The 50,939-nt window shown below is 68.1% G+C and carries 47 protein-coding genes and 2 pseudogenes; 21 read left to right on the top strand and 28 right to left on the bottom strand.

The features are described from left to right. The 3 genes and pseudogenes from A5736_RS24825 to A5736_RS24815 form a co-directional block, all read left to right on the top strand. A pseudogene (locus A5736_RS24825) lies at positions 1 to 126 on the top strand (co-chaperone GroES); the annotation flags it as partial. 76 nt (positions 127 to 202) lie between these two features. Beyond that, positions 203 to 1,819: a chaperonin GroEL gene (gene groL, locus A5736_RS24820; protein WP_076249130.1), complete on the top strand. Its 1,617-nt coding sequence runs from the start codon at positions 203 to 205 to the stop codon at positions 1,817 to 1,819. A 180-nt stretch (positions 1,820 to 1,999) separates the two neighbouring features. Continuing rightward, entirely contained in the window at positions 2,000 to 2,437 is a 438-nt protein-coding gene (locus tag A5736_RS24815) for a cupin domain-containing protein (RefSeq protein ID WP_076249129.1), read from the top strand. A 70-nt stretch (positions 2,438 to 2,507) separates the two neighbouring features. Here the strand turns inward: A5736_RS24815 and A5736_RS24810 are convergent, their stop codons facing one another. Continuing rightward, positions 2,508 to 3,245, bottom strand: coding sequence for a superoxide dismutase family protein (locus A5736_RS24810; RefSeq protein ID WP_076249133.1), 738 nt, complete (start codon positions 3,243 to 3,245; stop codon positions 2,508 to 2,510). Positions 3,246 to 3,293: 48 nt separating this feature from the next. Then, complete coding sequence (locus tag A5736_RS24805; protein WP_076249128.1) at positions 3,294 to 3,629, bottom strand: nuclear transport factor 2 family protein; 336 nt, start codon at positions 3,627 to 3,629, stop codon at positions 3,294 to 3,296. Positions 3,630 to 3,699: 70 nt separating this feature from the next. Here A5736_RS24805 and A5736_RS24800 point away from each other — a divergent pair, with 70 nt between their 5' ends. Next, positions 3,700 to 4,587 carry a LysR family transcriptional regulator gene (locus A5736_RS24800; protein ID WP_076249127.1) on the top strand — a complete coding sequence of 296 codons (888 nt, stop codon included), beginning with the start codon at positions 3,700 to 3,702 and terminating at the stop codon, positions 4,585 to 4,587. On the opposite strand, the gene A5736_RS24795 is transcribed toward A5736_RS24800, so the two are convergent. From A5736_RS24795 to A5736_RS24785, 3 genes are all read right to left on the bottom strand, one after another. Then, on the bottom strand, positions 4,579 to 5,058 hold the full coding sequence (locus A5736_RS24795) for a hemerythrin domain-containing protein (protein ID WP_076249126.1): 480 nt from the start codon (positions 5,056 to 5,058) through the stop codon (positions 4,579 to 4,581). The genes A5736_RS24800 and A5736_RS24795 overlap by 9 nt on opposite strands. Next, positions 5,055 to 5,852, bottom strand: a complete 798-nt coding sequence (locus tag A5736_RS24790; RefSeq protein WP_083667716.1) for a Rieske 2Fe-2S domain-containing protein — start codon at positions 5,850 to 5,852, stop codon at positions 5,055 to 5,057. The genes A5736_RS24795 and A5736_RS24790 overlap by 4 nt, the downstream gene beginning before the upstream one ends. 305 nt (positions 5,853 to 6,157) lie before the next feature. After that, positions 6,158 to 6,466 carry a WhiB family transcriptional regulator gene (locus A5736_RS24785; protein ID WP_076061695.1) on the bottom strand — a complete coding sequence of 103 codons (309 nt, stop codon included), beginning with the start codon at positions 6,464 to 6,466 and terminating at the stop codon, positions 6,158 to 6,160. Positions 6,467 to 6,821: 355 nt separating this feature from the next. Here A5736_RS24785 and A5736_RS24780 point away from each other — a divergent pair, with 355 nt between their 5' ends. The 3 genes from A5736_RS24780 to A5736_RS24770 all read left to right on the top strand — a co-directional run bounded on the left by A5736_RS24780 (position 6,822) and on the right by A5736_RS24770 (position 9,100). Next, positions 6,822 to 7,634, top strand: a complete 813-nt coding sequence (locus A5736_RS24780; RefSeq protein WP_076249125.1) for a lipopolysaccharide assembly protein LapB — start codon at positions 6,822 to 6,824, stop codon at positions 7,632 to 7,634. A gap of 91 nt (positions 7,635 to 7,725) precedes the next feature. Further along, complete coding sequence (locus A5736_RS24775) at positions 7,726 to 8,301, top strand: sigma-70 family RNA polymerase sigma factor (protein ID WP_076061698.1); 576 nt, start codon at positions 7,726 to 7,728, stop codon at positions 8,299 to 8,301. Continuing rightward, positions 8,294 to 9,100 (top strand): anti-sigma-D factor RsdA, encoded by an 807-nt coding sequence (locus A5736_RS24770; RefSeq protein WP_083667714.1) that lies wholly within the window; start codon positions 8,294 to 8,296, stop codon positions 9,098 to 9,100. The genes A5736_RS24775 and A5736_RS24770 overlap by 8 nt, the downstream gene beginning before the upstream one ends. Before the next feature lie 28 nt (positions 9,101 to 9,128). Here the strand turns inward: A5736_RS24770 and A5736_RS24765 are convergent, their stop codons facing one another. Beyond that, positions 9,129 to 9,542 (bottom strand): DUF5319 domain-containing protein, encoded by a 414-nt coding sequence (locus A5736_RS24765; protein ID WP_076061701.1) that lies wholly within the window; start codon positions 9,540 to 9,542, stop codon positions 9,129 to 9,131. A 161-nt stretch (positions 9,543 to 9,703) separates the two neighbouring features. Between A5736_RS24765 and guaB the strand changes: the two genes are divergently transcribed. The 3 genes from guaB (at position 9,704) to A5736_RS24750 (ending at position 14,311) form a co-directional block, all read left to right on the top strand. After that, positions 9,704 to 11,302 carry an IMP dehydrogenase gene (gene guaB / locus A5736_RS24760; RefSeq protein WP_076249123.1) on the top strand — a complete coding sequence of 533 codons (1,599 nt, stop codon included), beginning with the start codon at positions 9,704 to 9,706 and terminating at the stop codon, positions 11,300 to 11,302. 14 nt (positions 11,303 to 11,316) lie between these two features. Next, positions 11,317 to 12,444 carry a GuaB3 family IMP dehydrogenase-related protein gene (locus tag A5736_RS24755; protein WP_076249132.1) on the top strand — a complete coding sequence of 376 codons (1,128 nt, stop codon included), beginning with the start codon at positions 11,317 to 11,319 and terminating at the stop codon, positions 12,442 to 12,444. A gap of 130 nt (positions 12,445 to 12,574) precedes the next feature. Further along, a complete protein-coding gene (locus A5736_RS24750) occupies positions 12,575 to 14,311 on the top strand; it encodes a GMC oxidoreductase (RefSeq protein ID WP_076249122.1) in 1,737 nt (578 codons plus the stop codon). A 3-nt stretch (positions 14,312 to 14,314) separates the two neighbouring features. On the opposite strand, the gene A5736_RS24745 is transcribed toward A5736_RS24750, so the two are convergent. Further along, complete coding sequence (locus A5736_RS24745) at positions 14,315 to 15,208, bottom strand: TauD/TfdA family dioxygenase (RefSeq protein ID WP_076249121.1); 894 nt, start codon at positions 15,206 to 15,208, stop codon at positions 14,315 to 14,317. A 61-nt stretch (positions 15,209 to 15,269) separates the two neighbouring features. Between A5736_RS24745 and A5736_RS24740 the strand changes: the two genes are divergently transcribed. Next, complete coding sequence (locus A5736_RS24740) at positions 15,270 to 15,836, top strand: TetR/AcrR family transcriptional regulator (RefSeq protein WP_076126419.1); 567 nt, start codon at positions 15,270 to 15,272, stop codon at positions 15,834 to 15,836. Between the two features lie 4 nt (positions 15,837 to 15,840). Here A5736_RS24740 and A5736_RS24735 read toward each other — a convergent pair whose 3' ends face one another. The 10 genes and pseudogenes from A5736_RS24735 to A5736_RS24690 form a co-directional block, all read right to left on the bottom strand. Further along, positions 15,841 to 18,216 (bottom strand): glycoside hydrolase family 65 protein, encoded by a 2,376-nt coding sequence (locus A5736_RS24735; RefSeq protein ID WP_076126422.1) that lies wholly within the window; start codon positions 18,214 to 18,216, stop codon positions 15,841 to 15,843. Continuing rightward, positions 18,213 to 18,999 (bottom strand): annotated as a pseudogene (locus A5736_RS24730) (beta-phosphoglucomutase family hydrolase). The gene A5736_RS24735 and the pseudogene A5736_RS24730 overlap by 4 nt, the downstream one beginning before the upstream one ends. Before the next feature lie 154 nt (positions 19,000 to 19,153). After that, positions 19,154 to 20,746, bottom strand: a complete 1,593-nt coding sequence (locus A5736_RS24725) for a PPE family protein (RefSeq protein ID WP_076249120.1) — start codon at positions 20,744 to 20,746, stop codon at positions 19,154 to 19,156. Positions 20,747 to 20,989: 243 nt separating this feature from the next. Continuing rightward, positions 20,990 to 21,502: a DUF6632 domain-containing protein gene (locus A5736_RS24720; RefSeq protein ID WP_076126428.1), complete on the bottom strand. Its 513-nt coding sequence runs from the start codon at positions 21,500 to 21,502 to the stop codon at positions 20,990 to 20,992. Positions 21,503 to 21,553: 51 nt separating this feature from the next. Beyond that, the gene (locus tag A5736_RS24715) at positions 21,554 to 22,192 is read right to left on the bottom strand and encodes an NAD(P)-dependent oxidoreductase (RefSeq protein ID WP_076249118.1); all 639 of its coding nucleotides are present in this window, start codon (positions 22,190 to 22,192) and stop codon (positions 21,554 to 21,556) included. 30 nt (positions 22,193 to 22,222) lie between these two features. Further along, complete coding sequence (locus A5736_RS24710; RefSeq protein ID WP_076126432.1) at positions 22,223 to 22,642, bottom strand: hypothetical protein; 420 nt, start codon at positions 22,640 to 22,642, stop codon at positions 22,223 to 22,225. Next, positions 22,639 to 23,520, bottom strand: a complete 882-nt coding sequence (locus A5736_RS24705; RefSeq protein WP_076249117.1) for an alpha/beta fold hydrolase — start codon at positions 23,518 to 23,520, stop codon at positions 22,639 to 22,641. Before A5736_RS24705 ends, A5736_RS24710 begins: the two co-directional genes overlap by 4 nt. Positions 23,521 to 23,524: 4 nt before the next feature. Further along, positions 23,525 to 24,328, bottom strand: coding sequence for a class I SAM-dependent methyltransferase (locus A5736_RS24700; protein ID WP_076249116.1), 804 nt, complete (start codon positions 24,326 to 24,328; stop codon positions 23,525 to 23,527). Continuing rightward, positions 24,325 to 25,149, bottom strand: a complete 825-nt coding sequence (locus A5736_RS24695; protein WP_076126440.1) for a class I SAM-dependent methyltransferase — start codon at positions 25,147 to 25,149, stop codon at positions 24,325 to 24,327. Before A5736_RS24695 ends, A5736_RS24700 begins: the two co-directional genes overlap by 4 nt. A gap of 31 nt (positions 25,150 to 25,180) precedes the next feature. Beyond that, complete coding sequence (locus A5736_RS24690; RefSeq protein WP_076249115.1) at positions 25,181 to 26,716, bottom strand: MFS transporter; 1,536 nt, start codon at positions 26,714 to 26,716, stop codon at positions 25,181 to 25,183. Between the two features lie 79 nt (positions 26,717 to 26,795). On the opposite strand from A5736_RS24690, the gene A5736_RS24685 reads away from it, so the two are divergent. Further along, entirely contained in the window at positions 26,796 to 27,437 is a 642-nt protein-coding gene (locus A5736_RS24685; protein WP_076126445.1) for a helix-turn-helix domain-containing protein, read from the top strand. Positions 27,438 to 27,445: 8 nt separating this feature from the next. Here the strand turns inward: A5736_RS24685 and A5736_RS24680 are convergent, their stop codons facing one another. Next, positions 27,446 to 28,099: a TetR/AcrR family transcriptional regulator gene (locus A5736_RS24680; RefSeq protein ID WP_076249114.1), complete on the bottom strand. Its 654-nt coding sequence runs from the start codon at positions 28,097 to 28,099 to the stop codon at positions 27,446 to 27,448. A gap of 60 nt (positions 28,100 to 28,159) precedes the next feature. Between A5736_RS24680 and A5736_RS24675 the strand changes: the two genes are divergently transcribed. Beyond that, entirely contained in the window at positions 28,160 to 29,365 is a 1,206-nt protein-coding gene (locus tag A5736_RS24675) for an acyl-CoA dehydrogenase family protein (RefSeq protein ID WP_076249113.1), read from the top strand. A gap of 13 nt (positions 29,366 to 29,378) precedes the next feature. Here A5736_RS24675 and A5736_RS24670 read toward each other — a convergent pair whose 3' ends face one another. From A5736_RS24670 to A5736_RS24660, 3 genes are read right to left on the bottom strand one after another with little or no spacing between them, the layout of a single operon-like run. Then, positions 29,379 to 29,978: a TetR/AcrR family transcriptional regulator gene (locus A5736_RS24670; RefSeq protein ID WP_076249112.1), complete on the bottom strand. Its 600-nt coding sequence runs from the start codon at positions 29,976 to 29,978 to the stop codon at positions 29,379 to 29,381. Between the two features lie 12 nt (positions 29,979 to 29,990). Then, a complete protein-coding gene (locus A5736_RS24665; protein ID WP_076249111.1) occupies positions 29,991 to 30,827 on the bottom strand; it encodes an SDR family oxidoreductase in 837 nt (278 codons plus the stop codon). A gap of 3 nt (positions 30,828 to 30,830) precedes the next feature. Next, positions 30,831 to 31,634 (bottom strand): SDR family oxidoreductase, encoded by an 804-nt coding sequence (locus tag A5736_RS24660; protein WP_076249110.1) that lies wholly within the window; start codon positions 31,632 to 31,634, stop codon positions 30,831 to 30,833. A 163-nt stretch (positions 31,635 to 31,797) separates the two neighbouring features. Between A5736_RS24660 and A5736_RS24655 the strand changes: the two genes are divergently transcribed. The 3 genes from A5736_RS24655 to A5736_RS24645 are packed head-to-tail and all read left to right on the top strand — an operon-like array spanning position 31,798 to position 35,407. Continuing rightward, a complete protein-coding gene (locus tag A5736_RS24655) occupies positions 31,798 to 32,226 on the top strand; it encodes an MmpS family transport accessory protein (RefSeq protein WP_076249109.1) in 429 nt (142 codons plus the stop codon). Next, a complete protein-coding gene (locus A5736_RS24650; RefSeq protein ID WP_076249108.1) occupies positions 32,223 to 35,051 on the top strand; it encodes an RND family transporter in 2,829 nt (942 codons plus the stop codon). The genes A5736_RS24655 and A5736_RS24650 overlap by 4 nt, the downstream gene beginning before the upstream one ends. Then, positions 35,048 to 35,407 carry an SRPBCC domain-containing protein gene (locus A5736_RS24645; RefSeq protein WP_076249107.1) on the top strand — a complete coding sequence of 120 codons (360 nt, stop codon included), beginning with the start codon at positions 35,048 to 35,050 and terminating at the stop codon, positions 35,405 to 35,407. The genes A5736_RS24650 and A5736_RS24645 overlap by 4 nt, the downstream gene beginning before the upstream one ends. On the opposite strand, the gene A5736_RS24640 is transcribed toward A5736_RS24645, so the two are convergent. Further along, the gene (locus tag A5736_RS24640) at positions 35,397 to 36,512 is read right to left on the bottom strand and encodes a cytochrome P450 (protein ID WP_076126467.1); all 1,116 of its coding nucleotides are present in this window, start codon (positions 36,510 to 36,512) and stop codon (positions 35,397 to 35,399) included. The two genes, A5736_RS24645 and A5736_RS24640, sit on opposite strands and share 11 nt — an antisense overlap. A gap of 78 nt (positions 36,513 to 36,590) precedes the next feature. Here A5736_RS24640 and A5736_RS24635 point away from each other — a divergent pair, with 78 nt between their 5' ends. Continuing rightward, positions 36,591 to 37,163, top strand: coding sequence for a TetR/AcrR family transcriptional regulator (locus A5736_RS24635; protein WP_254848449.1), 573 nt, complete (start codon positions 36,591 to 36,593; stop codon positions 37,161 to 37,163). A gap of 39 nt (positions 37,164 to 37,202) precedes the next feature. Beyond that, on the top strand, positions 37,203 to 38,771 hold the full coding sequence (guaA, locus tag A5736_RS24630) for a glutamine-hydrolyzing GMP synthase (RefSeq protein WP_139333542.1): 1,569 nt from the start codon (positions 37,203 to 37,205) through the stop codon (positions 38,769 to 38,771). Between the two features lie 15 nt (positions 38,772 to 38,786). Here guaA and A5736_RS24625 read toward each other — a convergent pair whose 3' ends face one another. Then, on the bottom strand, positions 38,787 to 39,374 hold the full coding sequence (locus tag A5736_RS24625) for a hypothetical protein (protein WP_254848448.1): 588 nt from the start codon (positions 39,372 to 39,374) through the stop codon (positions 38,787 to 38,789). Between the two features lie 100 nt (positions 39,375 to 39,474). Between A5736_RS24625 and A5736_RS24620 the strand changes: the two genes are divergently transcribed. Beyond that, a complete protein-coding gene (locus tag A5736_RS24620) occupies positions 39,475 to 40,143 on the top strand; it encodes a hypothetical protein (protein ID WP_076249104.1) in 669 nt (222 codons plus the stop codon). Positions 40,144 to 40,206: 63 nt separating this feature from the next. Beyond that, entirely contained in the window at positions 40,207 to 41,733 is a 1,527-nt protein-coding gene (locus tag A5736_RS24615) for a DNA polymerase Y family protein (protein WP_076249131.1), read from the top strand. A 6-nt stretch (positions 41,734 to 41,739) separates the two neighbouring features. Here A5736_RS24615 and A5736_RS24610 read toward each other — a convergent pair whose 3' ends face one another. Beyond that, entirely contained in the window at positions 41,740 to 42,894 is a 1,155-nt protein-coding gene (locus A5736_RS24610) for an alpha-hydroxy-acid oxidizing protein (protein ID WP_076249103.1), read from the bottom strand. 14 nt (positions 42,895 to 42,908) lie between these two features. Beyond that, positions 42,909 to 46,058 carry an FAD-binding and (Fe-S)-binding domain-containing protein gene (locus A5736_RS24605; RefSeq protein WP_076249102.1) on the bottom strand — a complete coding sequence of 1,050 codons (3,150 nt, stop codon included), beginning with the start codon at positions 46,056 to 46,058 and terminating at the stop codon, positions 42,909 to 42,911. 144 nt (positions 46,059 to 46,202) lie between these two features. Here A5736_RS24605 and A5736_RS24600 point away from each other — a divergent pair, with 144 nt between their 5' ends. Beyond that, positions 46,203 to 47,315, top strand: coding sequence for an enolase C-terminal domain-like protein (locus tag A5736_RS24600; RefSeq protein ID WP_076249101.1), 1,113 nt, complete (start codon positions 46,203 to 46,205; stop codon positions 47,313 to 47,315). Here A5736_RS24600 and A5736_RS24595 read toward each other — a convergent pair. The 3 genes from A5736_RS24595 to A5736_RS24585 all read right to left on the bottom strand — a co-directional run. Beyond that, positions 47,278 to 48,285, bottom strand: a complete 1,008-nt coding sequence (locus tag A5736_RS24595; RefSeq protein ID WP_371328412.1) for a nucleoside hydrolase — start codon at positions 48,283 to 48,285, stop codon at positions 47,278 to 47,280. The genes A5736_RS24600 and A5736_RS24595 overlap by 38 nt on opposite strands. 99 nt (positions 48,286 to 48,384) lie before the next feature. Continuing rightward, positions 48,385 to 49,125 (bottom strand): 2OG-Fe dioxygenase family protein, encoded by a 741-nt coding sequence (locus A5736_RS24590; protein ID WP_076249099.1) that lies wholly within the window; start codon positions 49,123 to 49,125, stop codon positions 48,385 to 48,387. 47 nt (positions 49,126 to 49,172) lie between these two features. Then, positions 49,173 to 50,939: SDR family oxidoreductase (locus A5736_RS24585; RefSeq protein ID WP_076249098.1), on the bottom strand; the 1,767-nt coding region annotated here is incomplete at its 5' end.

The raw sequence follows: 50,939 nt of genomic DNA, 5'->3' as shown, positions 1-50,939 counted from the left end.
GCGGTCGACGTGTCGGAGGGTGACACCGTCATCTACAGCAAGTACGGCGGCACCGAGATCAAGTACAACGGCGAGGAATACCTCATCCTGTCGGCACGCGACGTGCTGGCCGTCGTATCCAAGTAAAGAACCGTGTTCCGCCCCGGCGATCCCTGTAACCACGGGTGATTTCCGGGGCGGCTCGCGTCGAAGGGGAGCCTTGATGAGCAAGCTGATTGAGTACGACGAAACCGCCCGCCGCGCAATGGAGGCCGGTGTGGACAAGCTCGCCGACGCGGTACGCGTGACCCTGGGCCCACGTGGCCGGCATGTGGTGCTGGCCAAGGCATTTGGCGGGCCCGCGATCACCAACGACGGCGTCACCGTCGCGCGCGAGATCGACCTGGAAGACCCGTTCGAGAACCTGGGCGCCCAGCTGGTGAAGTCGGTGGCCACGAAGACCAACGACGTCGCCGGCGACGGCACGACGACCGCAACCGTGTTGGCCCAGGCATTGGTCAAGGGCGGCCTGCGCATGGTCGCCGCCGGCGCCAACCCGATCGCGCTCGGCGCCGGAATCGGCAAGGCCGCCGACGCGGTGTCCGAGGCGCTGCTGGCCGCCGCCACCCCGGTCTCCGGCAAGGAAGGCATCGCGCAGGTGGCGACGGTCTCCTCACGCGACGCGCAGATCGGTGAACTCGTCGGCGAGGCCATGAGCAAGGTGGGCCACGACGGCGTGGTCAGCGTCGAGGAATCCTCGACGCTCAGCACCGAGCTGGACTTCACCGAGGGCGTCGGCTTCGACAAGGGATTCCTGTCGGCGTACTTCGTCACCGACTTCGACTCCCAGGAGGCGGTGCTCGAAGACGCTCTGATCCTGCTGCACCAGGACAAGGTCAGCTCGCTGCCCGACCTGCTGCCCATGCTGGAGAAGGTCGCCGAGGCCGGCAAGCCGCTGCTGATCATCGCCGAAGACGTCGAGGGCGAGGCCCTGGCCACGCTGGTGGTCAACTCCATCCGCAAGACGCTCAAGGCCGTCGCGGTCAAGTCGCCGTTCTTCGGCGATCGCCGCAAGGCCTTCATGGAAGACCTGGCGATCGTGACGGGCGGGCAGGTCGTCAATCCCGACGCCGGCCTGCTGCTGCGCGAGGTCGGCACCGAGGTGCTGGGCACCGCGCGGCGCGTGGTGGTCAGCAAGGACGACACGATCATCGTCGAGGGCGGCGGCTCCGCGGATGCGGTGGCCAATCGCATCAAGCAGCTGCGCGCCGAGATCGAGGCGAGCGACTCGGACTGGGATCGCGAGAAGTTGCAGGAGCGGCTGGCCAAGCTGGCGGGCGGGGTGGCCGTCATCAAGGTGGGCGCCGCGACCGAGACCGCGCTCAAGGAGCGCAAGGAAAGCGTCGAGGATGCCGTCGCGGCCGCCAAGGCAGCGGTCGAAGAGGGCATCGTCGCCGGCGGGGGATCGGCCCTGATCCAGGCCGGCAAAAAGCTGCAGGAGCTGCGCGCGTCGCTGACCGGCGACGAGGCCCTCGGTGTCGACGTGTTCGCCGAAGCGCTTCCCGCGCCGCTGTATTGGATCGCCACCAACGCGGGGCTGGACGGCGCGGTCGCGGTCAACAAGGTCAGCGAGCTACCCGTCGGGCAGGGACTGAACGCGGACACGCTGAACTACGGCGACCTGGTCGCCGAAGGCGTGATCGATCCCGTCAAGGTCACCCGTTCGGCGGTCCTGAACGCGGGGTCGGTGGCCCGGATGGTGCTCACCACCGAGACCGCGGTGGTGGACAAGCCCGCCGATGAGGACGACGACCACGGCCACGGTCATCACCATCACTAGAAGCACCTTCTAACGAAGCACCCTCGGTTTGTCGCCGAGGGTGCTTTGTTTCTGGGGCATGGCACCGGGAAGCCAAATCGTCTATCCCTCACTGGTTCCCAGTCAAATACAATCAAGTGACGGGTTTTCGGTGGCACGGGTGGGAGGTGCATCGTGTCATTTGGATCGAGAAGCCTCGTTTTGGGTCCGGGTGAGGGGCGGACCGATCGCTTGCCGGGTCAGTCGTACACCTACAAGGCGGCCGGCGAGGATACAGCTGGCGCCTATGCATTGATCGAAGCCACGCTCACCGGTGAAGGGCCGCCGCAACATATTCACCACGCCGAGGAAGAAGCGATCTATGTCGTGGATGGTCAGGTCAACGTTCAGGTCGGTGACCAAACCAAGCACATCACGCAAGGGTCGTTCGTCCTCGTCCCCCGCGGCACGGTGCACACCTTCTGGAACGCCGGGTCGACCCACGCAAAGCTGCTCGTGATTGTCTCGCCACCAGGCTTCGAGCGGATCTTCACCGAGGTAGCCGGTGATGAGGAAATCGATGCGGACACATTTATAGAGCGGGTCGGCGCGCTTGCGGCCAAGTACCACCTGGAAATCACCGGGCCGCCTCGGGGCTAGCAGGGCCACACGCCGGCACACGTCATACCGTCCCCTTCGGTCGCCGCGCGGAAGCGGTGCGCTGGAGGCTTCAGCGACCGCGAGGAAGTACCGGCGGAGTCGTCACGGTGATAGTCGGCGTCGACGTGAAGGTCGGCGGGGTGGTGACCGTGACGGTGCTCGTGCTCGTCGACGTGGACGGCGGCGCGACGGCCGTCGTGGTGGTGATCGTGGTGGCGGTAGTCGTCTCCGTGGTGGACGACGTCGTCGTCGCGGCCGCCGCGGCAATCACGCCGCAGGCCACCCGCTTGCCCGATTCACCGGTGGAGCCGGTGCTCAAGTTATCCGGATCTTGGTGGATGACCAGCGCGCTACCCGAGCCGTTTCGCAGGTCCGCGGCGGTGACCGAGTTAGTGGTGGTGACGAGTTTCGCCGAGCCATCCGTGCGCACCTGCAACGCGGTCAGCTCGCCGCTCGCGGGATAGCCGGTGTGACCCGGTGCCTGGTAGACGCCTCCGGCCGAACTGAAGTCGCCGGGGTCGCATCTGCCGATCGAGTGGATTTGCAGCCCGTGGAAACCCGGGGTCAGGACCTGGTTGGCGCCGGCCTCGACGGTCACAGTCGCGTAGCCGTCGGCGAAATCGAAGGTGGCGTTGGCGACCACCGTCCCGTCGGAGCTTTTCAACTGCGTGGCCATTCTCTCCGCCCCGGCCGGGGACGTGGTCAGCGGTGACGTGTTGGGCTGGCTGCCGCGCTGGTTCGTGCATGCGCCCAGCGGTGCCGCGGTGGCGGCCAGTACCGCGGCCGCAACGGCTACTTCCCTTTTCAAGCCCGTATTCATGCACGGGAGCTACCCGAATTAGCCGCGGTCAAACCACTAAAGCAGCGGCCGGGGGTCGAACACCACGCGCACCCGTTGGGCCAGCCCGTCTTCCACATGACACCAATTCACGACGGGGACGGGGTCGCCGCCCTTCGGATGCAGGTTGAACCACGTCAGCACGTCGCGGTCGTCAGCCAACATCTTCTCGATGGTGATGTCGTCGAGCATCTGGCCGAAGCCGGCGAGTTGCGTGACGTAGTCGTCGGCGCCGCTGGCGGTGCCCATCGGCCCGGAGAACGTCACGTGGTCGGCGAGGATCGCGCGGAGGCCGTCGAAATCCTGGCGCTTCCAGCTGTCGAAATATGTTCGTGCGATCTGTGTCGGTTCCATGCCTTCATCCTCCCGGCGAGACCGGCATACGTCGAAGATATGTTCGTGATCCGATGCATAATCAGTAGTTATGGAGCTGCATCAGCTCGAGTACCTCGTCGCGGTGGCGGAAGAGGCGAGTTTCACCAAGGCGGCCGCGCGTGTGCATGTCGCGCAGCCAGGGGTCAGCGCGCAGATCCGCCGGCTGGAGTCCGAGCTCGGCCAAGCGCTGTTCGACCGCTCGGGTGGCTCGGTGCGACTGACCGACGCGGGCGCTAGGGTGCTGCCGCCGGCGCGGGCCGCGCTGGCCGCCGTTCACGAAATCGCTGCTGTCGCAGAGCAACTGCGGGGGGTGCTGCGCGGGCGCGTCGCGGTCGGAATGATGCCGTCGTGCCCGCCCGACGTCATCACCGGCACGCTTGCCGTGTTTCACGACGAGCATCCCGGCGTCGAGATCAGCTTGGTGGAGGCGCCGTCGGCCGATCTGATCGCCGGCGTTCGTGACGGCGCGATCGACTTGGCCGTCGTCGGGTTCGCGTCGGCGGCCGGCCGCGGCATCGAGGTAAAGGTGATCAACGACGACGTGTTGGTGGCGGCCGTCGCGCCGGGCAGCGCCCTCGCCCGACGGACTTCGATCTCATTGCGAGCGCTCGCCGGGCATCCGCTGATCTGCCTGCCGCGCGGCACGGGCATCCGGGCCGGCCTCGACGAGGGGTGCGCCGCCGCCGGCGTCCGCGCCAACATTGCGCTGGAGGCCAGCAACCCGGTGCTGGTCGGTGATCTCGCGGCACGGTCACTCGGCGTTGCGGTGCTGCCGAAGTCCTACGTGCGCACCCGCGACGACCTGCGCCCGATCCGCATCGGCCGTCCGGCAATGCGCGTTCGCGTCGGTGTGGCGTGGCGCGCCGACGGCCGGCTTTCACCGGCCGCCGCGGCGCTCGTCGAGTTGTGGCGCCGGGTCGGCGATAGATCACAGTGAGCTCAGCACGGCCGCGCGGACGCGGACGCGGAACTTGTTGATCGCCGATCGACGCAGTTGGGTCATGCGCTCGACCATTTGGTTCCCCAGCGTGTCGAGCATGTTCTCGCTCAAATCGATTGGGGCCGGGCACAAGTCGCGCTCCTCTTCGCTGGCGTGGGCGTCCAGGACCGTGACGAACGAGTGCCATTCGTCCTCATAGTGTGGCGCGCTCGGCGGCGTTCGGAGGAGCGTCGCCAGCTGATCCCACACCTGCCGGTGCTCCGCGTGGGCGATAGCGACCAGCTTGCTTGCCGCCTGTACCGCCGGATAGAACAGGTCGTCCTCGATGCGCATATGGATGTCCAGCTCGATCAACAGCTCACCGAGGGCTTCTTGCCGCTCATCGGTATCAAGCGGTATCGCGGTGGTCTTCGCGCACAATCCCCGTAAGACCTTGTGGTGCTCGAACAGCACGTCATAGGCATTCATATCGCCACTCCCCGCAGCTCGACGAGTCCGTCGCGGATCCGCACCGGATAACTCGGCAGCGCCGCCGTCGCCGGCCCCCGCATCACCTCGCCGGATTCGCACGCGAACCGGGAACCGTGCCAGGGGCACACGATCCGATCGCGATCAATCCAGCCGTCATGCATCGGCGCACCCAGATGCGGGCAGTGCGCACCCACCGCCAGGACCTTGCCGCCGTTGCGATACAGGACCACGCCCACACCGGCCACCTCGACCCGCTGCGGCTGGCCATCCAAAGCCGCTACCGACAGCACCGGCGTCCAACGGTCCCCACGCAGCCGAGCTCCAGAGCGATCCACACCGGTGCCCGACCCGAAAACCAAATCGCCGCCCAGATAGCCGCTGCCAAGGGTCAGGCCGTAGCCCAGCGCGCTGCTCGCCATTCCCCGCAGATGACGGCCGTCGCGCCGCTGCCACCACGACACCGCGTACAGACCCGTTGCGACCGCGTTCAGCACGCCGTGCACCAGACCGATCCGACGGGATTGCTCATGGGTGTGCTGCCAGTCGGTCAGACCGGTAGCGGCCGCGCCGACGCTTCCGACAACTCCGACACCCAACGCAAACCGTGCAGCGTCACGAAGGCCGGTGGCGCGTCCGGGGAGCAGGCTGGCCGCGTCCATCGCGACCGCCGTCGCCACCGCACCCGTCGGCACGGACGTCAGCGCCGGATGAAGCGGATGACCGAGCCAGGTGCCATGCAGCGCGTTGCTGACGCGATCCCGGTATCGGCCCGTGGCCGCGAATGCGAACATCAGAGCGTGCTCGAGCCGGTAGCTGGGTCGATCCAGCCACGCTTGCTGTCCCAGCGTTGTCCTTACGGCGAGTCCGGCATTGCGGACCCGAGTTCCAAAATTGTGCCAGCGCTTAGCCACAGCGCCCCTCCTGCGCGACCGCGACTCGACGCGGGCCCCGACACCGCGAACGATCGCGTGAATCTAGGCCGACGCGGCGCAACGCGTCTCGACACCGCGTCGACTATGGACCGCGGCCGGTTCGCCCAGTCCATGACTAGTACACGCGCCGCAGCGCCGAACCGTTCAATCGCAGACGCGGGAGATCAGGCGCTGCGACGGATACCGCGAGTGCGGCCGATGTCGCCCTTCAGCAGTAGGTCGCGCTCGGATTCCGACAGGCCGCCCCAAACACCGTACGGCTCAGCGACTTCCAGCGCGTGGGCGCGGCACTCCTGGATCACGGGGCACTGCCGGCACATCTCCTTGGCGCGCTGTTCGCGTTGCATGCGCGCGCGGCCGCGCTCGCCGTCCGGATGGAAGAACATCGACGAATCGACACCGCGGCACAGGCCTTGCAGTTGCCAGTTCCAGATATCGGCGTTGGGCCCAGGTAGCTGCTCCGGTTGTGGCATGGCTAGTTCCCTCTCTGCACGGCACGCCCAGAATGTCGGGTTCGCGAAACGATTGTGCAACTGATTTCGGGGGGGACGTCACCGATGACTGCCCGTCATTGCTAGAACTTAGGGGCGCCGATGAATTTCCGTCAATAGGCGCTTAGTGTGGCAAAATACATGACCGTTGCTGCAGAATTAACTCTGCGTTCATCTGCGACGCATTTACCGCACAAGAGCCGTGCTACCAGCTAGTTGGTGCCCCTTGGGATTTCGCTGCTCAGGGCGGTTGGACGGGGAGAGGCTAATTTGTACACGCCGATCGTGATTAACATTTCAGTAACACAGACACCACGAACTGTTTACTACTATCACCGTGATTGAAACTCGTCACACTTCGACGATCGACGCAACGCTGGCGGACGCCGCGTTCGGAAACCAGCCGCAAAGCTGGCCTTTGCCGACGGCGACCACACCCCGGCAATTGTGGCTGCGCGCCGTCGCGTCCGGCGGGCAGGGACGCTACGGCAGCGCGTACCGCGACCTCGCCACGCTGCGCCGCAGCGGGTCCGCTGGGCGACTGGTCTCGCTGGCGCACAGCACGCAGGGATCGTTTCTGCGCCAGCTCGGCTGGCACGAGCGGGCGCGCGGCTGGGATGGTCGCGCCCTGGCGCTGGCCGGGATTGATCCCGAGGCGCGGGCCGATGCCCTGATCGGGCTGGCCGCCGACGCGCTGGGAATCGGCCGCTTCGCCGCAGCGGCAGCGTTGTTGACGCGTGCGGATTCCGCGCTGGCGGCCGCGACGGTGCCCGACCGGCTCGCGGTGCGGCGCGGATGGGTGGGCGCCGAGTTGGCCATGGCTTCCGGCGACGGCGACGTCGCCGTCCGTCGCGCCGAGGAAGCCGTCGAACTCGCGCGGCTCGGGGCCTCGGCGCGGCACCGCGTGAAAAGCGACGTGGTGCTCGCCGCGGCCCTGTGCAGCGCGGGCCGCGCCGACCGCGCCCGGGAGGTCGCCGAGGCGGCACTGGACGCCACCGAGCGATTCGGATTGATACCGCTTCGCTGGGCGCTGGCTTGCTTGCTGATTGATATCGGAAGCGTCACATTTTCGGCACAAGAACTGCCCGAAATTCGCGATATCTGCGCAGGCCAGGTGCGGCGCGCCGGTGGGGCGTGGCGTTCCGCTTGAAACGGCCTTGCGGCCGTTAAAGTCATTGCGTGAGTTAGCCCGTGATAGCCCGTGCTGTGTCCGGTTCGTAACGTTGGAGATACCGCCGTCGATGACAATTCAAGCGGAACGTCTCGACGCTGTGGTTGCCGAGGCCGTAGCGGGAGACACGAAGGCATTACGGGAGGTGCTGGAGACCATCCGTCCGATTGTCGTGCGGTATTGCCGGGCTCGGGTCGGCACAATCGATCGGGGTGGCCTGTCAGCCGATGACGTGGCGCAGGAGGTTTGCTTGGCCACTATTACGGCGCTGCCGCGCTACCGGGATCGGGGTCGCCCGTTCCTGGCCTTCCTGTACGGCATTGCGGCCCACAAGGTGGCCGACGCCCACCGGGCCGCCGGCCGCGATCTCGCCTTCCCCTCCGACTCGGTTCCCGAGCGCTGGTCGTCGGAGGCCGGGCCGGAACAGCGTGCCATCGAGGCCGATTCGGCCAGCCGCATGAACGAACTGCTCGAGATCTTGCCCTCCAAGCAGCGCGAGATCCTGATCCTGCGCGTCGTCGTCGGCCTGTCCGCCGAGGAGACCGCCGCCGCCGTCGGCGCAACCCCGGGCGCGGTGCGGGTGGCGCAGCACCGGGCTTTGAACCGCCTGAAATCCGAAATCGTTGCGGCGGGTGACTATGCCTGAATCCTTGGATGAATTCGCCCGCACCGACCTGCTGCTCGACTCGCTAGCCGAGCGTCGGCCGGTCGACATCGACGATCCCGACGAGGATTTTGAAGCGCTGGCCGGCCTTCTGGCGGAATGGCGCGACGATCTGCGGTGGCCACCGGCCAGCGCTCTGGTGTCGCCGGAAGATGCGATCGAGGCGCTGCGCGTCGGACTCGCCGAACGCGGCGGGCAGAGCCGTCGGGGCCTGGCGGCGATCGGGTCGGTGGCCGCGACGCTGTTGGTCCTCAGCGGCTTCGGCGCCATGGTGGTCGAGGCCCGGCCCGGGGACGCGTTGTATGGACTGCACGCGATGTTCTACGACCAACCGCGGGTCAACGACCAAAAGATCGAGCTGTCGGCCAAGGCCGAGCTGGCGAAGGTTCAGCAACTGATCAACGAAGGCCAATGGGCCCAGGCCCACAGCCAGCTGGCCGAGGTCAGCAGCGCCGTGCAGTCCATGAACGACGGGGCCAGCCGCAACGACCTGATGGATCAGGTCAACCTGCTGAACACCCGCGTCGAGTCGCGCGACCCCAACGCCACGCTGCCGCCGCCCCAGGCCGTTACCCCGGCGCCGCAGACCAAGCCACCGAAGGCCCCCGCCGCCTCGACCACGCCGAGTGCGTCGTCCACTGCGAGCACCACGACGCCCACGGCGGTCAGCCCGAGCCCTTCGTCTTCCACCTCACCGACAACCTCGACGACTCCGTCGTCGAGCCATCACCACCACCACGGGCAGACGTCCACGCCGTCTTCTGCGGCGCCGGGCGGCTAGCTACCGGGCGCTCGAGGTACTGAGGAGTTCAGTGACGCCGGTGAAACCCGTCGGCGTCTGACGTCGCTTCGTTGAGCGACGCGTCGGCGTATCCCCGGCAGTAATCCCACGTGACGTAGGCGTCGGGTTCGGGGTCGTAGGCGGGTTCGTGCGGACGGACCGTGCCGTCGATGAGCAGCTGCAGCAAATTCGCGCGCAACATGTCCCAGTCGTGGTAGTGGTCTTGCTGGCACTCGTCGCAGCACACGACCAGTCCGCGAATCCCCTTGTGCGCCAACAGAGCTTCGTAAACGGCCAGGTCGGCCAGGTCGGCCTCTACCGCCATTCGCTCTTGGGCATCCAGGGGCTGTCCCGGCTCGACGGCGTCCAGTGCCGCCGACGGGTCGCAGGGGTCGTCGGCAAACGGGTCGGGTGGCAAACCCGGTGGGAGGTGGTCGCGCACGCCTCTAGACTACGCAGGCGGCCCGTCATAACGCCAGCAGGGAGGTCCGCGCGCGGCCCGGCGTAAACGGGCCGGCGGCACGCCCGGGCGAGCGAGTCTCGATGGTCTCCCCGAGCCGATAGGATGGGTTTCTCACTCCGCGCGCATGGAGGGCTTCACCGATGTCCCGTGGCATGTCCCACCTAGAAGACAGCTCCGAGCTGGTCGCCAGTCCGTACGTGCGCGACGCGCCCGTGGGTGGCCTGGCGGACGACCGGGTGGTGACCGGGGGCGACGACCCGTACAAGGTGGCGATGCTGGGGCTGACTTTCGACGACGTCTTGCTGTTGCCTGCCGCTTCCGACGTGGTGCCCGCCACCGCGGACACGTCCAGCCAGCTCACCAAGAAGATCAGGCTCAAAGTGCCGCTGGTCAGCTCGGCGATGGACACGGTGACCGAATCCCGGATGGCCATCGCGATGGCCCGGGCCGGCGGCATGGGCGTGCTGCACCGCAACCTGCCGGTCGCCGAGCAGGCCGGCCAGGTCGAGATGGTCAAGCGGTCCGAGGCCGGCATGGTCACCGACCCGGTCACCTGCCGGCCGGACAACACTTTGGCTCAGGTCGACGCGATGTGTGCCAAGTTCCGGATCTCCGGGCTGCCGGTGGTCGACGACGCCGGCGCCCTGGTCGGCATCATCACCAACCGCGACATGCGCTTCGAGGTCGATCAGACCAGGCAGGTCGCCGAGGTGATGACCAAGGCCCCGCTGATCACCGCCCAGGAGGGCGTCAGCGCCGACGCGGCGCTGGGCCTGTTGCGCCGCAACAAGATCGAGAAACTGCCCGTCGTCGACGGCCACGGCCGGCTGACCGGGCTGATCACCGTCAAGGACTTCGTCAAGACCGAACAACACCCGCTGGCCACCAAGGACAGCGACGGGCGGCTGCTGGTCGGCGCCGCCGTCGGCGTCGGCGGCGACGCGTGGGTGCGCGCGATGATGCTGGTCGACGCCGGGGTGGACGTGCTGATCGTCGACACCGCGCACGCGCACAACCGGCTGGTGCTCGACATGGTCGGCAAACTCAAGGCCGAGGTGGGCGAGAAGGTCGAGGTGATCGGCGGCAACGTAGCCACCAGGGCGGCCGCCGCGGCCCTGGTCGACGCCGGCGCCGACGCGGTGAAGGTCGGGGTCGGGCCGGGCTCGATCTGCACCACCCGGGTGGTGGCCGGCGTCGGCGCGCCGCAGATCACCGCGATCCTGGAGGCCGTGGCGGTGTGCGGGCCGGCCGGCGTGCCGGTCATCGCCGACGGGGGTCTGCAGTACTCCGGCGATATCGCCAAGGCGCTGGCCGCCGGCGCGTCGACCGCGATGCTGGGCTCGCTGCTGGCCGGCACCGCCGAGGCGCCGGGCGAGCTGATCTTCGTCAACGGCAAGCAGTTCAAGAGCTATCGGGGGATGGGGTCGCTGGGCGCCATGCAGGGCCGGGGCGGGGCGAAGTCCTACTCCAAGGACCGCTACTTCGCCGACGACGCGTTGAGCGAGGACAAGTTGGTCCCCGAGGGCATCGAGGGCCGGGTGCCGTTCCGTGGCCCCCTGTCGTCGGTGATCCACCAGCTGACCGGTGGCTTGCGGGCCGCCATGGGATACACCGGCTCGCCCACCATCGAGGTGCTGCAGCAGGCGCAGTTCGTCCGGATCACACCGGCCGGGCTGAAGGAGAGCCACCCGCACGACGTCGCGATGACGGTCGAAGCACCTAATTACTACGCGCGGTGAACAGCGAACTGGCCATGGTCGAGATCGGGATGGGTCGCGTCGCCCGTCGCACCTACGAACTCAGTGAAGTCAGCATCGTGCCGTCGCGGCGCACCCGCTCGTCGCAGGACGTGTCGACGGCGTGGCAGCTCGACGCCTATCGCTTCGAGATCCCGGTGGTGGCACACCCGACCGATGCCCTGGTGTCGCCGGAGTTCGCGATCGAACTCGGCAAGCTCGGCGGCCTCGGGGTGCTCAACGGCGAGGGGCTGATCGGCCGGCACGCCGACGTCGAGGCCAAGATCGCGCAGCTCGTCGAGGCCGCGGAAAAGGAGCCCGAACCCTCCGCGTCGATCCGGCTGCTGCAGGAGCTGCATGCGGCCCCGCTCAACCCGGACCTGTTGGGCGCCGCGGTGGCCCGCATCCGCGACGCCGGGGTGATCACCGCGGTGCGGATAAGCCCGCAGAACGCGCAGGCGCTGACGCCGGTGCTGGTGGCGGCCGGCATCGACCTGCTGGTCATCCAGGGCACCATCGTCTCGGCCGAGCGGGTGGCCAGCGACGGCGAGCCGCTGAACCTGAAGACCTTCATCTCCGAGCTCGACGTGCCGGTGGTCGCCGGCGGCGTGCTCGACCATCGCACCGCGCTGCACCTGATGCGCACCGGTGCCGCGGGCGTCATCGTCGGCTACGGCTCCACCCGGGGCGTGACCACCAGCGACGAGGTGCTGGGCATCAGCGTGCCGATGGCCACCGCGATCGCCGACGCCGCCGCCGCGCGGCGCGAATACCTCGACGAGACGGGCGGCCGCTACGTGCACGTACTGGCCGACGGCGACATCCACACGTCCGGCGAGCTGGCCAAGGCCATTGCGTGCGGGGCCGATGCGGTGGTGCTCGGCACGCCGCTGGCCGAAAGCGCCGAGGCGCTCGGCGACGGGTGGTTCTGGCCGGCCGCGGCGGCGCACCCGTCGCTGCCGCGTGGCGCGCTGCTGCAGATCGCGGTCGGGGAGCGCCCGCCGCTGCGCCAGGTTCTCAACGGCCCGTCCGATGATCCGTTCGGCAGCCTCAACCTGGTCGGCGGGCTGCGCCGTGCGATGGCCAAGGCCGGCTATTGCGATCTCAAGGAGTTCCAGAAGGTCGGCCTGACCGTCGGCTGCTGAGCGCTTTCGGCCGCCGAACGTGCGGCCAGCCGCACGCTCGACTCCGAATGTGCGGCCAGCCGCACGCTGGGGCCGCAGGGTCTAGTACCCGACCTGGTTTATTACCGGCGGGTACGGCCATACTGGGGCCATGAAACCGGACTACGACGTCCTGATCATTGGATCGGGTTTTGGGGGTAGCGTCAGCGCGCTGCGGCTGAACGAAAAGGGTTACCGGGTAGGCGTGTTGGAGGCCGGCCGCCGCTTCTCCGACGAGGAGTTCGCCAAGACGTCCTGGGATCTGCGCAAGTTCCTCTGGGCGCCCAGGCTGGGGTGCTACGGCATCCAACGGATCCACCCGCTGCGCAACGTCATGATCCTGGCCGGGGCGGGTGTGGGCGGCGGTTCGCTCAACTACGCCAACACGTTGTACGTCCCGCCCGAGCCGTTCTTCAAAGATCCGCAGTGGGCCCACATCACCGACTGGCGCAGCGAGCTGATGCCGCATTACGAGCAGGCGCAGCGGATGCTGGGCGTCGTGCTCAACCCGACCTTCACCGACGCCGACCGCATCGTGAAAGCCGTTGCCGACGACATGGGGTGCGGAGACACCTGGGTGCCTACCCCGGTGGGGGTGTTCTTCGGGCCCGACGGCACCAAGACGCCGGGCAAGACCGTTCCCGACCCGTACTTCGGCGGCGCGGGGCCGGCGCGTACCGGCTGCCTGGAATGCGGCTGCTGCATGACGGGGTGTCGCTACGGCGCCAAAAACACGCTGCTGAAGAACTACCTCGGCCTGGCGGAATCGGCTGGGGCGCAAGTGATTCCGATGACGACCGTCAAGGGGTTCGAGCAGCGGCCAGACGGGCTGTGGGAGGTCCGCACAGTTCGCACCGGAAGTTGGCTGCGTCGCGACCGACGCACCTACACCGCCAACTACCTGATCCTGGCCGCGGGCACGTGGGGAACGCAGCACCTGTTGTTCAAGATGCGCGACAAGGGTCGCCTGCCGCGCCTGTCGAAACGGCTGGGCGTGTTGACCCGGACCAACTCCGAATCGATCGTCGGCGCCGGTCGGTTGGAGGTGTCGCCGGATCTGGATCTGACGCACGGCGTGGCGATCACGTCGTCGATCCACCCCACGTCCGACACCCACATCGAACCGGTGCGCTACGGCAAGGGCTCCAACGCGATGGGGCTGCTGCAGACGTTGATGACCGACGGCCCCGGCCCCGAGGGCACCGACGTGCCCCGCTGGAAGCAGTTGCTCGAGACGAGCCGCGAGGATCCGCGCAGCATGCTGCGGCTGCTCAATCCCCGCCAGTGGAGCGAGCGCACCATGATCGCGCTGGTGATGCAGCACCTGGACAACTCGATCACCACCTTCACCAAGCGCGGGAAGCTGGGCATTCGCTGGTACACCAGCAAGCAGGGGCACGGCGAGCCGAACCCGACGTGGATTCCGGTCGGCAACGAGGTCACCCGCCGCATCGCCGCCAAGATCGACGGCGTCGCCGGCGGCACCTGGGGTGAGCTGTTCAACATCCCGCTGACCGCGCACTTCCTCGGTGGCGCGGTGATCGGCCACGGCCCCGAGCACGGGGTCATCGACCCGTACCACCGGGTCTACGGCTACCCGACGCTGCTGGTGGTGGACGGCGCCGCGATATCGGCGAACCTGGGCGTCAACCCGTCGCTGTCGATTACCGCCCAGGCGGAGCGGGCCGCGTCACTGTGGCCGAACAAGGGCGAGATCGATGAGCGCCCCTTGCAGGGTGACGCCTACCGCCGGCTGGCCCCGATCGCGCCCCAGCACCCGGTGGTACCCCTCGACGCACCGGGTGCCCTGCGCTGGCTGCCGGTCGATCCGGTCAGCTCGGCCGGTTGAGAGTCAGCTGGCAATCACCTCGAGGGGTGCGCCGCTGACCACCCGGCTGCGCTCGCCGTGGACGCTGACGGGCACGTCGCCCATCAACGTCACCCGGTGCATGAGGCGGGGCTGGTTGTCGTAGTCGTCGACGGCCCGGTGCTGCGTCGCCCGGTTGTCCCAAATGGCAACGTCTCCCGGCGCCCAATTCCAGCGAATGGTGTTCTCGGGCATGGTGATTCGCCGTTGCAGCATTTCCAGCAGCAGGCCTGACTCGCGGTCGTCCAGGCCGACGAAGCCGCGCACGAAATCGCCGAGCACCAGGGTCCGCTCACCGGTCTCCGGGTGCACCCGCACCACGGGATGCTCGGTGCGGAAATCCGGCTTCTCGAACGCCTGCCGGAAGGCCCGCTGCGTGTCGGTTAGCGCCTCGTCGGTGACGTAGTCATAGCGGTTGGTGTGCAGCGCCCACAGGTTGTCGACCAGGCACTGCAGCGGTTCGGGCAGCTTCGCGTAGGCCGCCGCTGTCGACGCCCACAACGTCGAACCGCCGTAGCTGGGCAGGGTGACCGCGCGCAGGATCGAGGCCGCCGGGTAGTTGGCGGCGAACGTCACGTCGGTGTGCCAGCGCGTGGCCTTGCCGTATTCGGAGTTGATCGGCGTGATGACCGGCGCGTCCTTGGCGGCGAGCACCGACGCCGCCGGGTGGCCGATCGGCGTGCCCAGCAGGTGGGCGAACTCGAGCTGCCGCTGGTCGTCGAGGTGGTGCTGGTGGCGGAAGAAGATCACCTTGTGGGTGAGCAGCGCCTGGTGGATCGCCTCGACCGCGGTCGGGTCCAGGTCGCCGCCCAGGCGCACCCCGTCGACCCGGGCGCCGATGCGGCTGCCCAGCTTGGTGACGGTTACTGGCTGCGTCATTTTTGTGTCCTCTGTGTCATCGTAGGTGTAGTCAACTGACTACATACGCTACTGTAGTCATATGACTACACCTTCCGCAAGGGGCCGCTCGAAACCGCCCACCGGGCGGGAGGAGGTGGCGGCGGCGATCCTGGAAGCGGCCACCGACCTTTTCGCCGAGCGGGGCCCCGCGGCGACCTCGATCCGCGACATCGCCGCGCGATCGAGGGTCAACCATGGGCTGGTGTTTCGTCATTTCGGCACCAAGGAGAACCTCGTCGGCGCCGTGTTGGATCAGCTGGGCGCAAATCTGAAAGAGCGACTGCAGGCCGGCTCGACCGTCGGCGTTTTGGACGATGCCCTGGACCGGCAGATGCGGGTGATGGCCCGCACACTGCTGGACGGGTATCCGGCCGCCCAGTTGCAAAAGCACTTTCCGAACATCGCGGCCCTGCTGGACTTGGTGCGTCCACTGCATGAGAAGGACACCAGTGCGCGGTTAGCCGTGGCCAATGCCCTTGCGCTGCAATTCGGTTGGCGGTTGTTCGCGCCCATTCTGCGCTCGGCGACCGGTCTGGACGACATGCCCGAGCCCGAAATCCGCGAGGCGATCCGCACCGAGGTGGCCCGGATGGTTCAGCCGCACTGACGGCTCAGCTATCGGTCAACTGCTGGAGCATGCTGCGCCGGTGCACGGGCTCGCGGCCCGGGGGCTGGGGCGGCGCCGGCAGCAGCGGCTTGCGCCGGCGCACCGCGATGGTCGTCGGCTTCTCGGTGCTCAGTTCGAGGTCCTCGCCGGCATGCCGGATGGTCAGGTCGCCGCCGGGCCCGTCGCGCAGGGTATAGGTGACATCGGAGTGGTTGGCGTCGACGGTCACCCGGAAATCCCGCCACCGCAACCGGAACCGAAGTCGCGAAATGCCATCGGGCAGTTGCGGATCCAGGGCCAGGACGCCCTCGTCGTCGCGCAGGCCGCCGAAACCGTTGATCAGCGCCATCCACGCGCCGGCCAAGGAAGCCATGTGCAGCCCGTCGCGGGTGTTGCTGTGCAAGTCGCGCAGGTCGATCAGCGCTGCCTCGTAGGCGTAATCATGCGCGAGCTCCAGATGCCCGACCTCGGCGCACATCACCGCCTGGGTGCAGGCCGACAGTGACGAGTCGCGCACCATGCGGCGCTCGTAGTAGTCGACGTTGCGGGCCTTCTGTTCCGCCGTGAACGCGTGGCTCTGCAATTGCATCGCCAGCACCAGGTCGGCCTGCTTGATCACCTGCGCGGGATAGAGCCGCACATACGCTTCGTGCAACAGCAGCGGATAGGTCGTGTTGGCTTCAAAGTCCCACTCCGCGAAGGTGGTAAAGCCTTCGCACTGCTGATGGACTCCCAGTTCTTCGTCGTAGGGAATGTTGACCGCGCCGGCCGCATCACGCCACGAGGCGGCCTCTTCGGTGGAGACGCCCAGTTCTGCCGCCTTCTCGGGATGGCGGTTACACGCGTCGGCGGCGACGAGCAGGTTATGTGCGGCCATCAGGTTGGTGAAGACGTTGTCGCGGACGATCGCCGTGTATTCGTCGGGACCGGTGACCCCGTCCAGGTGCCAGACGCCGTGGCGGTCGTGGTGCCCGAGCGACATCCACAGCCGCGAGGTCTCGACCAGAACGTTCAGACCGCACTCGGCCTCCAGCGATTGGTCGCCGGTGACGACGCGATACCGCTCGAAGGCCATCGCGATGTCGGCGTTGATATGCCAGGCCGCGGTGCCCGCCGGCCAGTACGCCGAGCACTCCTGGCCGCGAATGGTGCGCCACGGAAAGGCGACACCCTCCAGGCCGAGTTCGGCGGCCCGGTCCCGGGCCAGATCCATCGTCGAGGCCCGCCATCGCAGGGCATCGGCGACCGCGTGGGGCGCGGTATAGGTGAGCACCGGCAGCACGTATCCCTCGGTGTCCCAGAAGGCGTGGCCGTCGTAGCCGGTTCCGGTGAGCCCCTTGCTGGGAATCGCGCGGCGTTCGGCGCGCGCACTGGCCTGCAACAGGTGGAACAGTCCGAAGCGCACCGCTTGCTGCGATTCGGAATCGCCCTCGACCTCGACGTCGGCGCTCTCCCAGAAGTTGTCGAGGTAGGAGCGCTGCGCGTCCAGCAATCCCTGCCACCCGGTGTAGCGCGCGCTGTGCAGCGCCGCGGCGGCCTGGTCGCGCAGCGCCGGGCGCGAACGCAGGCTCGACCAGCCATAGGCCAGGTATTTGACGATCCGCAGCTTTTGGCCCGGGCGCAGCCCGCAGATCACGGTGGTGCGCGCCAGGTCCTCGCGCGCGTCGGTGGTGACCTCGACACGCCCGGGCACGTCGATCTCGTGATCCATCGCGGCGGCCATCATCAGCGCGCTGCTCCGGGTCCGGTGCATGAGAAGCGCGCCGTACTCGGTCTTTTCGTGGTCGACGGCCTCGAGCGGGTTGTCCAGGATGGCCGCCACCCGGGGGTCGGCCGACGTCGTCGGCTGATCCTCGTTGGTGACGAGCTCGGACTGCACGGTCACGCGAACGAATTCATCGACGGCCTCGACGACGTACTCGATGGCCGCGACGCTGCGTTGCGCCAGCGACACCAGCCTGGTGGACACCACCTTGACCTGCTTGCCCGAGGGCGAGCACCAGTGCGCCCGGCGGGTCAGCGTCCCGGCGCGCAGGTCGAGGGTCCGCTCGTGCGAGAGCAACTTGCCGTACCGGACATCGAAGGGCTCGTCCCCGACGAGCAGGCGAAAGATCTTGCCATTGGTCACGTCGACGACGGTCTGCCCGGCCTCCGGATAGCCGTATCCGGCCTCGGCGTACGGCAGGGGCCGGATTTCGTAGAAGGAGTTCAAGTAGGTGCCCGGCAGGCCGTGCGGCTCGCCCTCGTCGAGGTTGCCGCGCAACCCGATGTGCCCGTTGGACAGGGCGAACAAGGATTCCGACTGGGCGATCAAGTTCAGGTCGAGCTTGGTTTCGCGGACCTGCCACGGTTCGACGGGGAACGCTTCCTGGGTGATCATGACTGCAGCAATTCGGCCAGATCGGTCACCACGACGTCGGCGCCGTTGCGCCGCAAGTCCTCGGCCTGGCCCACTCGGTCGACGCCCACCACGAAGCCGAAGTTACCGGCGCGACCGGCCTGCACGCCGGATAACGCGTCTTCGAACACTGCCGCCGCGTCGGCCGGGACGTCGAGCAGCTGTGCGGCCCGCAGGAAGGAGTCGGGGGCGGGCTTGCCGGCGATGTGCTCGTCGCGCAGCGTGATCCCGTCCACCCGCTGCTGGACGAACCGGTCGAGCCCGGTGATCTCGAGCACGTCACGGGTGTTGGCGCTCGAGGACACCACCGCAATGCCGAGGCTCGCCGCCGAGGCCGCTTCCAGATAGCGCCGCGACCCTTCGAACACCTTGACCCCGTCGTCGTGCAAAACCTTCTGGAACATCTCGTTCTTGCGGTTGCCCAGGCCGTAGACGGTGTCGGCGCCGTCGGGATCGTCGGGACTCCCTTCGGGCAGCTGGATACCGCGGCTGCTCAGAAACGACCGGACGCCGTCCTCACGCTTCTTGCCGTCGACGTACTTCCGGTAGTCCGCCGCCTCGTCGAACGGGACGAATTTTTCCCCAGTGTCCTTGGCCCGTTGGGAAAGGTAGGCGTCGAACATGGCCTTCCAGGCCTTGGTGTGCACGCTCGCGGTGTCGGTGAGCACGCCGTCGAGATCGAACAGGCAGGCACGCACCTTTTCTGGCAGACCCAGCACGGCGGATCCTTACTCTTGGGCTTGTCGGGCGATACCACTTCACCATGTCGACATGTTCGTCGCCACCGATCGGCGGGTATTGGGGTGGGGACCGGACGCCGGTGTGCGCTGGCGGCGAGGATGCCGGAGTCGGCGACGAAGGCTTGCAGGCCCAGCGGCTTGGCGGCCGGGCCAGCATGACCGCCGCCGGATTGGTGACCTCAGCCCGCGCTGTCGTGCGCCCCGTTGCCGTCCTCCGGAGCCCAGGTGCGTGGGATCATCGGCATGCTGGGTCCGTCGCCGAATTCATCACCGGCCAGGGTGGTCAGGCCCGCCGGGGCGGCGGCTTTCTTGCGTGCCGTGCCGGCGAAGCCCTGGTTCCCGGCGCCGCGTTCCGACACCGTCGTCGCCGGCTCATCCCATTCGGGATCGACGTCGACATTCATGTCCATGAACTCGGCGCCGTAACCACGCTGTCGCGCCCGCTGGCGCCGCCTGGTGCGCGCCGCTTCACCGACCGCCGCCGCGGAGAAGGCCGCAGCCGAATCAGGCTCCGGCGCCTTCTTTTTCGCACTGGCAGCAGCGGGCGCACTCATGCCCGAACCAAACCCGACACCGGGAGGCGCAACGGCATACGGAGGCACGGATGGGGCCGCAGCCGAGGCCGCCGGCGCGGGCGGTGCCGGGCTGGCCGCCGTGGTCGCTGCGGGAGCAGGCGCAGGGGCGGGTGCCGACGCGGTGGCCGCGGCAGGCGCGGCGGCCGGGGTCGTGCCGAGCGCCGCCGGCAGGCTGGGCGCTGCAGCAGCGGGTGGGGCTGCCGGCGCCGGCACGGGCGCAGGCGGGGCCGAAAGCGGGGCCAGCCCCGCAAAACCGCCCAGCGCTCCGAAGGGGGCCACCGCGAGGAGCGCGGGAACCAAAAACAACTGCGGCTGCGTCGGAAGCCAACTACCGAGCTGGGCCAAGTGAGTCGGCCAGTCGAGCAGCACGAGGTTGGTGATGAACTCGAAAGCCGCCGCCGGGTTTTCCTGCAGCAACGCCCCAAACTGTTGAAAATCCGAAAAAAGTTCGAGGGCTCGAGCCACCCACCAGAGCAAGTCTCCCGGATTGGTATAGGCCTCGAAAGGCAGTCCGTTTAGCGTGCCCTCGACGGGATCCCAGTCGATTCCAAACAGCCGCAGGATCTGGGCGACGAACTGATTGAGGGGGCTGTCGAACCCGTGGTCGTGGTCATGGTGGTCATCGTCTTGCTCGTGGTCGTCTTCTACGGCGGTATCGGATTTCAGGATCTGCGGCGGAGGGGCTGTCGGCGGTGTGGCCGCCACCGCGGCCGTGGAGACGGCCTGATAAGTCGCCATCGTGGCGGCGGCCTGAACCCACATCCGCGCATAGTCGGCCTCGTTGACCGCGATCGGAATCGTATTGATACCAAAGAAATTCGTCGCCACCAGCGCGCCGTGGACGGCGTGGTTGGTGGCTAGCTCCGGCAGCGTCGGCATCGCCGCCAACGCGGCGGTGTAGGCCGTGCCCGCCGTCTCATGTTGTGCGGCCGCCGCGTCGCTGTGCGCGCTGGCCTGCGCCAACCACGCCAGATACGGGGCATGCGCGGCCACGTAGGACTCCGCGCTCGGACCCTGCCACGCCCCGGCCTGCGTCGAGGCCAACACCGCGCTGAGTTCTTCTGCCGCGGAAGCGTATTCGGCACTCATCGAGCTCCACGCGGCGGCCGCTGCGAACAGAGACGCCGGCCCCGGGCCGCTGCTCAGCAACCCCGAGTGCACCTCGGGCGGAAAGGCCATCCAAATCGGTGCGGTCATCGATGGACGCCCCCGCTGCGGGCGGCGATCAGCGGGGTGGTTGCGGCGGGCAACGTCATCACGGCAACTCCTGGGCTGGGCGCTTGCAGAACCATCGCGACGGTATTTGAAAATGATTGTCGTTATCAACGCCAGCCGCAAACCTCATACCAAAGGCATAAGCTCACCTCGGCCCGACAATCCGCAAGCGCTTCGGCGGCGGAAGCGCACCATCTCCGCCGGGCGCTCGAGAGCCGCCACAGATCACCTGTCGTTGCTCGGCTCGTCCGTACCGAACGAGGGGCGGACGTCCCGGCCTGGCCGCTGGAGTTTCGCGCCGCGCGCCCACAGAAAAATACCCACAGCAAGAATCAGCACGAACGGTATGTCGGTGAGGAACTTGCTCCAGTAGTGGTCGAATTCAGAGGCCGCCTGCACGATCATCAGGCCACCGTGTGCCAGGTTGGCCCACGCTGTGAAGCGCAGGAAGGACGCATAGCTGTATGGGTGTGCGGCGGCGATCAGGAGGAACACACCCCAGACGATGTAGATCACCATCAGCATCGGCGGAACGTGCATATGCTCGCTGCCGCAACGAACATCGTTCCAGATCGTCCAGTTCAAAGCCCCGCCGTGTTCGGCCAGTAGCGGGGATTGCGCGAGGAATCCCACGATGAGCAGACCGAAGATCGTGAGCGTCAAGACACCGTAGATGCGCAGAAACACTTTGAATGCCAAGCCCTTTCCTGGCACGCGTTCGCTGTTGATTGCACTCATCGAACTTCCCTTCATTTTCAATTTGTGGTGGGTTGGCAGATCAAGGCGCGATCAGTACGCGACGGTGAAGAGCGCTCGGTGATGCCTCGGGTTGTCGATCTCGTCGACAAAGGCGATGGCATAGTCGGCGCCGCCGATGTGGGAGTTGCCCTCGGCGTCGACGAGCAGCACGTCTTCCCCGACGCGGAAGGTCCCCGTGCGCTCGCCGCGGTTTTCGGAGTTGTACGCCGCCGGCGGGGAAAGGCTGAACCAATCCACGCCTTCGGGCAATTCGCGCAGTCGCGCCAGCACCTCGGCATGCGCGATGCCATCCTCCCTGTACTCCTCGGGGAAGAGCGGCGTGTCCAGCGCGGGTGGCCCACTGGGTGAAACCCGCAGGTTGCCCGCACCGCCCACCACGGCAATGCGCGCCGCGTTGTCAGCGGCAATTCGCCCGAGTATCGGGATGTAGTCGGCCAGGCCGGTGCGATGCGCCGGCACGGCAACTACGACGACGTCCGCGTCGGCCGCGATATCGCGGACGAACTGCTCATCGAACAGTGAACCCCGCCGGACGTCCATGTCGGTGCGGCCGGCCAACGGGCCGGTGTCGCGGGCCACCGCGATCACCCGGTGCCCGCGGGAGAGCGCCTCGTTGGCGATGTTCCCGCCGGAGTAGCCGGTTGCCCCGAAAATCGCAATTGTTGTCATGTCGGTATGGAGGCGACGAGGAGCGGAAACTCATCGGCGGCGCCGGACCGGAAGCCAGCACGCCGCGAGCGGGACGGTGGTGAGCACTCCGAGCGCGAGGACTCCGGCGATGTGCTGGTGTTCGTCGTGCATGGCGACGGCCATGACGAGCATGGCGGCGAAGTGGGCGGCGTTCGCGGTGAGATTGAAATCAAGGAACAGCCGGTTGGCGAGTGGGTCGCGCGCCGACGCGAACAGAAAGAGCGCCCAGACGATGTAGACGGTGGCGAACATGACCGCGACCGAGTCGCCGCCCGCGCCCCAGTCGAAAAGCCGGGCGAAAAACGGCGGCAAGGTGCCGATGTGATGCGTGCTCGCCAGGACGAGGTCGGGCACGAAGAAGAGCAGATACCCGATCGCGGTCAGCCGGATCATCAGCGGAAGCCAAGCCGAGGCGCGGGTTTGGTTCATGCGCGGGCGGTTTCCCGGATGACGCGGACCATGTCGGCCGGACGCTCCAGTGCGGAGAAGTGACCCGCGCCGGGCACCGTGACTGGGTCGACGTTCAGCAGGCGAGCGACCTGTTCGCGTTCCGCGGGGCGCGACCAGTCGCGTTCGCTGTAGACCAGTCTCACCGGCACGCTCACCTCCGGGTAGCGCACCCGTGCGGCGATGAACCCCTTGAGGCTGCGCATGATTGCGCGGGCCACCCTCGGGTAGCCGCGTCTGCGGCCGCTGCGGCGCAGCTCGACGAGGAAGTCCTTCGGCAGCGCGCCGCGATCGGCGAAGCCGCCGGCCAGCACTCCTTTGAGGATGAGGCGGTTTTCCAGTGCGGCGAAGATCGGTCCGGAGCCGGGAAGGCGGACGGCCGTCCCGATCACGCGGGCGAACCAGTTGCCCCGTTCCAGTCCGCTCGGGTAGTCGTACGGGTTGAACGCGATCACGTTGCGCACGTTGTCAGGCAGCTCGATCGACGCCGACAGCGCGACCGCGGCACCCATCGATTCGCCGGCCAGCGTGACGTCACGCAGGTCGAGCGCCCTCACGAATTCCACTACGGCGCTTCGCAGTTCCGGCTCGCTGTAGCGGGCGTCGGCTGGGATGTCGGACCAGCCCATGCCTGGGAAGTCCAGGGCATAAACCGTGAATTCGTCCCAGAGCGCGGGGATGACTCGCTGGAAGTAGTCCAGCTGCGTGCGGACCGTGTGCAGCAGGACCAGCGGCGGGCCGGTTCCCGCGGTGAAGTAGCGCAGCCGCGAGCCGTCGGAGCGGCGGAGAAACTTGACCTCGCCGCGGCCACCAGCCCATGCGGTCGTGTACTTATGGTCCGGAATGTCGTTGCGTTGCATGACCTTAACCTCCGCCGACTGCCTGGATGACACGAAGCCGTCCGTCGGCCAGGGCTTGGGTGAGGTTCTCGGCCTTGCGCCCGAAGTCGGTGACGAAGGCGTGCAGGCCCAGCGGATTGGCGGGCTGCGCCAGCAGGGCTTGCATGAGCGCGGCCGCCTGGCCGGTGAGATCGTTCCAGTGCTCGACCGAGAATCCGGCGGACTCGACGGCGGACCGCAATGCTTCGGCGGTGACCAGCTGGCTGTGGCCGGGATGGTCGGCCCACGGCAGCGGATAGTCGAGGTCGCCATGGTCGCCAATGGTGATGTCCCACATGGCCAGCCGGCCGCCGTCCGTCAGCACGCGCCGCGCCTCGGAGTACAAGCGAGCTTTGTCGGCGACGTTCATCTGGACGTGCTGGCTGATGGCGACGTCGAAGGTGCCGTCGGCAAACGGGAGGTCGGTGACGTCGGCCTGGCGGACGCTGATCAGGTCGTCGAGTCCGACCAGGCGATTGAGCCAACGACTGGTGTCGCAGTATTCGTCGGTGAGATCGACGGCATCGACGGTGCACCCGTAACGGTCGGCGACGTAGCGGGCGGTGCCGCCGACCCCGCTGCCGGCGTCGAGCACCCTACTGGCGTTGGTGATCCGCGCCAGGTCCACCAGCTGGCCGGTGGCGATGCGACCCATCGTGTGGAAGTCCTCCAGCAGGGCCAGGTCGGCGGGCGCGAGGTGGTTGAGGTCCTTGCCCGCGGCGCGCAGGGCCCGCTCGATGTTGTTGCGCGACAGGCCGGTCGAGTACTGCTCGATGATCGTGTCGTTCATTTCTGCACCTCTGTCCAGGCGGTGATGATGGAGGGCATGGTGATGAGGGCATTGGCCGCCAGCGCCTCCTCGCGGAAACGCGGGACGAACTGGCCCATGTCGTCGAGATCGTCGAGACCAAAGCCCCCCTGTTCTGCGATGGGCGAGACGAGCCGCCAGACTTCCGCGCCGTAGGCGAGGATGTCGGCCTCGGCGGCGGTCCCGATCGGCGCGCCGATGGTCAGCCGCGGCGCGCCCAGGCCGGCCTCGGCGAAGACGGCGTGCAGCGTGCTGCCGAACCGCGGGCTGATGCCCATGTCCTCGAAGGCGCGGACGATGCCCGCAATCACTCGGCTGAACAGCGGGAGCTCCGGGACGCTGCGCGCCCGAGTGATGTCGATCTCGGCGAACGCGATCACGCCGCCGGGACGCAGCAACGAGCTGAGGTGCCGCAGCGTGGCGGCCGGGTCGGGCAGGTGCATCAGGATCAGCCGGCCGATGACCGCGTCGACCGGTTCGTCCAGGGTGAGCGCGTCGATGACCGCTTGTGTGAAATGCACTGTGGACAGGCCTTTTTCGGCGGCGCGGGCGCGGGCCAGTTCGACCATGGCGGGTGCGGCGTCGACGCCGAGTACGCTTCCCGTCGGCCCGACCAGCCGGGCGGCGACGAACGACACGTCGCCGGGGCCGCTGCCGATGTCGAGCACCCGCATGCCCGGGCGCAGCCCGGCGAGCCGCAGCGCGTGCTCCGTATAGCCGTCGTACAGCCGTCCCTGCAGGAGCAGCCGCTGCACCTCCGCGTCGGCGTGGCCGAGGACGTACGTGCTGTCTGATGTACCCATGGGTTTCGTGCCTTTCTGTGTGGGAGCGGTTTTAGGCGTTGGCCAGTTCGGGTGACGGCGTCGCTTGCCGCTCGCGTGCCGGCAACAGCCAGGCCACGACGATCGCGGCGCCCAGCGCGATGCCCGCGCAGACGAGTGAGCTCACCTGGAGGCCGTCCAGGAATGCGTTGTCGACGGCGGCCCGGACATAGCCGGCCTGGTGCGCCGGTAGCTGTTCGATCACCCGGTGAGCGAACGCCATCGAGTGCCGCATCGCGTCGGCCGGCAGGCCGGTCAGCGCGGCGGACGAGAGATGTCCCGAGTACACCGACGCGAATATGCTGCCGGCGATGGCCACGCCGAGGGTGCCGCCCAGCTCGCGCGTGGTGTCGTTGACGGCCGAGCCGACGCCGGCCTTGTCGACGGCCAGCGATCCCATGATCGCCTCGGTGGCCGGGGCTGTGGTCAGGCCGAGCCCGCCGCCGAGCAGCACCATCTGTAGGGCGATCTCGGTGTAGGGCGTGGCGGCGTCCGCCGTGGACGCCCACGCGAGCCCGGCGGCGAACACGATGAGGCCGGCGGCGACGACGGTGGTGGTGCCGATTCGTTGGACCAGCCGGGGGCCCAGGATGCTCGCCAGCGCGATCAGGGCGGCAACCGGCAGCAATCGCACGCCACTCTGAAATGCCGTGTAGCCCTTGATGAATTGGAAGTACTGGGTGATCACGAAGATGAAGCCGAACAACGTCAGGAAGCCGGCGGTCACCGCGAGGCTGCCGCCGGAAAACCGGCGGTTGAAGAACACCGAGACGTCCAGCATCGGATGGGTGCTGCGCCGCTCCCACAGCGCGAACGCGGCGAGGACGGCCGCGGCGAGGGCAAACCCGGCCACGGTCCGGCCGTTGGTCCAGCCCCACGTCGGCGCCTCGATGACGGTGTAGACCAGCGCCGTGATACCGGCCGCGGACAGGATTAGGCCGGGCACGTCGACGCGCGGTGCCGCCGGGTCGCGTGAGGTGGGAACGAACAGGATGCCGCCGACGATGGCCAGCGCCGCGATGGGGATGTTCACCATGAAGATCGAGCCCCACCAGAAGTGTTCGAGCAGCCAGCCGCCGCTGATCGGCCCCACGGCCACCCCGACGCCCACCATGGCCGCCCACAGCCCGATGGCCTTGGCGCGCGGCACCGGGTCGGTGAAGATGTTGGTGATCAGGCCCAGTGTGGTCGGGAAGATCACGGCCGCGCCCACGCCCATGGCGGCGCGAGCCGCGATCAGTGCGTCGGCCGAATTCGCTTGTGCCGCAACGGCGGATGTCAGCGCGAACACCGCGAGCCCGGAGTTGAGCCAGGCCCGCCTTCCGTAACGGTCGGACAGGCTGCCGGCCGACAGCAGCAGGCCGGACATGACCAGGGTGTAGGCGTCGACGATCCACTGCAGCTGGGCGGTGTCGGCGCCGAGCTGACGCGACAGCGTGGGCAGCGCGACGTTGACGATGGTGGCGTCGACGCTGATGACGAAGACGCCGAGGCAGATGACGGCGAGCGCGGCAATCGGGTGGTTTCGGAATATCGGTTCGGTACGCATGGACAAGAGACTAAACTTGATAGACAAATAAATCAAGTAGGAACTTGAAAAAGACGTCCATCGCAGGTAGGGTAGTGTTATGCCCGCCCGCAGGAACTACAACCAGAACTGCCCGATCGCCCGCGGCCTCGACGTCCTCGGCGAGCGGTGGACGCTGCTGATCCTGCGCGAGCTGGTCGGCGGGCCCCGCCGCTACGGCGATCTGCGCGACGAGTTGCCCGGCATCGCGACCAACCTGCTGGCCGAGCGACTCAAGGAACTCCAGGACGCCGGGCTCGTCGACCGCGCCGACCTACCCGCCCCGATCGGCCGCACCGTGTACACGCTAAGCGACCTGGGCTGGCAGCGGGTGCTGCCGATCCTGCGGAGCATCGCGTGGTTCGGGCTGGACTGGCTGGACCCGATCGGGGATGGGCCGGCATCGCCGCTGAACGGGTTCCTGGCGGGCATCCTGCTGGGCTTCGACTCGGGTGCCGCGGCCGGCTTGGAGGCGACTTGCCGCATCGAGATCGACGGCCGCCGTTTCGAGTTCGCCGTCACCGAGGGTCGCCTCGCCGGGGCGCGCGGAGAGCCCGCGGTGACCATCACCGCCGGCGCGGCGGACCTTGTCAACGCCCGGCTCGGGTCAACCGACGCCAAGCGCAAGGCGGCGCTGCGCCGCATCGACTTCGCGGGCGACCCGGGCGCCGTCGACGCGGTGCGTCGGGCGTTTTCGTTGTAGGCCGCGGGTCAACGCCGGTTTTCGAGCAGTGCATCAATCAGCGCATCGGCGATGAACTTGCCGTAGCGGGCGGCCGACCAACCGCGTTCCAGTACGAGAAGCTCGTAAAGCTCGGGCGCGTGATACGTCCATAGGACGTCGCGGGCCTGTCTGGCGCTGACCCGTAGCTGTCCGGTGCCGGCGAGGTCGGAGGCGAACATTGTCATGGCCGTGAGGGTTTCGCTCCGGATCTGCTTCCAGACCGTCGCAGCGTCCTGGGACGACGCGGCGCCATCGCGTGCGAGTAGCTGCACCGGAGCGCTGCGCGGCATCGTGGAGGCCAGGTGCTTGGCGTAGATCTCGATCTTGGCGGCGGCCTCGGGCGCGTTGAGCACGTTCTGGATCACGTCTCGCTGGACCATGGGGATCGGTTCGTCGTCACCCGCGACGGACACGTCGAACAGTGCTTTCAGCACGCCCGCCTTGGTCGCGAACGCCTTGTACACGGTCTCGACCGACACGCCGGCGTCCTTTGCGATCTCTGCAATGGTCGTCGCCGCGTAACCCTGGGCCAGGAAGCGCTTTCGCGCGGCCGCAAGCACCGTGCCTCGGTTCTGGAGGGCGTGTTGGCGACGACGGGTCGAGTCGTAGCGGCGCGGGGGCTGGCTCTTGACAGATCCCATATTTCAGTACATGCTCCTGTATCTATTACAGATTACTGTATCAGACATAGGGAGCCAGCCATGACAACCGCGACACGCACCCCCGCCACCCTGTCGGACGGCGACCACTCCACGGCTGTAGCGCGTGCCCTGGCGCCCGAAATCACGCAGCGAGCCGACGAGGCCGAGGCCCTCGGGACATTGCCGATCGACCTGGTCGAGCGGCTGCGGACGGCCGGCATCTTCCGTGCCTTGCAACCGCGCTCGCTTGGCGGCTTTGAAGTGGCTCCCGTCGAGTTCATCCAGATGGTCGAGGAACTGGCGCGTGCCGACGGTTCGACGGGATGGATCGCGGCCATCGGTGCCGGCGCCCCGGCATTCTCGGCTTGGCTCGAGCCTGCCGTCGCGACAGAACTGTTCGGCTCGAATGCCGACTTTCTGGCGGCTACCGTGTTCGCCCCCACCGGGCGGGCTGTTCCCGATGGCGACGGTCGGTTCGCCGTCGAGGGCCGATGGCCGTTTGCCAGCGGTTGTCGCCACGCCGAATGGTTGCTGGCCGGGATGTTCGTGTTCGATGGCTTCGACGGCCAGGCGCCGCAAATGATTCCGGGCCAGGGCCCGGACTGGCGCCTCGCGTTCTTTCCGCGCGCCGACGCCGAAATCGTGGACAACTGGGACGTTTTGGGGCTGCGCGCCACGGGCAGCAATGACGTGGTCGCCCGAGGGCTGCACGTTGCCGAAGAACACACCATCCGCCCGTTCTTCGAGCCGGCCCGCCAGGACGGCCCGTTGTGGAGACTGGCGTTCTTCACACTGGTCGGAGTCGCCTTGGTCGGTGTCCCGCTCGGGATCGCGCGGCGCGCGCTCGACGAATTCACCGACCTCGCGACGACAAAGACCCGCGCCGGCACCTTCGAGCCGCTCGCCCAGGACCCTGTCGCGCAGGTCGAGTTCGCCGGTGCCGAAGCGGCTTGGCGGTCGGCGCGGGCCTTCGTTCTCGACGAGGCCGGCGCCCTGTGGGACACCGCGCTCGTGGGCGACGCACCGTCGCTACAGCAGCGCGCGCGTTTCCAGCTCGCCGCCCAGCAGGCGATGCGCGCGGCGCGCCACGCGGTCGACACGACGTTCGGCCTGACCGGTGCGGGGGCGGTGCACGCGACCCATCCGCTGCAGCGATGCTTCCGGGATTTGCACACCGTCGGTCAGCACGTGTACTTCAGCCCGTCCGCCCTGAAGCGGTATGCCAACACCCAATTCGGTATCACCCAACCCACCCACTTGATGTGACACCCACGCCCCGTCAGACTTCCAACGCGTTGATCCACTTCTCCAGCCGCCGGGCTTCGCGGGCCATGATTTCGGGCTGGGCCAACGCATTGGTCAGGAGTGCGCTGCCCTCGTAGGCGATGACAAGTTGGTGCGCCAGATCGCGGGCGTCGCGGCGACCCATGGCGCGGAATTGCCGCTCGGCCCAGTCCAGCAGGGTCTGCATGAGCGGAGCGGTCAGGGCGGGCGATCGGCCCGACTGGTTCGCGAGCTCGGTGCACAGGGTCCCTAACGGGCAGCCGTGGTCGGCGACCGTATCGCGGGAGTCGGCCAACATGCCCACGAGCGCCTTGAGCCGCGCCTTCGGGCTACCGTGCCGGCGTTGCACGGCCGCGGTGGCGGATCGGATTTCGTCGGTGCGCGCCTCGACGACCGCGGCCACGATGTCGTCCTTGCTCTTGAAGTAGTAGTACACGTTGCCCAGCGGCACTTCGGCGGCCTCGGCGATGTGCGCGAGTGTGGTGCCGGCGATGCCCTGGCGGTAGAACAGGTCGCACGCCGCGGCGATCAGTCGCTCTCGCTTGCCCGTGGGCACCGCCGAGGCGGCTTCGTCGGCGTCGGTTAAGTCAGCCATATCACTCACGGACTATAGACGGCACGCATCCATGCTCAGCGCCCACAACAGGTTCCGGTTCTCCTGCGTGTTGTAGGAGGTCTTGACGCTCTTTGCCTTAGCACGCGCGAAGTATTGGCCTGAGTGCTGCGCCCGCCGCGCGGACGAGGCAAGGTCCACCGAAGTCGCGGCGCCCTTGTCGGGGGAGATCGAAAACGGCAGCGCCGCATAGGACATCGCACGCAGGGCTCCGGGGGCATCCCGCATCATCGGTGTCCTGACGATCCCGGGATGCGCGGCGTTCGCCGTGATCCGCGTCGACGCCAGCCGGTGCGCCAACTCGATGGTGAACAACAGCACGAGCAGCTTGGAGGCCGCATACGCGCGGAGGGCCGAAAATCGTTGCTCGCCTTGCAGGTTGTCCGGTTCGAACTTGCCTACGCGGTACACGCTCGAGCTCAGGTTGACGATCCTGCCCTGCCGGCTCCTCTTCAGTTCGTCGAGCAGCAAGTGGGTGAGGTAGAACTGCGAGAGGTAGTTGACCTGAAAGGTCGTCTCGTAGCCGTCCTCGGTCAGGGTGCGCCGCGTCATGACGATCCCGGCGTTGTTGATCAGCACATCCAGCCGCGGGTAGCGGACCGCGAAGGTGTCGGCCAGCCGTTGCTGCTGGGCGAGGGACCTGAGGTCGGCGGCGAGGTAGTCGACGTCGTGATTACCGGTGGACGCGACGATTTCCCTTGTGACGCTTGCCGCCTTGGCTTCGTTGCGCGCGGCGAGCACGACGGCGTAACCCCTCGCGGCGAGGGCTGTCGCGGTGACCTTGCCGATGCCGTCGGTGGCCCCGGTGATCAGGCAGATCGGTTTGTCCATGAGCTACTGGGCGGCCGCGTCGAGCTGCGAGGGCCGCGCCAACATGCGCGACATCATCGAGCGGGTCAACGCCGCCGGCACCAGCGCGGCGCTGACCCGGTTGATGCGGCCCGGTATGCAGTTGGCGCGGTTGCGCTGTAGTGCGCGCAGCGCCTCGCGGGCGCAGTCGTCCGCCGCCATGGGCGGTATCGGCAGTTTGTCGGGGTCCAGGCCCAACTCGGCCAGCACCGGGGTGCGGGTGGGTCCCGGGTGCAGGACCGTCACGTGCACGCCGTGCTTGGCCAGCTCGCCGTGCAGGCCGGCGCCGAAGCTGGACACGTAGGCCTTGGTCGCCGCGGTATGCGCCATGTAGGGCACGCCGTGGATCGCGCCGAGCGCCGACACCAGAATGATGCCGCCGCGGCCGCGCCGCGCCAGCCGTTGACCGAAGTGGTGGCTCAGGCCCAGGTGCGCGGCGGTGTTCAGCCGCAGGACCGCGCGCTGCGCCTGCAGATCGGACGTCAGGAAGGCCCCAGGCAACGCCAGGCCGGCGTTCGACACCAGTAGGCCGACGTCAATGTCGTTGGTGGCCTCCGCGATTGGGGTCAGCATGCCCGGCTCGGACAGGTCGACGGCGAGGGCGCGATAGTCCACACCGTGGCGCTCCGCCAGCTCCGCGCCGACGTCCCGCAGCACGTCCAGGCGCCGCGCGACCAGCACCACGTTGATGCCCGCCACGGCGAGCTGGCTGGCGAACTCGCGCCCGATTCCCGATGATGCGCCCGTCACGACGGCCCAGGGGCCGAATTGGTGTGCGTTGATGCCCATGGCGATGGCCTTTCTTCCTGTCCGAGCAAGCTAGTTAGCCAACTTACTATCTCACTTGGACGCTGGCAAGGCGGAAATATGTTTGCAGGTTGCGTTGGATAGCGTTGCAGGTTTATGTTAGTTGCCTGACTGACTAACGTCGCGGCGCGAGAGGCTAAGCCAGATGAATGTCGTGAGGCGTGCATGGATGCCGCTGGCCATCGCGGTCTTGGTCGCGTTCGCGGGTTTCGCCGTCTACCGGCTGCACGGGATCTTCGGAGTTGATCCCACCACGTCGGCGGCGAACGCGCGCCCCGATGACATCAAGCCCTTCAATCCCAAGCGCGTGACCCTCGAGGTGTTCGGCCCAGCCGGGACCGTGGCCGACATCAACTACCTCGACGTCAACGCCGCACCGCAACGCGTCGACGGTGCCGGGCTGCCGTGGACTTACAGCGACTCCACCACCGCACCGGCGGTCAGCGTCAACGTCGTGGCGCAGGGCGGCGGTGAGGTCATCGGCTGCCGAATCACGGTGAACGGCAACATCAAGGATCAGCGAACCGTCGAAGGGGTCAACCCCCAAACCTTCTGCCTGGTGAAGTCCGCGTGATCGCGCGAACGGTCCGCCGGCTTGCGCTGCCCATCCTGCTGTTCTGGCTGGGTCTCGCCGCCGTCACGAATATCGTTGTGCCACAACTGGAAGCGGTCGGGGAAGCGCACGCGGTGTCGATGAGCCCCGACGACGCTCCCGCGATACAGGCGATGAAGCGCATCGGCCAGGTATTTCACGAGTTCGATTCGGACAGCGCCGTCATGATCGTCCTGGAAGGCCAAGCGCCGCTGGGCGACACGGCGCACCGGTTTTACGACGACCTGATCCGCAGGCTCGCACAGGACAAGAAGCACGTCGAGCACATCCAAAACTTCTGGGGCGATCCGCTCACCGCGGCCGGCTCGCAGAGTCCCGACGGCAGGGCCGCCTACGTGCAGGTCTTCCTCGCCGGGCGCCAGGGCGAGACACTGGCCAATGAGTCCGTCGACGCCGTGCGGCGCATCGTGTCGAGCGCACCGGCACCGGGCGGGGTCAAGGCATATGTCGCGGGCTCGGCGGCGGTCACCACCGACCAACTCGAATTCGGCAACAAAAGCGCCCGCAAGGTGATGGGTGTGACGGTCGGGGTCATCGTCCTGATGCTGCTGATCGTGTACCGATCGTTGGTCACCGTGTTGCTGACGCTGCTGATGGTCTTCATCGAATTGCCCGCCGTGCAGGGCGTGATCGCGTTTCTGGGAAGCCATGGAGTCATCGGGCTTTCGACCTTCGCGGTGCAAATCCTGCCGATACTGGCCATCGCGGCCGGCACCGACTACGCGATATTCGTAGTCGGCCGATATCAGGAGGCCCGCCAGGCGGGCGAGGACCGGGAAGCCGCCTACTACACCATGTTTCGCGGCAGCGCCCACGTGGTCCTGGGGTCGGGTCTGACCATCGCGGGCGCGATGTTCTGCCTGTCCTTCACGCGGCTGCCCTACTTCCAAACCCTGGGCGCGCCCTGTGCCATCGGCATGTTCACGATGGTCGCGGCCGCGCTCACATTGGGCCCGGCCATCCTGACCCTGGGCAGTCGATTCGGCCTGTTCGATCCCAAACGGAAAATCAAGACGCGAGGCTGGCGCCGGGTCGGAACCGCCGTCGTGCGCTGGCCCGCGCCGATACTCGCCGCGAGCTGCGCGAGCGCCCTGGTCGGGCTGCTGGCCCTGCCGTCGTTCACGACGAGCTACAACGACCGCAACTACCTGCCCGCGATCACGCCGTCCAACATCGGATACGCCGCCGCGGACCGGCACTTTTCGCCGGCGCGGCTCAACCCCGATCTACTTCTCGTCGAGACCGACCGCGACATGCGCAATCCCGCCGACATGCTCATCCTGGACCGGGTTGCCAAGGCCGTCTACGGGGCGGACGGCGTCGCCCGCGTTCAGGGCATCACCCGGCCGCTGGGCGCCCCCATCGAGCACACGTCCATTCCGTTCCAGATCAGCATGCAGGGGACCACGCTGACCGAGAACATGAAGTACATGCACGACCGGATGGCCGACATGCGCGCCGTCGCCGATCAGATGGCGGGCGTCATCGACACCATGCAACGGATGCTGGCCCTGATGCGCGGGCTCGCGGCCACCACCCACGACATCGCGGGCCAGACAAAACAGATCGTCGCGGACACCAACGACGTGCGCGATCGCATCGCCGACTTCGACGACTTCTTCAGGCCGCTGCGCGGCTACTTCTCCTGGGAGCGGCACTGCTTCGACATCCCCGTCTGTTGGGCACTGCGCTCGGCGTTCGATTCGCTAGACGGCGTCGACAAACTCACCGACGACCTGGCCGGCCTGGTGAAAGACACCGACAGCCTGGATGTCATGCTGCCGCAACTGATCTCGCTGCTACCGCCGATCATCGACGCCACCTCGACCATGCGCACGATGACGATGACGATGTACAGCTCGTTCTCCGGGCTGCTGGATCAGATGGACGCCGCCCAGCAGAACGCGAGCGCGATGGGGCAGGCCTTCGACGCGGCCAAGAACGACGATTCCTTCTACCTGCCGCCGGAGGCGTTCGACAACCCCGACTTCAAACGCGGCCTGGCGATGTTCCTCTCGCCCGATGGGAAGGCCGCCCGGTTCATCGTCACCCACAACGGCGATCCCGCGACGCCCGAGGGCATCTCGCACGTCGACGCGATCAAAAAGGCCGCGCAGCACGCCGTCAAGGGAACCCCCTTGGAGGACGCGAAGATTCAGCTGGGTGGCACGGCCGCGACGTACAAGGACATGAGCGATGCGGCGAAGTACGACCTGCTGATCGCCGGGATCGCCGCGGCCAGCCTGATTTTCGTCATCATGCTGATCATCACCCGCAGCGTGATCGCGGCCCTCGTCATCATCGGCACGGTGCTGCTGTCGCTGGGATCCTCGTTCGGACTGTCGGTGCTGGTCTGGCAAGACATTCTCGGGAGTCCGTTGCACTGGCTGGTCATCGCGATGGCGCTGATTGTCCTGCTGGCCGTGGGATCGGACTACAACCTGCTGCTGGTATCCCGTTTCAAAGAGGAAATCGGCGCGGGCATCAAGACCGGAATCATCCGCGCCATGGGCGGAACCGGAGCGGTGGTGACCTCCGCCGGGCTGGTGTTCGCGTTCACCATGGCGTCCTTTGTGTTCAGCGATCTGAGGATGATTGGCCAATTCGGCACGATCGTCGGAATGGGGCTGCTCTTCGACACACTCGTCGTGCGCTCCCTCATGACGCCGTCGATCGCGGCCCTGCTCGGACGCTGGTTCTGGTGGCCGCAACGGGTCGCCTCCAGACCCCGAGCCGCGAGGCCCACGGCCTCGACCCGGACCGTCGCCGAAAGCCTGCACGCATGACCTTCCGTCGCGCCGAACAACTCTCCAAGTCGATACGCCTCGCCGCACCGCCGGAGAAGGTGTGGAACCTGATCACCACCGTCGCCGGAATCGCCGAGTGGTACGACACCTGGGACGCCGTCGAACACGCCGCCGAGGACCAACGACTCCAGGTGGGCACGTCGTTTCGGCTGATTCGTCATCGCCGCGGCCGCGACGACACCGCGCTGTGCCGCGTCACGTCGCTGCGGGCGCCGAGGCGACTGAGCTGGGTTCAATACACCCCCCACCTGCCCACCATGTCGGTCGAGTTCCAGCTGTTGCCCGCCGACGGGGCCACCCTGCTGGAGCACACCAGGAGCTGGATCACCACGTGACCGGAAGTTCGACGAGCCCGCCGGCAAGCACGTCGCGACGCATGGGCAGTGTTGCGGGATCGACCGTGAGGTTCATCGACGGAAACCGTGGAATCAGTTGAGCGAAAACCGCTTTCAGCTCGATGCGGGCCAGCGGGGCTCCGATGCAATAGTGCCCGCCGTATCCGAACGCGAGATGGGCGGCTTCCTTTCGGGCGACATCAACGCGTTGCGGGTCGGCGAACGTCGCGGGGTCGTGGTTGGCCGCCCCGACGTCCAGCAGCACCAGGTCTCCGGCGTGGATGGCGACACCGTCGATGTCGAGGTCCGTGCGCGCGTAGCGGGGAATGCCGCCCACCCCGCCCCCGGTTGTCGCCGCGCGTAACAGTTCTTCGACGGCATTGGGAATCAGCGCGGGGTTATCAACAAGCGCCTGCCACTGATCGCGATTGGTCAGCAAATGCATTGTCCCCAAGCCGATCTGGACCACAGTGGTCTCGTGACCGGCGAACAGCAAGAGCATCGACATCGTGGCGGCGTCTTCGTCGGAGACGCCGTCGGTCGCACACAGCCGCGACATGACGTCGTCGCCCGGGTGGGCGCGCTTGCGCTCGACCAGGGTGCGGCCATAGTCGAACAGCGCGGCCAGCCCGCGCTCGGAGCGAGCGTGGTCGCGCACGTTGCCTGCGTCCTCCGCCCAGGCGCGGAACTGGTCTCTGTCGGAGTAGGGGACCCCGAGCAGCTCGCAGATCACCAGGATGGGCAGCGGCAGCGCCAATCGCGCGTGCAGATCGGCCGGGGGGCCCTGCTTTTCGAGTTCGTCCAGCAGCCCGGTGGTCAGTGCCTCGACTCTCGGTGCCAGCGAGCGCAGGTGCTTGGGCGAGAAATGGGGCTGTAGCAGTGCCCGCATCCTCGCGTGATCCGCCGCCTCGCTGTCGAAGTCGCCCAGCGGGCCACCGAACAAAGCCGATTCCCCCGTGCGCGCGGCCGTTTCGGGTTCGCGATGCGAACGGCCGAGGCGATCGTCGTCGAGCAGCCGTCGCACGTGGGTGTAGTCGCTGACCAGCCAGGCCATATCGCCGACCGGGGTCCGTACCCGATGTATGGGCAGTCCGATGGATGTCATCGCATGTCCCGAGGAAGTATAAGAATCCTTATACAACCGTACTTGTATACTTGGCTCTAGACAAGAGGAGGTTTTGGGGTGACGCTTGTCCAACCCGAGCCGACCCGGCGGATGCCTCGCGCCCAACGGCGCGAGCAGATCCTCGAGGCCGCCACCCGCGCCTTCGCCCGCGGCGGCTTCGCGAACACGGGACTCGACGCCATCGCGGCGGAGGCCGGCGTGACCCCGGTGATCCTGTACCGGCACTTCGCGTCGAAGGCCGACCTGTATCGCGAAGTTATAGAGAGTGGTCACCTGAGGCTGCGCGAGGCGACCGGCGGCGAAGACCTCGACGATGCCAGCATCCCCGCGTTCATCCGCGCAGCCGCGGCCGATCCGGACGCCTTCCGACTTCTCTACCGTTACGCCGCCCGCGAACCGGAGTTTCACGACATTATCGACACCCTCATCGAGAGCTCGGCCGACCTCACCCGCCGCCACCTCGCCGGCGTCGCCGATGATCGGTGGCGGAGCTGGGCGGCGCGGCTGCTACCCAGCATGACGATCGACGCCGTCATCGCCTGGCTCGACGCCGGCCAGCCCGACCCCGACGACGCCGCCATCCGAATCAGGAGCGTTGTCGACGCCGTGATCCAGGCCGCCGAGCGCTGACCCCGGGGGCGGTCGTCGGCGGCCACTAGACTTTCTGCCGTGACCGAACCCGCTGACGCCGTGTCGACGCCCCGCCCTGTGTTGGTGGTCGATTTCGGCGCACAGTACGCGCAGCTGATCGCCCGCCGCGTGCGCGAGGCGCGGGTCTTCTCGGAGGTGATCCCGCACACCGCCTCGGTCGAGGAGATCAAGGCCCGCGATCCGGTGGCGCTGGTTCTTTCCGGCGGACCGGCCAGCGTCTACACCGAGGGCGCGCCACAGCTCGATCCGGCGGTGTTCGATCTCGGGCTGCCGGTGTTCGGCATCTGCTACGGGTTTCAGGCGATGGCGCAGGCGCTGGGCGGGACGGTCGCCCACACCGGCACCAGCGAGTACGGCCGCACCGAGCTGAAAGTCACTGGGGGCGAATTGCATTCGGGCCTGCCGAGTGTGCAGCCGGTGTGGATGAGCCACGGCGACGCCGTCACGGCCGCCCCGGATGGATTCGACGTGGTGGCCAGCAGCCCGGGCGCGGTGGTGGCCGCCTTCGAGAATCGCGAGCGGCGCCTGGCCGGGGTGCAGTACCACCCCGAAGTGATGCACACCCCGCACGGTCAACAGGTGCTCAGCCGGTTTCTGCATGACTTCGCCGGGCTGGGTGCCGAGTGGACGGCCGCCAACATCGCGGGCGCGCTCGTCGAGCAGGTGCGTGCCCAGGTCGGCGACGGCCATGCGATCTGCGGGTTGTCCGGCGGGGTGGATTCCGCGGTGGCCGCCGCGCTGGTGCAGCGCGCCATCGGTGACCGGCTGACGTGTGTGTTCGTCGACCACGGGCTGTTGCGGGCCGGCGAGCGCGCGCAGGTGCAACGCGATTTCGTGGCCGCCACGGGCGCCAACCTGGTGACCGTCGACGCGGCGGACACCTTCCTGCAGGCGTTGTCGGGGGTGACCAATCCCGAAGGCAAGCGCAAGATCATCGGTCGGCAATTCATCCGGGCGTTCGAGGGCGCGGTCCGGGATGTGTTGGGGGACAACCCCGTTGAGTTCCTGGTGCAGGGCACGCTGTATCCCGACGTGGTGGAGTCCGGCGGGGGCAGCGGCACGGCCAACATCAAGAGTCACCATAACGTCGGCGGCCTGCCCGGCGACCTGAAGTTCAAACTCGTCGAACCGCTGCGGCTGCTGTTCAAAGACGAGGTGCGCGCCGTCGGGCGGGAGTTGGGCCTGCCGGAGGAAATCGTTGCGCGCCAACCGTTTCCGGGACCGGGGCTGGGCATCCGGATCGTCGGCGAGGTCACCGCGAAGCGGCTGGACACATTGCGGCGCGCCGACGCCATCGCGCGCGAGGAGCTCACCGCCGCCGGGTTGGACAACCAGATCTGGCAGTGCCCGGTGGTGTTGCTGGCCGACATCCGCTCGGTCGGCGTCCAGGGCGACAACCGCACCTACGGGCATCCGATCGTGCTGCGGCCGGTCTCCAGCGAGGACGCGATGACCGCGGACTGGACGCGGGTGCCCTACGAGGTGTTAGAGCGCATCTCCACTCGCATCACCAACGAGGTCGCCGAGGTCAACCGCGTGGTCCTGGACATCACCAGCAAGCCCCCCGGCACCATCGAGTGGGAATAAGCACGCGGGGCTTGGCTACTCCACGAATTCGCGCCTGCCATAGGCGATAGTGGCCGCATCCCAGTTCCCGCCGGCCTCGGCGACGAGCCTGCGGGCGACCTCGCGATCGTCGTTCCCGGCGACCAGGATCAAGGTGTGGTCGGTCGCGGTGACGGATCCACCCCGGATGCGGTCGCGCCCAGCCGGGTCGGCCGCCAGCGCGTCGCCGAAGCGGGCGATGTCGACATCCGGCACGGCGATGATGATCGCGTCCCCTGCCGGCGCGGGCTCGTAGTCGAAGGTCAGGACGGCTTCCTGGTCGAACTGGCGGCGCAGCGCCTCGGCGGCGGTGTGCAACGTACCGTCGGCCCCGCACAGGTGAAATTCACGCGAGCGCTCACGGGTGATCTGCTGCAGCGCCGTCGACCAGAACACGCCGTCGAGCGGGGTCGAACCCGTCACCGCCGCGCCGCTCAGCGCGATCGTGACGTCAGCCTGCGCCTCGAACAGGGGATCGGTGGTGTCGGTGACGAACAGCTCCGCCGGATGACAGGGCTCGGCATGGGTGGGCGCGGGAAAAGTAGAGCAAAAAAGCACCACGAGCCCCACCAGTACCGAGCGCATAAAGCAGCCTCTCACGTTTCTTGACGGTTGTCGGAGGGCGGGTGTTTACTCCCAATATATCGAACATGCGTTCGAAAACGGCGTTCACTAGGAGGCAGTCATGACCGCGGCATTGGCCTCCGAAAACCGCGCTGAGCAGCTGGAATCGCTGCGCCGGCGGATGGCTGAGATGTCGGGGCGGGCCGTCGCCCCCGCCGACGACCTGCTGCCGGACTCCGAGTCCCGGCTGGCAACCCCACGGTGGCTCGCGGAGTTGCTGCAAGTCCAGATACCGAGGGGAACGGTGGCGGTGCTGTCGGGGGCGCGGTCACTGCTCTTGGGCATGGTCGCCGCGGTGACGGCGGTCGGGGGCAACGTGGCCATCGTCGGCCAGCCGGACATCGGACTGCTGGCCGCCGCGGAGATGGGGGCGGACCTGAGCCGGCTCGCGGTGATACCGGATCCCGGGACCGATCCGGTGGAGGTGGCCGCGGTACTCATCGACGGCATGGATTTGGTGGTGCTCGGTCTGGGCGGGCGCCGGGTGCCGCATACCCGCGCGCGGGCGGTGGTGGCACGGGCCCGCAGCAAGGGGTGCACCCTGCTGGTCACCGACGGCGATTGGCAAGGGGCACCGACGCGGCTTGCGGCCCGGGTTTGCGGCTACGAGACCACTTCGGCTTCTCCAGGGGCTCCCGCCCCTGGATTCGGGCGCATCAGCGGGGTGCGGCTGCAGGTCAGCGGCGTATGTGCGGGCAGACGGGTGAGCGGCCGAGCGCGAGCCGGGTGAAGTCGGGTGGCTACTTCCGGTCCGGGTTCCGGTCCCGGTTCCCGGGTGCTGGCGATCTGGTGCATGGACTGGCCCGCGGTCGCGGCGGCGGCAGCAGCGGACCTGCCCGCTACTGCTCCCATTGCGGTCACGTTGGCCAATCGGGTAATCGCCTGTTCGTCGGCCGCTCGTGCGGTGGGAGTGCGCCGAGGGCTGCGACGCCGCGAGGCCGCGGCCCGGTGTCCGCAACTGCACGTCGCGACCGCCGACGCCGACCGCGACGCCCGCTTCTTCGAAGGGGTGATCGCGGCGGTGGACGATCTGGTGCCCCGCGCCGAGGTGCTGCGTCCCGGCCTCCTGGTGTTGCCGGTGCGTGGGGCGGCCCGCTATTTCGGGTCCGAGGAGAAGGCCGCCGAGCGGCTGATCGACGCGGTGGCCGCGGCCGGCGCCGAGTGTCAGGTCGGGATCGCCGACCAGTTGTCCACCGCGGTCTTCGCCGCGCGCGCGGGTCGGATCGTGGAACCGGGAGGCGACGCGAAGTTCCTGTCGGTGCTCTCGATCAGGCAGCTGGCCACCGAGCCGAGCCTGTCGGGTCCGGGGCGAGAAGAGCTGACGGATCTGTTGTGGCGGATGGGGATTCGTACCATCGGGCAGTTCGCCGCGCTGTCCCGCACCGACGTGGCCTCCAGGTTCGGCGCCGACGGGGTGACCGCACACCGGTTCGCCCGCGGCGAACCCGAGCGGGGTCCGTCCGGGCGGGAGCCGCCACCGGAACTCGAGGCCGTCCTGGACTGCGATCCACCGATCGACCGGGTCGATGCCGCGGCATTCGCCGGACGCTCGCTGGCAGGCACGCTGCACCAGATGCTGATGGCCGCCGGAGTGGGATGCACCCGGCTGGCCATCCACGCCGTCACCGCCAACGGCGAAGAGCTGCAACGGGTGTGGCGGTGCGCCGAGCCGCTGACCGAGGACGCCACCGCCGACCGGGTCCGCTGGCAGCTGGACGGGTGGTTGAGCAACCGGACCGCGCAGGACCGGCCCACGGCGGCGGTGACGTTGTTGCGGCTGCAGGCGGTGGAGGTGGTGTCCGCCGAGGCGCTGCAATTGCCGCTATGGGGCGGTCTCGGCGAGGAGGACCGGCTGCGGGCCCGCCGGGCGCTGGTGCGGGTGCAGGGCCTGCTCGGCCCGGAGGCGGTGCGGGTGCCGGTCCTGTCCGGCGGCCGCGGGCCCGCCGAACGCATCACGCTGACCCCGCTGGGTGATGAGCCGGTGCCGCACGCCGACCCTGGCCTGCCGTGGCCCGGGCAACTGCCCGAGCCGTCGCCGGCGGTCTTGCTCGATGACCCGGTGGAATTGCTTGACGCCCAAGGCAATCCGATACGGGTGACGGGCCGGGGGCTGTTCTCGGCCGACCCCGCCCGGCTGACCGTGCGCGCTCGAGACGAGCGGCTGAGTTGGTGGGCCGGGCCGTGGCCGGTCGACGAGCGGTGGTGGGATCCCGACGCCAAGGGCCGCGCCGCCCGCGCCCAGGTCTTGCTGGAGGACGAGCGAGCGTTTCTGCTGTGCTACCGCCAGCGGCGCTGGTATCTCGAGGGGAGTTACGAGTGACGGTGCTTATCCGGTGGGCCGCAACGCGTCCGGCGTCAGGTCCTTCAGCGAGGGGTACCCGTCGACGGCCATGATCAGATCCGCTTCGGCCAGCAGCGAGCGCAGCACGTGCACCACACCGTCGACACCGCCGAGCGCCAGGCCGTAGGCGTAGGGACGGCCGATCCCCACCGCGGTCGCGCCCATCGCCAGGGCTTTGATGATGTCGGCGCCGCTGCGGACGCCCGAGTCGAACAGCACCGGCATCCCGTCGGCGGCTTCCAGCACGCCGGGCAGGCAATCCAAGCAGGGCAGCCCGCCGTTGGCCTGCCGGCCGCCGTGGTTGGAACAGTAAATGCCATCCACACCAATGTCTTTGGCGCGCCGGACATCGTCGGGATGACAGATGCCCTTCACCATCAGCGGCAGCGCGGTCTCCGACCGCAGCCACTCCAGGTCGCTCCACCGGAACGGGCCACCGAAAATCGGCAACTTGCGCACCGCCGCCTCGGTGGCGTCCTCGCCCGGTTGCAGGCCGGCGCGGAACACCGGATCGGAGGTGTAGTTGGCCAGACACCCACTGGGCACCTGAGGGTAGTTCCCGGCGCTCAGGTCGCGCGGGCGCCACCCGGTGACCCAGGTGTCCAGAGTGACCGCGATGGCCTTGAAGCCGCACGCCTCGGCGCGATGCACCAGACTGGCGGCCATCTCACGGTCCGGCGGCGTGTACAGCTGGAAAAAGCTTGGGGTATCGCCGAGTTCGCGCACGACGTCTTCCATGGGGTCGGAGGTGAGGGTTCCCACAAAGAACGGCACACCCGTGCGCGCGGACGCCCGGGCCGCGGCCAGGTCGCCGTGGCCGTCCTGGGCGCAGACCCCGAGAACCCCGATCGGCGCCATGAAGATCGGGGACGGCAGGGTGAGGCCGAACAATTCGACGGACATGTCGCGCTCCTCGGGGGCGATGCCCATGCGGGGGAATAGGCCCCATCGTTTGAAGGCCTCAGCGTTTGCCCGCTCGGTGTGCTCGTCGCCGGCGCCACCGGCGACGTAGCCCAGCACCTTCGGAGGCATCGCAGCGGCCGCCTTGGCCTCCAGGTCGGCGAATTTGATGGGGTAGGGCGGCTGGCGGCCCGCCTGGCCTTGTTCGTAAAGCTCGTTCTGATATTCGGCGAAAGCCATGGGCGGATTCCTTCCTAATCACTTGTGGGCCAGATCTTTCGCGTCAACAGCGCACCGGCCGCCGCGGCCACGCCCAGGGCCACCGCCGGAATGGCCACCCGGGCAACACGCGTCCGCGGGTCCGGTCGGGGCCGCTCCGGGGGAGCGGCCGAGCGGATGTCGGCGGAGCCGCTCGCCATGGCCATGACCTGACCCAGGTGCAGCGCGTTGGCGGCCCCGGAGTCGCCGATCTGCGTCTGGCAGGAAAAGCCGTTGGCCACCACCAGGGCATCCGGATTCTTCCGGATCGCCGGCAGCAGCGCCTGCTCGCCGCAGTCGAGCGAAATCTGGTACTTGCCCTGCTCGAATCCCCACGAGCCGGCCAGCCCGCAGCACCCGCCGGAGACCGGTTCGACGTCGAGGCCCATCTTCTCGAGCACCTTTTCGTCGGCGTCGACACCGCCGGTGGCGCGCTGGTGGCAGTGCCCCCACAACACGACCCGCCCGCCGCGTGCCTTGGGTGGTTCGATGTCGAACGAAGTGAGGAACTCGGCAAAGTGATAGCTGTTGCGCGCCAACCGGTCCGCGTCATCGTCGTACGGCATCAGCTTCTTGAGTTCGTCCTTGAAGACGGCCAGGCAGCTCGGTTCCATCCCGACAACCGGTGTGCCGGCGCGTATTTCGTCGCGCAACCGGTCCAGGACATGCGTCAGGTAGTGCTGCGCGGCGTCGAGGAAGCCGTAGTCGTACAGCGGGCGACCGCAGCAGATGTGGCCCATCGGCATGACGACCCGCCAGCCGGCGGCCTCGATCGCTTCGACGCACGCCACCCCGACGTCGGTGTGCAGGCGGTTGTTGAAGGTGTCGGGGAATAGGACCACCCGCCGGCCGCCGGCATTGACGACCGGACGCGCGGCGAACCACTGCTGCAGCGTCATCGGTGCGAAGGTGGGTAGCGGCCGGCGCCGGTCAATTCCGCCCAGCGCCTTGGCGATTCGCGAGAGGCCCGGCGTCTGGGTGGCGAGGTTTGCCAGCTCCGGCATCGCGCTGGCCAAGCGGGCGGCCTGGTCGATGAACCCGAACGCGTAGGCATAGCGCGGCCGCCAGCGGCGCAGCGACCGGAAGTGGTGGTAGAGGAATTCGGCCTTGTAGGTGGGAATGTCCACGTTGACCGGGCAGTCGCTGGTGCAGCCCTTGCACGCCAGGCAAAGATCCAGCGCGTCGGCCACCTCGTTGGACTGCCAGCCGTCGGTGATCACCTCGCCGCGCAGCATTTCGAACAGCAGCCGCGCCCGACCCCGGGTCGAGTGCATCTCCTCCCGAGTGACCTGGTAGCTGGGGCACATGGTGGTGGTCGCCTCGGGCACTCGGCACTCGCCGACCCCGACGCAGCGCAGCGCCGCGTGCGAGAAGTCGCCGTCGTCCTCGGAGTAGGCGAACTTCACCCGCGGGCGCGGGGGGTTGTAGTCGGTGCCCAGCTTGAGGTTCTCGTCGAAGCGATACGCGTCGATCACCTTGCCCGGGTTCATCTTCCACTCGGGATCCCAGATCAGCTTGAACTTGCGCATCGCCTCGATCAGCCGCGGGCTGTACTGCTTGCCGAGCAACTCGGCGCGCTGTTGACCGTCGCCGTGTTCGCCGGACATCGAGCCGCCGTAGGACGCCACCAGGTCCCCGGCCGCTTCGAGGAAGTGCCGGTAGGTGCGCAGCCCATCGGTGTGCCGCAGGTCGAAACTGATCCGGGAGTGAATGCAGCCCTCGCCTAGGTGCCCGTACATGGCGCCACGCAGGTCGTGGTCGGCGTAAAGGCGCTGTAGATCGCGCAGGTAGTCGCCGACCCGCGCGGGCGGCACGGCCGAGTCCTCCCACCCGGGCCAGTGATCGCCGCTGTCGGCCGGGAACGCCGTCGACCCCAGGCCGGCCTCGCGGATCGCCCACAGTTCCTCGCTGTTCCCGCCGTCCTGCTTGCTGCGCGACAGCACGATGCGATCGTCGTCGTAGCCCTGCTTCTTGCGCAGCCAGCCCGCGAATTCCTCGGCGCGGCGCAGTGATTCGCCCGGCTCGTCGGACCCGAACTGCACGAACAGCCACGCCCCGGTGGACTTGGGCCGGGGCAGGGCCGCCCGGCCCGCGGAGTTGACGTCGGTCAGCTCCTGGTTGTGGACCAGCAGGTGGTCGACCGCCTCGAGACCGATCGGCTTCCATGCCATGATCTCCGGCACCGCGTCGCCGGCCTCGCCGATCGAGTCGTACTGGACGACGACCAGGGTGCGGTGGTTCATCGCCGGGGTGAGCATGACGGTGGCCGTCAGCGCGACCGCGCAGGTGCTCTCCGTGCCCACCAAGGCCCGCGCGACGTTGAAGCCGTTCTCGGGCAGCAGCTCGTCGAGGTTATAGCCGGACACTCGCCGCGGCAGCTCGTCGACGGACGGAAAGCCCTTGCGGATGTCCTCGGCGTACTCGTCGCGCAAATCCCTTAGGGCCGCATAGATTTCGCCCTTGCGGCCGCCGGCGGCGATGATGGCGTCGAGGTTTTTCTCCTCGTCGACGCCGACGGTGAACCGCGCCCCGTCATAGGTGACGATGTCCAGCTCGTGGGTGTTGTCGGAGGTGCGCGGTCCGGGGCCGTACAGGTGCGACTGGATCGAGTGCACCCCGCACGAGTTGTTGCCGATGTTGCCGCCCAGGGTGCACCGCGAGTGCGACGACGGGTCGGGGCCGAACACCAACCCGTGTTCGCCGGTGGCCTTGTTGAGTTGTTCGTTGATCACGCCGGTCTGCACCGTGGCGAGCCGGCGTGCCGGGTCGATGTCGATGATGTCGGTGAGGTACTTCGAAAAGTCGATCACCACAGCCACGTTGACGGTTTCGCCCGACAGGCTGGTTCCGCCGCCGCGGCATAGGACCGGGGCGTGGTAGGCGTGGGCCGCCCGGACCGTCTGCACGACGTCCTCCAGCGTTTTGGGCACCACCACCCCGATCGGCACCTGCCTGAAATTGGACGCGTCGTTGGCGTACATCGCCAGCGTGGCGGTGTCGAAGCGCACTTCGCCGGTGACGTGCCGGCGCAGTTGGTTCTCCAGGCCGGTGACGTTGATCTTGTCGACAGCGGCCATTCCGGCGACGAACCGCGCGTCCGGGCGGGCGGGGATCGTCCGCACCTCGTCGGCCCTGAGCAGGTTCATGATCGCTCCCTTCGGTCCGGACAGCTACCCATAGCAACGATTGCCGGGGGCCACAATTCGTCGGCTACCCGCGGATATGGCCGTCAAACGGCGCAGACGCTGGTTATCGGGTGTGTCCGGTGGGTGCGCGGGTAGTCATCCAGCATGGCTTTGCGTGCGAGTTCACCGATCCCCATCGAATCCGTCGAGGCCTCGGCCTACTCGATCCCGACCGACGCGCCGGAGTCCGACGGCACGCTGGAGTGGGACTCGACGACCCTCGTCCTGGCGAGCGTGCGGGCCGGCGGGCAGGTCGGGGTCGGCTACACGTACGCGGGCACGCCTGTCGTCGATGTGGTGCGCTCCAAGCTGGCCGGCGTCCTGGACGGCGCGGACGCGTTGCAGCCGCCGGCGCGGTGGGCGCAGATGCAGGAGGCGGTGCGCAACCTCGGCAAGCCGGGGGTGGTCGCCGAGGCGATTTCGGCGCTCGACATCGCGCTGTGGGATTTGCGCGCTCGCCTGCTGGACGAACCGTTGGTCGTCACGCTCGGCGCAGTCCACGACGCCACCCCGATCTACGGCAGCGGCGGTTTCACCTCGTACGACAACGACGCCCTGCGCGCGCAGCTGAGCGGCTGGGTCGAGGCCGGCATTCCCCGGGTCAAGATGAAAGTGGGCCGCGACCCGGACGCCGACGCCGGTCGGGTCGCGGCGGCCCGGGCGGCGATCGGCGACGACGCGGAGCTGTTCGTGGACGCCAACGGCGCGTATCACCGCAAGCAGGCGCTGCTGTGGGCCGAGCGCTACGCCGAGTACGACGTGCGGTGGTTCGAAGAACCGGTGTCCTCCGACGATCTCGACGGATTACGCCAGCTGTGCGAGCGCGGGCCGGCCGGCATGGACATCGCGGCGGGCGAGTACGGGTACCACCTGCCCTACTTCCAGCACATGCTCGCCGCGGGCGCGGTCGACTGCCTGCAGGCCGACGTCACCCGGGCCCTCGGCATCACCGGGGTGCTCAAGGTCGCCGCGTTGTGCGACGCGCGGGGCATGGACCTCTCGCTGCACTGCGCCCCGCAGATCAGCGCCCAGGTCGGCACCGCCATCTGGCACCTGCGCCACCTCGAGTACTTCCACGACCACGTGCGGATCGAACGGCTCGCGTTCGACGGGTCCATCGGCCCCGAGCCGGGCGGGCTACTGCGCCCGGACCGCACCGCGCCCGGGCACGGGTTGACCGTCAAGGACGCGGATCTCGAGCAGTTCCGCGTCGCCTGAACTCATCGGTCTCGCGCGCGAACCTGCCAACCCGTGCGATGAACCGGTCGAAAAATTCCTCGGGGTCCACGCCAGCACCGATGTGCGCGTTGGGTTCCCGTCCCCAGCGCGCCGACCAGTCGACGACGGTCATGCCGCGGGTCAGGGTGCCGGCAAGCTCGACGTCGACCGTCGCCGCCCGGGTCGTCACCAGCTCCGGCTCCAGCGCGACGGCGGCGGCCAGCGGATCGTGCAGATGCGCCACGTATCCGTGAGCGTGGTCGTGGTGGACCTCGCAGTAGTAGCGCAGCGCGTCCTCGATCACCCGGATCAGCGGATTCGATGCCGTCGACCGGGTGCCGCGTTGGTCGTCGGCGCTCATCGGCGTGGTGGTCGAGTTCGCCGCGGCCGCGAGCCGCGCCACCATCTCCGGCGTCATCGCGATGTGCTGGGTGAGATCCAGCCCGCATAGCATCGGAAGGCGTTGCGGATCAAGGGCTTTAGACCAGGCAGCAAATACCTCGGCCGCGGCCTCCGGGTCCACGCTGATGTTCCATTCGGCCACCGGATTGGTGTTGCCGCGGTAATCGTAGGCCCCGCCCATGATCACCAGCCGGCGCAGCAGCGTCGGAAGTGCGGGCTCGGCGCGCAGCGCCAGCGCCAGGTTGGTCAGCGGCGCGGTGGCCACACCGATCAACTCCCCGGCGTGGGCATGCGCCGCGCGCACCCAGGCGGTCGCGGAATCGTAGTCGGCGAGCCGGCGGCCGGTCGGCGGCAAGTCGGCGTATCCCATGCCCTTGGGGCCGTGCGCCTTCCCGGAGCGCAACGGACAACTCAACGGCTGCTGGGCTCCCTTGGACACGGGTATGTCTGTGGCCCCGCACAATTCGAGCAGACCCAGGTTGTTCTCGCATACCTGATCCACCGCGACGTTGCCGGCCGTCGAGGCGATGCCGATCACATCCGCGTCCGGGCTGGCCAGCAGGTACATCAGCGCCAGCGCATCGTCGACACCGGTGTCGACATCGACGAAAACGGGCTTCACCGCGGCAAGAATACCGGGGCGGATGCCGGCCCACTCATGGCCGGCTCATGGCCAGCGGGACGCGAAAGTGATCACCAGGACGTCACGCTGCGCCGGCGCGGGGCCGTCGATCGGCCGGACCGGGGTGACGCCGTGCAGGGTCCGGCGGTCGTCGCCCAGCAGTAACGTCCCGGGCTCGGCCAGCGTGGTCGTCAGCAGTCGGCGACCGTCCACGTCGCATACCGAACTCTCGCCGCCGATGGCGTTGCGGCGTCCGATCAGCAGCGCGCTGACCAGGGTGACGCCGTCGCGGTGCATGCCCTCGGGCGTCGGATGGCCGCCCTCGCCGCTGGATCGGACGCGGAACGGATGTACCTTGACGTTCCAGTTGACCACGTCGTCCAGAGCCGCCGCCAAGCGGGCCAGCAGCTTGATCACCTTGTGCAGCAAGGGATCCTGGCCGAACGCGTCGGTCAGCGGCTCGAAGTCGCGACCCCGGTTGATGTAGAGGGGATTGGAGTCGTCCGGCTGCGCGAAGGTGTTGGCGGGCATCCGTTGCGCAACCCCGTCGCGGAACAGGTACTGGCCGTAGCGGCGTAGCCGCACCACACCCAGCTCCGCCGCGTAAGGGTCGGACACCAGGTCCTCCCAGTGCCGGCCAAAGCGCGTCCAGGCTTCACGGCCCACCCCCAGGCTTCGGGTCACATCGAACGACGGGATCAGGGCCGCGCCCGTGCTGGTGAGTTGTTCCGCGGCGACGGCCACCGGGTCGGCGTGCGTGCGCCGGTCGGAAGTAATCCGGGTCATCGGTCGGGAATACCGCAATCCGGTGCGGCGAAACGCAACTAGCGGATTTACCAGTGCACTCCGGGCACCAATCGCACCAGCCGCTTGACCGGGCGGGGCGTCCGGACGCCGCGGGCGACTGCCCGCGCCGGGCGCTTCGGCTTGCGGCGTGCCGGCGCCGCCGCGCCCGGGTCGGTGGGCAGCCCGCGGGCCGCGGCCGAATCCGGGTAGCCCAGGTAGAGCTGATGCAGGATCCGCCGCGACAGCCTCGGTGTGAAGTAGTTGCCGACCTCGGCCAGCGTGCCCATCGGAGTGTCGATGCGGGCCGGTTTCTCCACCAGCCCGCGCACCACCATCGCCGCGGCGCGCTCGGGGCTGATCGGCGGGACCGGGTTGAGCCGCTGCGACGGCACGATCATGGGCGTGCGGACCAGCGGCATATGGATGTTCGTGAACGTGATGTGGTCGGACAGCGTCTCCGTCGCGACGACATCGGCGAACGCGTCCAGCGCGGCCTTGGTGGGCAGGTACGAACTGTATTTCGGATTGCGGGCCTGCACACCGGCGCTCGACACGTTGACGACGTGTCCGAACCGGCGTTCGCGCCAGTGCGGCAGCAGCGCCAGCACCATCCGCACCGCGCCGAAGTAGTTGACCGCCATCACCCGCTCGTAGTCGTGCATGCGGTCCGTCGCGTTGACCACCGAGCGCCGGATCGACCGGCCGGCGTTGTTCACCAGGTAGTCGACGTGGCCGAAGCGGCCCAGGATGTCCTTGACGGTGTGCTCCACCGAGGTGGAGTCGGTGACGTCGCAGGTGAACGCGAACGCCCGGCCACCGTTGGCGCGGATCTCGGCCACCAGCTGATCCAGCGCGTCGGCGTTGCGGGCCAGCGCGAAAACCGTCGCGCCCTTTTCCGCGACGGCGATAGCAGACGCGAGGCCGATGCCGCTCGATGCGCCGGTGATGATGACGTGCCGTCCCTGCAGCGGTCCCGCCGGGTCGTCGCGCCGTGCGCGGTCGGGGTCGAGGTGCTCGGCCCAGTACCGCCACAGCTTGGGGGCGTAGCTCGCGAACTCGGGGACCTCGATGCCGGTGCCGCGCAACGCTTTCCGGGTCTCGTCGCTGACGAAAACTGGCTTCAGGTCGACGACGTCGAGGATCTCGGCGGGAATCCCCAGCTGGGTGGCCGCCATGTTGCGCAGCCATTTGGCGCGCCCACTGGCCTTCAGCACCGGCGCCGCCACCGAGCCGGGCAGCGACCCGCGCAGCGGGGGCAGCCCGGCCGCCTTGGCGACGCCGCGGTAGATGCCGCGCAGCCCAATGGTTTTCGGCGCGGTGAGGTGGAAGGTCTGCCCGTCTCGACCGTCGGCGTGCATGAGGGCGACCAGCGCGTCGGCCACGTAGTCGACCGGGACGATGTTGGTGCGCCCGGTGTCGGGCAGCAGGATCGGCGTCAACTTGGGAAGGCGGGCCAGCATGGACAATATTCCGAAGAAGTAGTAGGGCCCGTCGACCTTGTCCATCTCGCCGGTGCGCGAATCACCGACCACCACCGCGGGCCGGTAGATGCGGTAGCGCAGCCCGGGCGCCGAGCGCACCAGCGACTCGGCCTCGAACTTGGTCTGGTGATACGGCGTCGGCAACTGCTGGCCGACGTCGAAGTCGTCCTCGGTGTACTCGCCGGCGAAGTCGCCGGCCACGGCTATCGACGACACGTGATGAAGCGTGGCGCCCAGTCGCTGCGCCAGCTCGATGACGGCGCGGGTTCCCTCCACGTTGGCGGCCCGCTGCGCGGCCTCGCCGGCGGTGAGGTCGTAGATCGCCGCGCAGTG

It is taken from the genome of Mycobacterium sp. SP-6446 (assembly GCF_001954045.1).
Classification (GTDB): Bacteria; Actinomycetota; Actinomycetes; order Mycobacteriales; family Mycobacteriaceae; genus Mycobacterium.
This window is presented reverse-complemented; position numbering and strand designations above follow the sequence as displayed.

Excerpts from the sequence above, each read along its gene's own strand:
- groL (WP_076249130.1), top strand. The coding sequence starts at position 203 with ATGAGCAAGCTGATTGAGTACGACGAAACCGCCCGCCGCGCAATGGAG.
- A5736_RS24805 (WP_076249128.1), bottom strand. The coding sequence starts at position 3,629 with ATGGAACCGACACAGATCGCACGAACATATTTCGACAGCTGGAAGCGC.
- A5736_RS24800 (WP_076249127.1), top strand. The coding sequence starts at position 3,700 with ATGGAGCTGCATCAGCTCGAGTACCTCGTCGCGGTGGCGGAAGAGGCG.
- A5736_RS24795 (WP_076249126.1), bottom strand. The coding sequence starts at position 5,058 with ATGAATGCCTATGACGTGCTGTTCGAGCACCACAAGGTCTTACGGGGA.
- A5736_RS24790 (WP_083667716.1), bottom strand. The coding sequence starts at position 5,852 with ATGTTCGCATTCGCGGCCACGGGCCGATACCGGGATCGCGTCAGCAAC.
- A5736_RS24785 (WP_076061695.1), bottom strand. The coding sequence starts at position 6,466 with ATGCCACAACCGGAGCAGCTACCTGGGCCCAACGCCGATATCTGGAAC.
- A5736_RS24775 (WP_076061698.1), top strand. The coding sequence starts at position 7,726 with ATGACAATTCAAGCGGAACGTCTCGACGCTGTGGTTGCCGAGGCCGTA.
- A5736_RS24770 (WP_083667714.1), top strand. The coding sequence starts at position 8,294 with ATGCCTGAATCCTTGGATGAATTCGCCCGCACCGACCTGCTGCTCGAC.
- guaB (WP_076249123.1), top strand. The coding sequence starts at position 9,704 with ATGTCCCGTGGCATGTCCCACCTAGAAGACAGCTCCGAGCTGGTCGCC.
- A5736_RS24755 (WP_076249132.1), top strand. The coding sequence starts at position 11,317 with ATGGTCGAGATCGGGATGGGTCGCGTCGCCCGTCGCACCTACGAACTC.
- A5736_RS24750 (WP_076249122.1), top strand. The coding sequence starts at position 12,575 with ATGAAACCGGACTACGACGTCCTGATCATTGGATCGGGTTTTGGGGGT.
- A5736_RS24745 (WP_076249121.1), bottom strand. The coding sequence starts at position 15,208 with ATGACGCAGCCAGTAACCGTCACCAAGCTGGGCAGCCGCATCGGCGCC.
- A5736_RS24740 (WP_076126419.1), top strand. The coding sequence starts at position 15,270 with ATGACTACACCTTCCGCAAGGGGCCGCTCGAAACCGCCCACCGGGCGG.
- A5736_RS24735 (WP_076126422.1), bottom strand. The coding sequence starts at position 18,216 with ATGATCACCCAGGAAGCGTTCCCCGTCGAACCGTGGCAGGTCCGCGAA.
- A5736_RS24725 (WP_076249120.1), bottom strand. The coding sequence starts at position 20,746 with ATGACCGCACCGATTTGGATGGCCTTTCCGCCCGAGGTGCACTCGGGG.
- A5736_RS24720 (WP_076126428.1), bottom strand. The coding sequence starts at position 21,502 with ATGAGTGCAATCAACAGCGAACGCGTGCCAGGAAAGGGCTTGGCATTC.
- A5736_RS24715 (WP_076249118.1), bottom strand. The coding sequence starts at position 22,192 with ATGACAACAATTGCGATTTTCGGGGCAACCGGCTACTCCGGCGGGAAC.
- A5736_RS24710 (WP_076126432.1), bottom strand. The coding sequence starts at position 22,642 with ATGAACCAAACCCGCGCCTCGGCTTGGCTTCCGCTGATGATCCGGCTG.
- A5736_RS24705 (WP_076249117.1), bottom strand. The coding sequence starts at position 23,520 with ATGCAACGCAACGACATTCCGGACCATAAGTACACGACCGCATGGGCT.
- A5736_RS24700 (WP_076249116.1), bottom strand. The coding sequence starts at position 24,328 with ATGAACGACACGATCATCGAGCAGTACTCGACCGGCCTGTCGCGCAAC.
- A5736_RS24695 (WP_076126440.1), bottom strand. The coding sequence starts at position 25,149 with ATGGGTACATCAGACAGCACGTACGTCCTCGGCCACGCCGACGCGGAG.
- A5736_RS24690 (WP_076249115.1), bottom strand. The coding sequence starts at position 26,716 with ATGCGTACCGAACCGATATTCCGAAACCACCCGATTGCCGCGCTCGCC.
- A5736_RS24685 (WP_076126445.1), top strand. The coding sequence starts at position 26,796 with ATGCCCGCCCGCAGGAACTACAACCAGAACTGCCCGATCGCCCGCGGC.
- A5736_RS24680 (WP_076249114.1), bottom strand. The coding sequence starts at position 28,099 with ATGGGATCTGTCAAGAGCCAGCCCCCGCGCCGCTACGACTCGACCCGT.
- A5736_RS24675 (WP_076249113.1), top strand. The coding sequence starts at position 28,160 with ATGACAACCGCGACACGCACCCCCGCCACCCTGTCGGACGGCGACCAC.
- A5736_RS24670 (WP_076249112.1), bottom strand. The coding sequence starts at position 29,978 with ATGGCTGACTTAACCGACGCCGACGAAGCCGCCTCGGCGGTGCCCACG.
- A5736_RS24665 (WP_076249111.1), bottom strand. The coding sequence starts at position 30,827 with ATGGACAAACCGATCTGCCTGATCACCGGGGCCACCGACGGCATCGGC.
- A5736_RS24660 (WP_076249110.1), bottom strand. The coding sequence starts at position 31,634 with ATGGGCATCAACGCACACCAATTCGGCCCCTGGGCCGTCGTGACGGGC.
- A5736_RS24655 (WP_076249109.1), top strand. The coding sequence starts at position 31,798 with ATGAATGTCGTGAGGCGTGCATGGATGCCGCTGGCCATCGCGGTCTTG.
- A5736_RS24645 (WP_076249107.1), top strand. The coding sequence starts at position 35,048 with ATGACCTTCCGTCGCGCCGAACAACTCTCCAAGTCGATACGCCTCGCC.
- A5736_RS24640 (WP_076126467.1), bottom strand. The coding sequence starts at position 36,512 with ATGACATCCATCGGACTGCCCATACATCGGGTACGGACCCCGGTCGGC.
- A5736_RS24625 (WP_254848448.1), bottom strand. The coding sequence starts at position 39,374 with ATGCGCTCGGTACTGGTGGGGCTCGTGGTGCTTTTTTGCTCTACTTTT.
- A5736_RS24620 (WP_076249104.1), top strand. The coding sequence starts at position 39,475 with ATGACCGCGGCATTGGCCTCCGAAAACCGCGCTGAGCAGCTGGAATCG.
- A5736_RS24615 (WP_076249131.1), top strand. The coding sequence starts at position 40,207 with ATGGACTGGCCCGCGGTCGCGGCGGCGGCAGCAGCGGACCTGCCCGCT.
- A5736_RS24610 (WP_076249103.1), bottom strand. The coding sequence starts at position 42,894 with ATGGCTTTCGCCGAATATCAGAACGAGCTTTACGAACAAGGCCAGGCG.
- A5736_RS24605 (WP_076249102.1), bottom strand. The coding sequence starts at position 46,058 with ATGAACCTGCTCAGGGCCGACGAGGTGCGGACGATCCCCGCCCGCCCG.
- A5736_RS24600 (WP_076249101.1), top strand. The coding sequence starts at position 46,203 with ATGGCTTTGCGTGCGAGTTCACCGATCCCCATCGAATCCGTCGAGGCC.
- A5736_RS24595 (WP_371328412.1), bottom strand. The coding sequence starts at position 48,285 with ATGTACCTGCTGGCCAGCCCGGACGCGGATGTGATCGGCATCGCCTCG.
- A5736_RS24590 (WP_076249099.1), bottom strand. The coding sequence starts at position 49,125 with ATGACCCGGATTACTTCCGACCGGCGCACGCACGCCGACCCGGTGGCC.